A 57671-nucleotide genomic window follows, 5' to 3' on the forward strand; every position below is an offset into this window, starting at 1 on the left:
ACGAAGGGCGGGAAGTCGGTGAACAGCTCCACGTACTCGTGGTTGTAGGAGATCACGTCCCGGCCCACACCGGAACCGGGCTTGTTGTACACGTCCCACGACTGCCAGGCGACCTGGTTGTCCCAGTAGACCCAGGGGAAGGTCACACCGCCCCCGCTGGCCCCGCACACCGAGAACGGCTCGCGGCACTGGCCGATGATCGTCAGCGGCACGTTGGGGGCCAACCAGATGTTGTCCCACCAGCCCCAGTCGTAGTCGACCGAGTCCCGCTGGATCCTGGCCCACTGCCTGGCGCGGCGCTGCTTGTCGTCGGTCTGGGTGAACAGCTCCAGCGTGGCGGTGGTGGTGCCCTGCTTCTCGACCGGGACGCCGTTGCGGATGATCCAGTACTCCGCCTCGACGTCGATGCGTTGGCAGTGCGTGAACCTGTTGTGAATGCGGCCCATGCCCGGCGCCGATTCCGGTGCGCTGAAGCACTCGTCGAGCAGCCTGCGGTTCGGCTCGGACTGCACCGGCGGCGGTGGCGCGGCGGTGACCGCGCCCGGGGCGCGGGTCGTCTGCCGTTCCGCCGCGGCGGCTGTCGCCCGGGCCTGCTTCTCCGCGGTGGCGGGCTTCTGCGCGGGTTGCCGATCGCGCTTGTCGTCATCCGGCGTCCGCGGGGCCCGTCCCTGTCGCGGGCCGAGTTGTTGTGGAACGGATTTCTCCCCCGCGCGGGCTCGCGCCCGCATCGTGTCGAGTTCCTTTTCGTCGATTCCGACCGTCATCCTGATGGCGGTCGGAGCGGCGGTGGCCACCTCGGCCGGTGCCGCCGCCGCGATCCCCGGCGCGACCCCGGTGACCAGCACCGCGACCAGGACCACCCCGACTCCGCGTCTATGCCATGACATTGTTCTCCCCAGGTGTCGTTCCCCGTCGAACCGAGGGTGTTCGAGGTCGGTGTGAATTCCCGGTCCCTCGGCGTGGTGTGCGAACCGAGCGTGGCACGGCCCTGGTCGCGAGCTCGCCGAATTCCGCGGAAACAGCCGGTTCTGCCGCCCACCTCGGCAACTCGCGAGATGTCCTGTTCGCCCTGATCTAAACTCGGGGAATTTTCGCGGGCGCGGCGCCGTGGGCCCGGCCCGCGAAAGATCTTGGGAGAACTTCGGGGACGATGTCGAAACCGGGCCCGCTCGTTCGACGCCCTGGTGGATCGGGGTTGGAACCGGGCTGCCCGCCCGGGGCCCGGATGACGTGGAGGTGCTCGTGCGGTTCATGGTGTTGGGGAAGGCGACGGCGGAGTCGGAGGCTGGGCAGCTGCCGACCACCGAGGCGATGGTGGCGATGGGGCGCTACCAGGAGGAGTTGGTCAAGGCCGGGGTGCTGCTCTCGGCCGACGGGCTGCACCCGAGTTCCAGGGGCGCCAAGGTCCGGTTCGACGGCGATGACCGGACGGTGGTGGACGGGCCGTTCACCGAGACCAAGGAGGTGATCGCGGGGTACTCGATCCTGGAGGTGGCGTCGCTGGCGGAGGCCATCGAGTGGGTGAAGCGGTCCCCCAACGTCTCGCCGGGGCAGGTCGGCGAGGTGGAGATCCGGCAGATCTTCACCGCGGAGGACTTCGCCGACGTCGCCACCGACGAGGTGCGCGCGTTCGCCGACGGGGTGGGCGAGCAGGGGCAGGAGAGCTGACTGCAACCAGGGCGGTGCGGCCGCGCACCGCCCTGGTTGCGTTCGTCCACCCGGTGCGGTTGGGTCCGGACGTGCCAGCCGAGTCGATGCCCGCCACCCACGCGACGGTCGAGGCGGTCTGGCGGATCGAGGCGGCGCGGCTCATCGCGGGTCTGGCCAGGGTGGTCCACGACGTCGGCCTAGCCGAGGACCTGGCCCAAGACGCCCTGGTCGCGGCGCTCGAACAGTGGCCGACTTCAGGCGTTCCGAACAACCCGGGGGCCTGGCTCATGGCGGTGGCCAAGCGCCGGGCGATCGACGGCGTCCGGCGGGAGGTTCGGCTGGAGCGCAAGGTCGCCGAGCTCGGCCGTGCCCTGGAGACGGCGGAGGAGATCGATGTCGACGTCGAGGAGCACGTCGAGGACGACGTCCTGCGGCTGATGTTCACCGCCTGCCACCCGGTGCTGACCCCGCCCGCCCGCGCGGCGCTGACGTTGAAGATGCTGGCCGGGCTGCGCACCGAGGAGATCGCCCGCGCGTTCCTCGTCCCCACCTCGACGATGGCCCAGCGCATCGTCCGGGCCAAGAAGGTGCTGGCCGACGCCCGGGTCCCGTTCGAGGTGCCGACCGGCCCCGACCTCGCCCCCCGGCTGGCGTCCGTGCTCGGTGTGGTCTACCTGCTGTTCAACGAGGGCTACTCGGCCACCGCGGGCCCCGACCTCACACGCCCCGACCTGTGCGAGGAGGCGATGCGGCTGGGTCGGGTGCTGGCCGCGTTCGCACCGGACGAGCCCGAGGCGCACGGGTTGATCGCGCTGATGGAACTGCAGGCCTCCCGCCTGCGCACCCGCACCGGAGCGTCCGGCGAGATCGTCACCCTGCTCGAGCAGGACCGCACCCGCTGGGACCGCCTCCTCATCCACCGCGGCCTGGCCGCCCTCGACCGGGCCGTCACCCTGGGCGGCCTCAGCGGTCGGTACACCGCGCAGGCCGCGATCGCCGCGTGCCACGCCCGCGCCAGAACCCCCGACGAGACCAACTGGACCGAGATCTCCACCCTCTACTCGATCCTGGCCCGAGTGGCCCCCTCCCCCATCATCGACCTCAACCGCGCCGTCGCCATCTCCATGTCCGAGGGCCCCACGGCCGCCCTGATCCTTGTGGACGCCTTGGTAGCCGAGAAATCCCTGTCCCGCTACCACCTCCTCCCCGCCGTCCGCGCCGACCTCCTCCTCAAGCTGAACCGCACAGCCGAAGCCAGAACCGAATACGAACGAGCCGCCACCCTCACCGACAACCCCCGCGAACGCGACCTCCTCCTGAGCCGAGCCGCGAACTGCGCGGACAACTGAGGCCCCGCCCGGGAACGGACGGGGCCCCAGCGCGCAACGGTCAGCTGAGCTGGATCACGATCGGGACCGCATCCGGGTGCAGGAAGTAGTGGTCCGGGTAGTACTCGACGTGGACGGTGTAGCCGACGGGCACATCGGCGGGGAAGTCCACGAACGCGGAGGCGACATCGTCGAGGGCGGCGCGGCCACCGGTGAAGTGGACGACCCTGTGGTCCGGGGACACCGACACCAGCGCCGGACCCGAGGTGACCGTGAGCTCGACCCGGGCGACCACGTGGTCGTACGGAGCCGGGTCGTAGTCCACGTCCAGGTCCAGGCCGTCACCGTCAGCGCTCAGGTGGCGGCCGAAGTCCTCCAGTTCAGCCCGGGTGCCCGCGATGTCGAGGAACGGTTCACGAACGGCTCCCCGGATCCGGACGCCGCCGCCTTGTTTTAGTCCCACCAGTCCCCCTCTCGGATCGACGACTTGGAGATCGGGTAGTGCGGGTCTTTGTACCCGTTCTTCGGAGCCTTGCCGTTGATCTGGATCTGCAGGTTGAGGTGCGGTCCCGTCTCCTGCACGTGGTCGCTGTTCGGGTTGACGTCGAAGCGGGCGATACGGGTGATCGTCCGGCCCTTGTCGTCGCTGAAGGTTTTCATGAACTGGACAGCCCCGCTGCCGCTGCGCACGATACGCGGGTTGTCGCCGACGTGTTCGGCGGCCAGGTCGAGGGCTTCCTCCATGGTGATGGTCCTGCAGTTGTGCACCAGGACAGCGGCGGGGCCAGCGAGCACGTAGTACGTGTGCACCGTCTCGACCGTGAGGTCGTAGGTGCGCGTGGTCATGGTGTGCACGCGTGCGTCGGCGACGACGGCGGTGCCGTCCGGGGTGCGCAACCGGGTGCCGAGTGCCAGTTCGTCGGCCCTGGTCCACACCCGGCGTTCGGTGTCGAAGAACAGGTGGTGGTCGGTGACCACCACCCGGCCCACCCCGCCGCCGTGAGCGACGGTCAGCGTGACGTAGGTGGTGTCCTTGTCGGTGATGTGCAGGTCAGTGACCGGGTGCGCCTCTACCCCACCGCCGGGCGCGGAGTTGGCGACGACGTCGCCGACGCGCACCTCCTCGATCGGCTTGGTGCTGCCGTCGGCCAACAGGACCAGCGTGCCCGCGATGAAGCTGTTGCAGGAGGCGGGGGCTTGGGTGAGCTGGTCGGAGGTGTAGTCGTCGAGGTCGAACTTGGTCTTGTGCTTGCCACCGGAGCCCGGCTTGACGCTCCAGCCCCGGTCGTTGCCGCCCGCGGGTAGTTCGGCGCGCCGCGGTGCCAGCGCATCGATGAGGAAGCCGCTGGTGCACCACTCCTCTTGCATGCCGCAGATCTCGACGAGCAGTTCGTTGACGTCGCGTTCAGTCCAGGTGCCATCCCAGTAGAGGTAGGCGCTTGCTTCGTACTTCTTCCCGAACGCCACGCTCCGGTCGTCGAACTGCTGGCCGAGCTCGAACAGGTCCGGACCACCGCTGGGGATCTTGCGGTCGTTGATGTAGTTGCCGTGGTTGGACTTGATGACGACGGTCCCGTTGGGGTACTTGCGCTTCGAGCCGTTGGCCCGGTCGCGCCGTTCGTCGTTGATCTTCTGGTACTTGACCGGGTCGGTGTCCCAGCCGGGCCCCTCGTAGAAGCACTCCGGACCGCACTCCTGGTACAGGCCGCTGGGGTCGAAGAACGTGGTGGGGTTGGCCGCGGCGTAGACGTACCCGGTCCACGTGCGCGGGTCGTCCAGGCCGAGCAGCGGGTCGACGCTGATGAAGCGGCCGGTCGCGGCGTCGTACTGGCGGGCCCCGACATCGGTCAGCGAGGTCGCCGGGTTGGTCGGTTTGTCGAGGAAGCCGTGGTTGTCGGCCCACGTGCCGACGCCGGTGCCCAGCGGGTTGCCGTACGGGTCGAACTCGCGCCTGGTCACGGCGAACCCGACGGCCGAGACCGACACCTGGGCGGTGCCGTGGTCGTCGGACTGCAGGTACTCGGGGTTGCCCGAGCCGACCCGGCGCGCGACGACGGTGCCGTTGTGGCTGTAGTAGCGGGTTCCGGTGATCGTGCCGGTCGTGGTGTCGCGGGCCCATTCCTGGCCGGGCAGGTAGAGGATCACCTTGCCCGGTTCGCGGCGGATGAGCTGGTTGCCGTCCGCGTCGTGGACGTAGGTCGTGTCACCGGTGGGCGACTGGACCTTGGCGAGGCGGTTGTTCTGGTTCCAGGTCAGGGTGTGGACGGCGCCGTTGATGTCGCGGGTGGTGGTGTTGCCGCTGTTGTCGTAGGCGTAGGTGTTGCCGGTCGAGCCGCCGGGCCCGGTCGTGGCCGTGGAGGTCAGCGAGTGCGGGCGGACCGCGGTGGGGCCGGAGGCCGGGTAGGTGTAGGACGTGGTGGTGTCGGCCTGACCGATGCCGTGCTTGGTCTCGCCGGTGCGCAACCCGATGGTGTTGTGCGTCCACGACGTCCAGTACGGGGTGGGGCCACCGACGTTCGTCGACCCGGGGGTGGTGCTCGGCGCTCCCGTACAGCCATCTGTGGCGGTCCAGGCGTTGTTGAGCCGATTGAGCGTGTCGTAACCGAAGCACTGGGTGCGGTTGCCGCCCGGCCGGGCGTTGACGATCTTGGTGAGGTTGCCTGCCGGGTCGAAGGTGTACTGGAGCTCGTCGACCAGCGGGGTGGCCGCCTGGACCGACAACACGGTCTTGGTCACCGCGTGCGTGCGGGCGTCGCGCTCGAAGTCGAGCGTGCCCGCGTTGCCCAGTGAGCTGAGCTGGTACTGCACCGCCTCGCCCGCGGCGTTGCGGCTCGTGCCGGACACGTAGTCCCACACGTTGCTGCGGGTTTCCGACGGCAACCCGTACCGGTTGATGGCGTAGGTCATCGCCTCACCGGGCAACCCGCCCTTGGACGGCAACGCGGCACCGGAGAGTTGGCCGGTCGTGGTGTAGGAGAACGTCGTGGTGTGGAAGCCGTTGAGCCCGGTCTCGGACGCGGGCACCGAGACCACGTTGTTGGTCGGCAGGCCCTGCGAGTTGTACTGGCTGACGCCCACCTGGTAGTCGCCGTTGGCGGTGATCCGCTTGGTGGAGGCGAGTTTGCCCGCGCCGTTGACCGCCGTGTCGAAGGTCCAGGTGGCCAGCGCGGTCCGCCCGACGCCGACGCCGCTGTACTCGGCGGTGCGGCGGCCGATCACGTCGTAGTCGTAGCTGAGCACCTGACCGCGGCCGTCGGTGACCGAGGTCAGCTGGCCGAGCAGGTCGTAGGCCCTGGTGGTCTGGCCCGCGTCCGGGTCGGTCAGACCGGTTTGCCTGCCGAGGAAGTCGTACTGGTACTCCCAGTCGTTGCCCGCGGCGTCGGCGTTGCGGGTCAACTGGTCCACCGAGTTGTACTCGTAGGTACTGGCGCGGTAAGTGCCACCGGTGACGACGTTGCCCGCGACGGAGGGGGCCGCGCTGTACTCGCGGACCTCCGTTGTGCGCCCCTTGGCGTCAACGACCGTGGTCTTGGCGACCCCTCCTGTGGGCGGCAAGGTGGTCACGCGGTCGCCGCCGTAGACCGTGGACAAGGTCGCCTTGGCGGTGAGGCCTTGGTAGGACACGCTTTGCACCGCGCGCCCCGTGCCGTCGAACGTGGTGGTGGACCGGTCGTCCACCGAGGCGTCGGGGACGGTGACCAGGGTCGTACCGGGAACACCGGTGGTGACGTAGTGGTTGTGCGAAGCGACGACCCAGCCGTGGGTGTCGTAGAACAGTTCGGCGACAACGCGGTTGCTGACGCCCGCCGGGTTGCTGAGGTCGTCGACCTGGGTCTGCCTCGGCTTGCCCATGGCGTCGTAGAGGGTGACGGAGGTGACGTAGTTGGTGCCGCTGCCGTAGTCGACGAGCGTTCGCGTGGTCACGGCCAAGGGACCGTTGTTGCGCACCAAATAGCTGTGCTGCGCGTTGGCCAGGTCGCCAGCGGCCTTGGACCGACCCGGCTTCCAGAGCGCGGTCAACCTGCCGAAGCTGTCATAGGTCGCTTCGGTGATCCTGCCGCCGATCTCGACACCCTTGACGACGGCGCCGCGGGTCGGTTCGAGGGTCACCGAGGACACCTGCGCCTTGGCGTTGGTGGTGGTGACGGTGGAGACGATGCCACCCAGGGTCGGGGTGTAGGCGGTGGTGGTCTCCTGGTTGAGCGCGTCCTTCTTGGACAGAACGCGGCCTGCGGCGTCGTAGGTCGCCGACTCCGTGGTCTGGAAGGTCAACGTGCCACTGGTGTTCGCCGTGGCCGAGTCCGACCTGGTCGGGTCGCCCGCGCCCGGGACGGCGCCGAGCGTGGCGGACGCGTCGTAGTAGGTGCGCTTCGCCCCGACGATCGGACTCGGCGGGGTGGCCGGGCCGGAGGTCGGGCACGTGGCGGTGGACTGCCACACCTCGGCGGGCCGGTCGCGGATCCACGACGTCGTGTTGTCGGCGTAGCTGGTGGTCGCGCAGGTGTCGGCGATGCCGTCGGCCGACTCGGTGGTGGAAACCTTGCGGCCGAGGGTGTCGTACCGGTGCGTGGCCGAACTGGTGCGCGTGCCCCCGGCGGCCAAGGTGGTGATCGCGGGTGCGGGAGGGCGCGACGATGCGCGCTGTCGCTGCGGGCAGGCCTGTGCGGGCCCGGGTCGCGGTGGTGGCGAGGTCGGTGAGCTCGGTGATCGACGTGCTCAGCTGTGCGCCGCCGTCACCGAGGTAGGTCTGGGTCTCGTGGGCGCTGCCCGCGAACACGTTGTCGTCGTTGCGGGTCTCGCCCAGGGAGTTGGTCACGGTGGCCGTGCGCTGCTGGTTGCCGGGCAAGGTGTCCCCGTGCATGCCCCGGAAGTAGGTGGTCTTGGTCAGCGTCCGCTGGTCTGTGCCCGCTCCGGTGCGGGTCTCGACCTGGCCGTAGCCGCGGAACTGGCCGTAGGTGCGGTGCGCGGGCTTGACGAGTTCGTTGTCGTCGAAGTGCCAGGCCGGGGCGCCGAGGTAGGTGTAGGCGGTCCGCTGGGTCGGGGAGGTGGCGTTGCCGTCTTGGACCTGGACCTGGGTGACCGGGTAGACGTGGAAGAAGTCCAGCGTCGGGTTCTGGTTGAGCGGCAACCTCCAGTAGACCGGGTAGCAGCGCTTGGTGTTGTTGGGCAGGTCCGTGGGCACCGTGGTCGAGGTGCACTCCGTCGGCGAGTAGTCCACCGACACCTGGCCACCGGTCTCGGTGGCGACGTTGCGCAGTCGCCAGTGGCCCATGGCGGGCTGGTTGTTGTAGCCGCTGACCCGGTTGTCGTACACCTCACTGGTGAAGGTGACCGGCGGTAGGGCGGTCCCGGTGGTGCCCGCTTCCCAGGCGGTGCGCACGATCTGGTCCAGGCGCAGGCTCGGGTCGGTCTGGGTCGGGAAGGTCTGGGTCAGCGCGTACGAGTCGACCTTCACCGGGCCGGATCCGGTGTTGTACTGGGTGGTGATGGAGGTCAGGCGCTTGGTGGACCAGAAGCTGGGCGAGTGGTTGTTGCAGGTCGCGCCGGAGAGGCACTGCTGGTCCTGCGGGGTGTCCGGCCAGTGCGTCGCGTTGGCGGCGGTGAACTGGGCGGGGTCGCAGGTGATGGCGCCGTTGGGGGTACAGCGCTCGGAGACGTCGAACACCACCTGGCCGGGGGCGGTGCCGTAGACCGAACCGGAGGTCAGGCGCAGCCCGTAGTCGATGCGCTTGAGCGTGCCGCCACGGGTGTAGACCACACCGGTCGTTGCCTTGTTCGCGCCGTAGTAGTTGGACTCCGGGGCGTAGTGGTACAGCGAGGCGTTGCCGTGCGGGTCTTCGACGTAGTCCAGGTTCCAGCGCCACACCTGGTCGCATTTGGACTGCGCGAACCCGGCGGCGTTGTAACAGGGATCACCGTTGCGCGGACCGTAGACCGGGACGGTCCAACGGGAGTTCGTCGTGTCCTGGGTGGTGCGCCCCGGGCCCTCGTTGCGACCGAAGTGGTACTTCACGCCATCGGTGGTGGTGACCCGCCAATACTCGCTCGACGGGGTACCCGTGGAGACAAGCTCCACACGCGCACCATCGTCACTGGCCGGGCGCCACGTGCCGTCAGCGTCGTTGCGCACCAACGCCGTCGATCTCCCGCCCAGGCTCATCGTCACGATGTGCCCGGCCCAGCACAGGTCACCGGTCTGCTGCGCCTGCGGCAACGCCGTGTCATCGGCGCACGAACGGTACGTGCGCTCGACGAACCCCGGCGAGTAATCCCAACCCTGCCCAACCCACGACGCCTGGTTGTTCGTCGCCGCCGTACGACCGTCCACACCAGCCGAGTTGTACGACAGGGTGACGTCGGGCATGGCGCTGGTGCCGCTCGCCGTCGGCGGCAGGGTGATCGGGTACGACCAGGTGAACGCACCAGCCGACCCGGTCACGCCCCAACTGCCGGACGGGCCGAGCGAACTGGCGACGAACGACCCCCCAGGACCCGAGGACCCCGCTGTGGCGGCGAGCACGGTCGCACCCTTGACCGGGACGGTCGCCGACACCGACTGGGCGGAGCCGTCGTTGCGCGAGTCCACCTCGGACTGGACCTGGCAGCTGGGCAGGTGCGGGGTGGCCAGGGCGCACTCCGGCAACCGCACCAACCGCAAGCGGGTACCGAGGTCGGCGCCACCGGCGTGGCGGAACGACGAGTAGTCGACGGTCACGGTCGCCGAGTCGATCGGCCCGGAGGTCGGCCGTACGGCCAGCAGCACACCGGACACACCCGCGCGCTCGGCCACCGACCGCTGGGCCAACTCGACCCTCGCCGTGGGCGTGCGCCCGGCAGCGGGCGCGGCGATCCGAACCGGCAGCGAACCCGCCTGGCGCGCCACCGGAACCCGCGCGCCGCGCTCCGCCGAGTTGGACGGTTCCCCCGTCACAGCGGGCTTGTCGCCCCCCAGCACGACCTCGGCCGACCCGCCTTCCGGCCACGTCGTCGCCGTTCGCGCCGGTTGGTCTACGTATGTCGACGGTGCGCGGGACGGCACCACCTCGCGGTGCGGGACCACCTTCTCGGCTACCGGTTTGGGCAGCCGCGACGGCGCGGCCGCCGACGGCGGGGGTGCCAGCGCCGCCACCCCGGACATCAGGGTGGTGAGCACCACAGCGAACACGAGCAGCCGTACCCGCCGGAAAAAGGCATGGCTGCGCGAAGACCCATCGGCCATGAAACCCACCCCAGTGTGCCAAAAGCCCCAGAAAGTCCAAACGAACCGGAACTCAACCAGACCGGTCGCCCCTCGGGGAACCCCGAACACCGCGACACACAGCCAATCCCCCGCGACACGCCGACCACCTGCCCCGAAAGGCCCAGACCGCGGTCGCCCACCAGGCCCAACCCACGACCGGCGTTCCTGCCGGTCGTGCCACGTACGACCGCCCCGACCGATCACTCGACCGCCAAGATGACGCCCGCCGATGGCGACGCAGAGTGGCGTAGACGTGACCGCGCAACCCGTTCTGGTGTATTCCGACTACCGCTGTAGCTGGTGCCCACAGTGGAGCGATGTCGGTGGTGAGGGCTGTCATCGGGTGGTGAAGGCTAGGAGGGCATGTCATGGCTGACCTGCGCATCGAGCTCGTTCAACAGGACCTCCCTGCCCCCGGGGAGATCGTGCGGATAGATTGCGGTGGCTACGTCCTGTTCGTGCAGAACACCGATCCGGCCACGGCGGGACCGTCCGCGCCGGACGAAGTGGTCAGGTACGTGGCGGTCACGATCACCGCGCCGACTTCCGAGCTGCGGCACGCCACCGCGGTGCACCAGCGCGGGGTCAAGAGCCGTCGGGAGAACTGGACGCTGTGTGACAAGTCGAAGAAGCGGCGGGTGAAGGACCGGCTGGACGCGCAGCCGCTGGAGACGGTGAGCTGTGTGCAGTGTCGGCGGGCGCTGGTGGACAAGGGGGCGTTGGCCGCGGGGTGACGCTCCCGGGGCGTCCACGATCTGGGAGGGGAAATAGGGCTCGTCGGCTGGCGTTTGACCTGGTGACGGGGTTGGCGGCACTGGCGAACGGACGGCGGCATGGGTGACGTGGGGTTCAGGGCGTTGTGGCAGGACTGGAAGGACGAGCGGGAGCGGACCCTGGCTGATCCGCACGGGTGGTTGGCGTTGGTCTCGCTCGACTGGTTGACCGAGGAGCCGACCGCCTACCACGGGTTGCCGGGGTTGTGGTGGCAGGACTCGGAGGCGGCCTATGTCGATGCGGCCGCTGGTGGGGTGAGCCGGGACGGGGAGCCGGTCGTGGGGGTGGAGCGGTTCGAGTTGGTCAACAGCGGTGCCGGGGCTCGGGTTCGGGTCGGGGACGTCGAGGTGGAGGTCGCTCGGCGGGGTGGGTACCTCGTGCGGGTGCACGACCCGGCGGCTGAGGCGGTGCGCGGGTTCCGCGGCGTGCCCAGCTACGAGCCGGATCCGGCGTGGGTGTTGCGCGGGGTGTTCGAGCCGTTCGACGAGCCTCGGCCGACGACGGTGGGGGCTGTTGTGGCGGGGTTGAGCCACGTCTACACCGCGCCCGGCGTGGTGCGGTTCGCCCACGGCGGCGCGGAGCACACGTTGACGGCGTTCAACGGGAAGGCGGGCGGCTTCAGCATCCTGTTCACCGACGCGACCAGCGGTGTGACCACGTACGCGGCGAACCGGTCGCTGGCGGTGGCCGACCCGGACGGGGACGGCGGGGTCGTGCTCGACTTCAACCGGGCGGTGAACCTGCCGTGCGCGTTCACGGCGTACGCGACGTGCCCGCTGCCGCCGGAGGGCAACCGGCTGCCCTTCGCGGTGGCGGCGGGCGAGAAGATCCCCCACTGATCGCGCGCGGCACGGGCCCAGCGCCGGGCCCGTGCCGGGTCACGCGCCGAGGAGGTCCGCCACCGGGATCTCGCGGACGTCGCCGTCCGCGGTGCACGCGAGGAACCGGTCCGGCGCGTAGTGCAGCGCGGCGATGCCGGTGATGGGGGCGGTGAACCACTGGCGGGTCGGTAAGTCGTAGGCCACGAGCGGGCCGGTGGGTGATCCGGCGGCGATGAGCATCCCGTCGTCGGTGACGGCCGCCGTGGTGAGGTGGTGCGGGGCGCGGATCGCCACGACCTCGGTTTCCGACCACAAGCGTAGATCTTCGCCGACGGTGGCGAAGCGGTTGTCCGGCAAGGCGATGCACGCGAGGGCACCTGTGCGGCGCGCCCGGCCCAACCGCTCGCGGGTGGCAAGGTCCCACCAGGTGGCGCTGCCGTCGGCGGCCAGGGCGAACAGGACGCCGCCCGCCACAGCGATGTCGGCGACGGGGGAATCGTGTAGGTCGAACGTGGTGATGTGCTGGAAGTCCGCGGACAGGACAACGGCTTCACCGGTGCCGGTGCCCAGCACGACGCGGTCGGCGAACGCGGCGGCGCTGGTCAGCGCGGACGGGTGCCGGTAGACCGCGCTGCCGGTGGTGGCGTCGACCAGTCCGCCGCAGGCCGCCAATCGGAAACGGCCGAATTCCGCAGGCACCACCCGCGGGTCACCGCGGTCGAACAATCGGGGTTTGTCCATCAACTAGCCGCCTCACCTGGGGTTATGAACGTCCGATAGGGCCTTTCGTCATATTCTCGGGCGCGCCGGAATGCATTTCTTCGACCGTACCGAGCATGTCAACCAGGTGTGCGAAATATGGGAAGCACCCCATTTCGACCAGCGGGGGCCGCGGTCGGCTGCCCGACCGCGGCCCCCTGGTCATGACCTACTTGAGGCCGTAGGCGCGGATGACGGTCTGCTCGACCGTCGCGCCGTCCGCGGCCTTGGCGGATGCCTTGAGGGACACGAACTTCGCCCCGGCCGGGTGGTGGAGCAGGGCGAACCACTTGCCACCGTTGGCGATGACGGGTGTCGTGCGCCAAGTGGCCCCGTCGTCGTAGGAGACCCGCAGCACGGGGGTCGAGATGCCCGCGCTGTCACCGCCCGAGCGCTGGCCGTAGAGCGGCAGGACGAACAGGCTCCCGGCCTTGGCCTTGTTCTCCCCGTCCAGCGGCGGCGCGAACCGGACCACCGGTAGCCGGACGTGGGTGTACTTGTCGTCCGGCGTGCGCTCGGAGGCGAAGGTCCACTCAGCGGTGACCGCGGTGCTCAGCGTGAACGGCGCTTGCCGGGTGTCGCTCGCGCGCAGCCGGTAGGTCTGCTTCCCCGGCGGGACAACGGCGAACAGGCTGCCGCTGCGGTCGAACTTCGCCACCAACTCCGCGTCCCGGTACAGCTCGGTGCTCGCCGTCGCGGTGTCGGACAGGCCCGTGTGGTTGGGGTCCTGGTCGCCGTAGAGCGGGACGCTGACCTCGAGCTCGTCACCGAGGCGAACGGCGCCGAGGAAGTCGGAGGTGGGCAGGGCCGGGCCGAAGACCGCGTTGTTCCACCGCTGGACGGCGGGCTTGCCCTTCTCGTACACGACCGGCTTCTCGGTGAACATGAAGCTGTCGTACTCGAACTGCGTGGCACCTTCGCTGAAGACGTCGAACCACTCCAGCCCGGGGCTGTAGTGCCGGTCGAACTTCGCGGGCAGCGGCCGTGAGACCAGGTCGTCGAACCACCCGACGGCACCGGGACTCCCCGCGGCGGCTTCGGTGCGCACCACGACCAGGTCCTTGTCTGCGAAGTGGCGGTTGAGCTTGGCGGGTACCGCCCCGTCGTGTTCGAAGCCAACCGCGTAGAAGTACGGGCTGGTGGTGAACGCGCCGGTCTCATCCGGCTTCGCGAGCCTGGCGCGCAGGCTGAACGTCGCGACGCCCCGCGGCGCGCTCGTCTTCGACGGCACGAGGAGAATCGGCTCGAAGTCCGGGGCACTGATGCCCGCACCCGCGTGACCGTCCTTTATGGCCACTCGGAGGTCGAGCTCGACCCCGGCGACCTTCGCGTCCTTGTGGGCGATCGACACCGCGGGCCGGACGGCCTTGGTCCCGTCCACCACCAGCGTCGCGTCCTTGGTGACGGCGACCCTGGGTTCCCAGGAGAAGACGTCGGCGTCACCGAAGGTGGACCCCTCGAAGAAGTAGTTGCCCTTGCGCAGCCGGAAGACCTTCTTGGCCGGGCTGTCGAGGTCTACAGTGGACTCCGAGCGGTCGAGGTCGACGAGGAAGACGAAGCGCCTGCTGGCGTTGCCCGGCAGGTCCTTGAACTCGACGGTGAGGTCGTAGCTCTCCTCTTCCTTGTCCACACCGAAGGGCGTGCGGACCACAGTGGACCCACCCGTCGCGGTGATCGCCCCGGAGTACCTGCCGTCGGGTCCGGAGAACGTGGTGTCGGCCGTGACGGTGACACTCGCCTGCCCACCGGCGGGCACCTGCACCCGCGAGGGCGAGAAGGTGAGGAACCCGGCGGGCGGCGTGGCCGGACCGCGGACGTCCGCGGTCAGGTCGAGGGTCACCGGTGAGGTGCCCGAGTTGCGGTAGGTGAGCGTGCGGGTGATGACGGCGTCGTCGTGGTGCGGCCACCTGGCGACGCCCAGGCTCAGCGACGCCGAGTCCGCGGTCACCTCCTGCGCGATCACCCTGGCGACGTCGACCCGGCCGCCGCCCTGTTCGAACGGGGTGAGCGCCGGGTTGGGCTTGGCGCTGCCGACCAGGGCCGCCTTGAGGCGCTCCGGCCGCCAATCCGGGTGCTGCCCGACCAGCAGCGCCGCGGCGCCCGCCACGTGCGGGGTGGCCATCGAGGTACCCGACAGCGACACGTGCCGGTCCCCCACCGGGTCACCGATCTCGCCGTGCGCGGCTTTCGCGGCGACGATGGCGACGCCGGGCGCGGTGATGTCGGGCTTGATCGCGCCGTCCCCGGCGCGCGGTCCCCGGGAGGAGAACGGCGCGAGGGCGTCGGCGCGGTCGACGGCACCGACGGTCAACGCGGCGTCGGCCGCGGCGGGCGAGCCGACCTGGCGTCCGGTGTTGCCCGCGGCGACCACGAACAGCGTGCCCGTCTCGGCGGTGAGCCGGTTGACCGCGAGCGAAGCCGGGTCGTCGCCCGTTGACGGCGAAGAGGTGCCCAGGCTCAGGTTCACCACGTCGGCGCCGGAGGTGGCCGCCCACTCCATGCCCGCGATGACATCGGACTCGGAGCCGCCGCCGTGGTCGCCGAGGACCTTTCCTACCAGCAGCGCGCTGTCGGGGGCGACGCCCTGGTAGCGACCGGACCCGGTGATGGTGGCCGCGACGTGGGTGCCGTGCCCGACGCGGTCGTCGGTGTCGGGCGAGTCGCTGAAGTTGCGCGCCTGCGTGACGGCGCCAGCCAGGTCCGGGTGGGTCGCGTCGATGCCGGTGTCGAGCACGGCGACGGTGACGCCCTTGCCGGTCAGCCCGGCTTTCCACGCCTCCGGCGCGCCGATCTGCGGCACGCTGCGGTCCAGCGACGCGGTGACCCGGCCGTCGAGCCAGACCCGGGCGAGTCCGGCCGCGCGGGTGCCACCGCCGAGGAACGGGGTGCCCTTGGCGACGGTGAAGGAGGCGCCGTTGACGCTGGTCAGCGCGCGCACGTCGGCGGCCGCCGCGAGCCGCGGGGCCGCGCCGTCGTAGGTGACGATCAGCGGCGTGGCCTTGGACGCCTGGTCGCCGAATCCGTCGCGGACGAGCGCGGAAACGTTGAACAGGCGCCGGTCCAGCCTGCCCGCGGCGAGGTCGGGCAGCACGTCGTCGGGGTAGACGCTGAGGTCGCCGCGCTGGTCGACGCGGCGCAGGAAGGTGACCCGTTCCCGGCCGCGGGCCGGGCGGATCGACGCCTGCCCGCCCGCGAACACCACGTGGTCACCGGTGATCAGGGTGATCTCGCCGCGGCTGCTCTGCGCGGGCTGGTCCTGGGCTGGTGCGGCCTGGGCCCTGGCTTCGGTGACCGGCCCGGTCGCGATGGCCGCGGCGGCGAGCACCGCGGCGGCGACGACCCCGGTCCGGGGTCGACTTGCTGGCATGAGGGTTCTCCCCCTGGTACGCGGCGCGGATCGCCGCTCACGCAAGTACAACGTCGAAATGATCATCCGCGTTGCCTCCGCGCGTTCACCTGCCGGAGAGGAGGCGGCGCGGCGGCCCCGCGGCGAGGCTGGGTGTCGAGGAGGCCACGGCGGTCGGCGCCGGGCGTCGGCACCGGAGCGGGGACCTGTTGACCGGTCCCCGCTCCCTGGTGGGAGGAACCGCGATGACCGAGATGGTGCCCCTGGCGACCGGCTTCGACGTGTCCTGGCGCGGCTACCGCAAGCGCCAGGTGCACCACTACGTCGCCTGCGTCGAGACCGATCTGCGAACCCTGGCCGAAGACCGCGACGCGGCCGCGGCGAAGGCGCAAGCGCTCACCGACGAGCTGGAGCGGGTCCGCAGGGAAGCCGCGGTGCTGCGCACCCGCGTCGACCGGTTGTGCCGCACCCCGGTCGACCTGACCGGCGCCGAAGTGCGGGCGCGCCGGGTGATCGAACTGGCGCACGCGGAGGCCGAAGAGGTGCTCGCCCGCGCGCGGTCGATGGCCGAACGCACCTGGTCGACGGTGCGCGCCATGGAAACCGCCGCCCGCGAACGCCACGACCGCCTGACCCGCAAAGCCGAGGTGGATCACCAGGCGTTGACCAAACGCACCCACGACCTGATCACCACCCAGGCCCACTTGGCCGAGCAGAGCCGCCGCGAACTCGACGAACGAGCCCGAGCCCTGCGCGACCAGGTCCACACCGACTTCACCACAGCGATGTCAGCGCGGCGGGCGGAGCAGAACGCAGAACTGGCTTCACTGCGCGCATCCGCCGAAGCCGAGGCGGAAGCCATGGTATCGGCGGCGGTGGAGCAGGTACGCACCCTGCACCGCCACCGAGACGCTGTGGCCGCCCGACTGGCGGCTGTGCGAGCACTGGTGCTGCGGGCGGACGTGGACCTGAACCCACCCGCCCCAGTGCGCGCCCTGCCCACCGCCGGGTCTTAGTCCACTTGGGTTCTCACCAATAAGACCACAGTGGACACAACCACCAGCGTTCCCGGCAAACCGATAGCCGCACCACCAAAGGAAGAACAACACCCCGGGCCAGCACGCCGCCGGGAACGCGGTCCTGCGGCCCCGTTTGCCACAACGCCCAACGGGCCGACTGCCACACACGAACGCGGCCAGCAGCACCAGCGGCAGCGATGTGTCGAGGGCCATCATGAGCGACGGTGGCAACAGGCCCAACACCGCCCACACCACCAGGCGACACAACCACGAGCCAAGCCCCACCCGATCCCTGGGGGACGTCCCTAGGCCAGTCTATCGGTGCCCCCACCACGAAAGGGGGACGCGGGCTGGTCGGTGGACAACTCCGAGGGTTGTGGACAACTCGACCCCGAGGGCGCGTCGGTGGGGTCGCGACTCCGATCAGCAGTCGGGCAGGACGCACCACCACGACCGCGTCGCGGCGACCAGGGCGGGCCTGGAGGAGCAGGGCGGCACAGCGCCCAAGCCGACGGCGGGCGCCACCGGTGGCGTGCCCACATCGGCGGAGTTCGCGCTGACGAGGCCGCGTAACTTTCTTTCGGTGCCGAACGGAAGAGACCTCGGCGCCCAGCCGACTGTGGGCGCCACCGGTGGCGGGCCCCACAGCGGCGGCGCCAGACCGTGCCGAGCGGCAGCGCGGTCGGGCGGGACGCGGCCGTCGACAAGGCGAGTCCGGCGCAGGTCACCACTGAGGGTGACGACGGCGAGTGATTTCCGGTTGCGGGATGAGCCAGACGGGGATGAGCACGTGGAAGTCGGGGCCGAGCGGGCCACGTGTCGTTATTTTCAGCGGTGAGAGAAAAGGCGGGAATCGGGGCGGTCGTGTACGGGGATTCGCATTCGCGGAGAGTGACCGGCGCCACTGCCCGCGAATGCGAATCCGCTACCGGAAGTCCCGTCGGCGGGGTGGCTCAGTGCACCTCGGCTGGCTCCGGGTAAACCGTCGGGAAGTGCGGCAACACGTTCTCCGCGATCTCCTGCAGCACCTCCGGCGCTGGCCGGTGGCCGTACTTCAGGTTCAGTGCCACGTGGTTGACGCCGATGTCGCGCAATTGCCCCAAGTGGTCGAGCAGGTGCCGCCAGCCGGACCTGAAGCCGAGGTGGATCGGCTTGGGCCCGGCGGCCGCGTCGGACTCCAGGTCGATGTAGAGCGATTGGGCGAACGGCTTCCACCTCGGGGTGGCCTGCTGCCAGGACGTGGTGATCATGCGCTGCTGGACCAGCGGTCGCGGGTACATCAGCCAGCCGTCGCCGTGTTCGGCGATCCAGCTGATCTCCTGGCGGCTGTTGCCGGTGATCAGCATCGGCACCCGCCGCCCGACCGGCTTGGGCAGCAGGTCGGTGCCGCGCAGGGTGCCGTAGACCGAGTCGACGTCGGGGAAGTCCTCGGCCCACAGCCTGCGGATGACCTCGACCGACGAGCGGAACAGGGCGCCGCTGTGGTCGCGGTTGAGCCCGTAGGCGGGGAACTCCACGCCGCGGTCGCCGGTGGCCGCGCCGATGACCAGCCTGCCGCCGCTGAGCTGGTCGAGCGAGGCCGCCGCCTTGGCGACGTCGATCGGGTTGCGCAGCGGCAGCACCGTGGAGCCGGTGGCCAGCGCGATGCGGGAGGTGCGGGCGGCGATGGTGGCCAGCCACACCCAGGTGTCGAACAGCTGGCCGCCGTCGCCGAAGGACAGGTCGAGCAGGGGGACGTCGCGCGCCCAGAGCGCGGCGAACCCGCGCTGGTCGGCGAGCACCGACTGCTCGAGCTGCTCGGCGACCTCCAGCCTGGGCACGGCGCCCGCGTAGGACTCCAGCGGGTACATCAGCCCCAGCGTCAGCTCCCCCTGGCGGAACATGGTGTTCCAGCCGGGTCGGTCGCCGAACGTGTACGTCATGAGCGCTCTCCTCGCCGAATACTTGACCTCCAGGTCTAAAACAGTCTACCGTTCCCGGCCATGGGGAGACCTCGCAAGTTCGATCCGGAGCAGGCGGTGGCCCAGGCCGCCGAGGCGTTCCGGGCGGGCGGCTACGGCGAGACCTCCCCGCAGGACCTGGCCGACAGCATCGGCATCGGCAAGGGCAGCCTGTACAACACCTTCGGCAGCAAGCACGAGCTGTTCCTGCGCAGCCTGGAGCACTACGCCGACGTGTCGCTGCACGACCTGCGGGCCGTGCTCGACACCGACGAGCCGATCCGCGACCGGATCAGGGCGCTGCTCACCGGGTTCGTCGACGCCGACCTGGCCGACCCGGACCGGTGCGGCTGCCTGGTGGTCAACAGCGCGGTGGAGATCGGCCCGCACGACGAGGACGCCGCCAGGGTGCTGGGCCGCTCGTTCGACTCCAGCCAGGCGGTGCTGCACGCCGCGTTCATCGCCGCCCAGCAGGCGGGCGAGATCGCGGCGGAGAAGGACCCGAAGGCGTTGGCGTGCTTGATGCAGAGCACGATGATCGGGCTGCGGGTGCTGGCCAAGGCCAGGGTGGACCGCTCCCGGTTCGACGCGGCGATCGACGCGGCCGTCATGGCCATCTGAGCACTCCGGCACGACCATCGGGGCGGCTGGCCGTGCCGGAGTTTTGTACCTCAAGTTCAAAAAAGTTGTCCGTCCGATCCCTGTTGTTCAACCTGGAGTGGGGAAGAAGCATGACTGCGTCACAGGAAGCGACGCCGCAGGAGACGCCGCCGCCGGTGGTGGACCCGAAGGCCGAGGTCACGACCAGCACCACCGGCACCAGCGGCGAGAAGTGGACCGGCAAGCTCTGGGCCACGCTGATCGTGCTGTGCAGCGCGATGTTCCTCGACGCGCTCGACAACGCCATGGTCGGCATCGCGGTGCCGCCCATCCAGCAGGAACTGGGCATGTCCACCTCCTCGGTGCAGTGGGTGGTCAGCGCCTACGTGCTCGGCTTCGGCGGGTTCCTGCTGCTCGGCGGCCGGATGGCCGACCTGGTCGGGCGGCGCAAGGTGTTCCTGGTCGCGGTCACCATCTTCGGCCTCGCCTCGCTGATCGGCGGCCTGGCCACCGACGGCTTCCTGGTCATCGCGGCCCGGTTCGTCATGGGCGTCGCCGCGGCGTTCACCGCGCCCGCCGGTCTGGCGATCATCCTGACCCAGTTCCCCGAGGGCGCCCCGCGCAACAAGGCCGTCGCCATCTACACCGCTTGCGGCGCGTTCGGCTTCTCCCTCGGCCTGGTCGCCGGTGGTCTGCTCACCGAGATCGGCTGGCGCTGGACCTTCCTGCTGCCGGTGCCGATCGCGCTGGCCATCCTGGTCGGCGGCGCCCTCCTGGTCCGCAAGGACGAGCCCGCCACCGGCAAGCGCCACTACGACATCCCCGGCGCCATCAGCGTGACCGGCGCGATGCTGCTGCTGGTGTTCACCATCGTGCGCGCCCCCGAGGTCGGCTGGGCCTCTGCCCAGACCCTGCTGCAGTTCGCGGGCGTCATCGTGCTGGTCGTGGCGTTCGTGCTGATCGAGCGCAGCACCGCCAACCCGCTGATCCGGCTGGGCTTCCTGCGCAACGGCGGCCTGATCGGCGCGGCGCTGACCGCGGCGGCCATCCTGGGCACCTACATGAGCTTCCAGTTCATCGGCTCGCTGTACCTGCAGGACAGCCGGGGCTGGTCGCCGCTGGAGATGGCGCTGGCCTTCCTGCCCTGCGGCATCCTGATCGCCATCATCGCCCCGCGCGCCGGTGGCCTGCTCGGCAAGTTCGGCCCGAAGTGGATGATGTTCGCCGGCTTCGTCGCCTACACCCTGGCCTACGTCTCCTTCCTGCGCATCGACGTCGACTCCAGCTACGCGGCGGTGCTGCTGCCGACCATGCTGCTGATCGGCGTGGCCTTCCCGCTGTCGTTCACCGGCTCCTACGTGCAGGCCACCAGCGGTGTCGCCGACTCGGAGCAGGGCCTGGCCGCAGGTGTGCTGCAGACCGGTTACCAGGTCGGCGCGGCGTTGCTGCTGGCCGTGGTCACCGCGACCATGGCGGTGGGCACCGGTGGCGCGGGTGCCACCAACACCATCGAGAGCTACCACAACGGCATGTACGTGATCACCGCCGTCTCGGCGCTGACGCTGCTGGCCACCCTGGTGTCGGCGCTGCGCAAGAAGCGCGTCGCCGCCTAGCCAGACACCCCACGACCGCGGGGCGCGCCAGCAGGCGCGCCCCGCGCTTGTGAGCACCGATGACCGTTTCGTCCCGCTTGCCCAGCAAGGAGGTTCCCATGTCCGAGCGGTCGGTCCTCGACGGCGGGCCAGCTCCCCAGCTGGACGCGCAGTGCCTCGGCGAACTGCTGCCCAGGGCGGCGGCCCGCTCGATCGAGCCGTCGATCCACCTGATCGCCGCCGACGGCGCGCAGACCCGGCTCTCCTACGCCGACCTGCTCGACGCCGCCGCGCGGGTGCTGGGCGGGTTGCGCCAGGCGGGTGTGCGGGTGGGTGAGCGGGTGGTGGTCCACCAGGCCGACAACCAGGACCTGCTGGTCGCGTTCTGGGCCTGCGTGCTCGGCGGTTTCGTCGCCGTGCCCGCGGTGGCGGTCCCGAGCGGGCCCGGGTACCGGTGGCTGGTGGCCGACGAGCCGCTGCCGCGCGGGCCGCGCTGGGTCGGTCCGGTGGCGCGGTTGCTGGCGCACGCGCCCGACAAGGACTGGGTGCAGACCGAACTCGACGACGTCGTCCTGCTCACCACCACGGCGGGCAGTTCCGGACCGGTCAAGACCGTGGCGCTGACCAACCGCGCGGTGCTGAGCCGCTCGGCGGCCACCATCGAGGACAACGACCTCGACGAGCACGAGGTCACCTTCAACTCCATGCCGCTCGACCACGTCGGCGGGCTGGTCATGTTCCACCTGCGGGACGTGCAGTTGGCCTGCGCCCAGGTGCACGCGCACCGGCTGTGGATCACCGGTGACCCGGCGCGCTGGCTCGACATCGCCGACCGCTTCGGCGTGACCGTCGCCTGGGGCACGACCTCGGCGCTGGAGGCGATCGCGGCGCGGGCGGACTCGGGCACCTGGGACCTGTCCGGGCTGCGGTACGTGATGAACGGCGGCGAACCCGTGCTGGCGGCGACGATCCGCCGGTTCACCGCCGCGTTGGCGCCCTTCGGCCTGCCCGCCACAGCGGTGCGGCCCGGCTGGGGCATGTCCGAGACCGCCGCAGGCGTCATCGATCACCGCGTGGACCCGGCTCGGGTCACCGACCCGGTGCCGGTGGGCACACCGCACGCGGGCATCGCCGTGCGGGTCGTCGACGAGGACGGCGCCGTCGTCCCCGTTGGTGCGCAAGGGCGGATGCAGATCCGTGGCGACTCGGTCACCCCCGGTTACACCGACGGCACCGCGTCGCCGTTCACCGAGGACGGTTGGCTCGACACCGGCGACCTCGCCGTGGTGCGCGACGGGGCGCTCACCATCACCGGCACCACCGCGGGCGCGCTGACCGTCGACGGCGCGGTCCACCACGCGAGCGCGATCGAGGCGACCGTGTCCGAACTCCCCGGCGCCCGCAAGGGATCCGTCGGCGCCACCGTCGGCGACGACGGACTTGTCCTGTTCCTGGAAGGGAATCCGGACGAAGCGGCGGTGCGCGCCGCGGTGCTGGCCGCGCACGGCCTCACCCCGGCCAGACTGGTCCTGTTGGCCGACGGGGAGTTCCCCAAGACCCGTACCGGAAAGCCGCGCCGCGCGGCACTGCGGGAACTGACCTCCACAAGCGACAGTCTGTCATCAACACACCCCCACTGAATGAGGAGAATCGTGTACGTCACCACGGAGCAGGCCCTCGGCGCCGACACCGCGTCCGCACTGCGGGAACTGGTCGACCGCCAGGAGATCGTCGACACCCTGCACCGCTTCGCCTTCGGCCGCGACCTGCACGACCGCGCGCTGTTCGAGTCCGCGTTCACCGCCGACGCCGAGTTCGACTTCCGGCCCGCCGCCACCAAGTGCGGGCTCGAGGTGCCGCTGTTCGAGGGCATCGAGATGATCGCGGCCATCGTCCTCGACCCGCGCCTGCACACCACCCACAGCGTCACCAACACCCGGGTGAGCGTCGACGGCGACACCGCCAGCCTCTCGGCGATCGTCGAGGCCCAGCACCTGCCCGCCGACGACCACAGCAGGCACGCCCTGCTCAAGAACCTCTACGCCGCCACCCTCGTGCGCGACGGCCAGCGCTGGCGCATCAAGCACGTCCGCATCGACAACGTCTGGTACACCGGCGACCCCCAGGTCATCGTCGGCGGCTAGTAACACTCCCTCCCGCCACCCGCCCCCACATCCCCACCCGGCATCGCCCCCGGCCTGGCAGGGAACCTCACCAGCCCGCCCCACCGAGCCAGCCCACCCCACTGCTCGATGGGGCGGACTTGGTTTGCGTGGGGTGGCGTCGTCCGTAGCGTTGTGCGCTGCAGGGCCATGCTCTTCGGCCCCAGCTTTGCGGTCCTGCCACGGGCGGCGCAGGGGGCCCCGCGCAAACCAAGTTCGCCCCATCGAGCACACCCCACCCACCACGAACCGACCCCGCCAACCCGGCCCACCGAGTCAACCCCGCCAGCCCAGCACCGCTCCCAGGAACCCTCGGTGCCAGATGCTCGATGGGGCGGACCTGTTTTGCGTGGGGTGGTGCTGTCCGTAGCGTTGTGCGCGGACAGGGCCACGCTTTTCGGCCCCAGCTTTGCGGTCCTGCCACGGGCGGCGCAGGGGCCCCGCGCAAAACAGGTTCGCCCCATCGAGCCCACCGCACCACCACGGACCGGCCCCGATGGCGCAGCCGAGGCGGCCATCAAACGACCAACGGCCCCGGGATGTTCATCCCGGGGCCGTTGCGCTGTCAGGAACCTACTGCACGATCCCCAGGCTGAACGGGTTCTGCGGGGTGCCGCCGAGCAGGTGGGCGCCGACCGACTGCAGGACCTGGTCCTGGGCGATCACGTGCTGGCGCATGGTCTGGGTGTCGCGCAGCCAGCGGTCCATCGGGGACGGCTTGTAGATGGCGGTGGTGGCGACCAGGTCGCAGAGCTTGGCGACGATGTCGCGGGCGACGCGGAAGGAGTTGGTGCGGGCCAGGACCGTGGCCACGCGCTGGTCGGGGGTGAGCTCGATGCCCGCGTTGAGCAGCTCCCACTGGGTGCGCAGGGAACCGTAGACCTGCTCGCGGACCGCGCCGAGCTCCATCTCCGCCTCGGCGATGGTGTACTGGATGCGGTAGATCTCCGCCCACGGCACGCCGCTCATCCGGTCGGTGCGGTTGACCGCGAGGTCGCGGACGAAGTCGAGGGCGGCGCGGGCGACGCCGAGCGGGACGCCGGGCATGTTGCGCAGGATGGCGTCGGGGGTGGCGTTGGGGCCCGACACCGTGGCGGTGGCGAAGCTGAACGAGTGCGCCTCGGGGACGAACAGGTCGACCGCTTCGTAGTCGCGGCTGCCGCTGCCCGCCAGGCCGGTGGTGAACCAGGTGTCGTGCACGACGAACTGGTCGCGCCTGGCGATGAAGATGCGCCAGTGCATGGGCTGGCCGGTGGGGCTGGCCTCCGGCTCGCCGTCGGTGTGCACGAACGCGCCCGCCACCACGTAGTCGGCGTGGGTGATGCCGCTGCCGAAGCCCCAGCGGCCGTTGAGCCGGAACCCGCCTGCCACCCGGTCGGCGCGGCCGATCGGCAGGATCAGGCCCGCGGTGACCGTGTCGTGGTCGGTGAACAGCTCCGCGGAGACCTCCTCGCCGAGGAACTGCGCGTACAGCGGGGTGTCCATGCCGATCATGGCGCACCAGGCGGCGGAGGTGTCGCCGGTGGCCAGGGTCTCGATGAACTGGGTCTGCTCCATCGGGTTGAGCTCGGGGCCGCCCTTGTCCTTGGGCAGTGCGACGCGGAAGGCGCCGGTCGAGCGCAGCAGCTCGACCACGTCGGCGGGCAACGAGCGCTCGCGCTCGATGTCCACGGACCGCTCGCGCAGCAGCGGCACGGCGGCCTTGGCCCTGGCGAGCACGTCCTGCGCGGTGAGCGGCGCGGTGGTCTCTACGGTGTCGACAACGGTCATTGCGTGCCCTTCCTGGCCTAGAGGTAGCGACCGGGCGCGATGACCCCGGTCGGGTCGAGGGAGTCCTTGAGCCGCCTGGCGAACGCCCTGGCGCTCGGTCGGCCCCCGACCCGGTCGATCCACCCGTGGTGGTCGACGTCGAGCCGGTAGGGCAGGAAGCCCTGCTCGGAGAACAGTTCGTACAACCGGTCCAGCGCGCGGTGCGCCGCTTGGGCGTCCGCCCGGTCGAACTTCATGGCGACGACGAGGTCCACCAGGTCGGCGCCGAGCACGTTGCCGGTGCCGCCCGCGAGGATCCCGGTGTCGGCGTGCACCTGGCCGAGCAGCTCCTCGGCCTTGACGACAGCCTCGGCGGTGAACGGCAGCAGGGGCAGGAAGAACAGGAAGCCCATGGCCGAGTCGAGCTTGTCGGCTGGCATCCCCATCTTCTGCTCGAAGACCCGGTCGGTGACGTCGGGGTCGCCGAGGTAGGAGCGCTCGACGAGGCTGGTGACCTCGTGGTGCTGGGCGGCCGGGTCGGTGGCGTCGGTGGTCGACACCTCGGTGAACACCCCGGAGCGGGTGGCCTCGTCGGCGAGGATCGCGCTCAGCGCGGCGACCGAGGCCTCGGTGCCGTCGACCGGGATGTGCAGCAGGAACTGGCCGGGGGCGCTGCCGTAGCCGCGCGCGGCGGTCGGGTTGTAGAACTTCGGCACCCCGGAGGCCAGCCCCTGGGCGACCCAGCGGCGCAGCAGCGCCGTCGCCGCGCCGAGGTTGTCCGGGGTGAAGTTGAGCCGCACCACGCGCAGCGCCTCCGGCCTGGGCAGCAGCCGGATGGTGGCGCCGGTGACCACGCCCAGGTTGGACTGGACGAACAGCTGCACCAGCGACGGGCCGAGGGTGTGCGGGTAGACCGGGGTCGTGCGGTCGTCCTCCGGCCACCAACCGACGTGCACGACCTCGCCGTCGGGCAGCACGACCTCCAGGCCGACCAGGTCCTCGACCCGCTGGTGGCGCAGGCCGACACCGCGGTCGAGCGCGTTGCCGAGCACGCTGGAGTGCGCGGTGGAGACGGTGACGTTGACCATCCGCTCGGTGTCGGCGAGCAGTCCGGCGAGGTGCCCCTGGGTGACGCCCGGTTCGACGACCGCCCAGCCCGCGGCCACGTCGATGTCGCGAATGGCCTTCAGGTCCGACAGGTCGAGCGCGATCACGTTGTCGGTGGCGGGTTCCCGCGAGCCCAGGCCCCAATTGCGCCCGGTGCTGAAGGCGTGCACCGAGACCGCGCCGCCGCTGGCCGCGACCGCCGCGACGACCTCGCGGGCCTGCTCGGCGGTGGCGGGCTTGACCGAGGCGAGCACCTCGCGCTGGCGGAACAGGCCGGTGTTGTCGCCCAGTCCGCCCCGGGTGACCCGGTCTGCGCCGACGACCCCCTCGACGGCGGCCAGCACCGCGCCGGTGCCGGTGGTCTGCGATGTGGTCATCGGGTCCGAACCTCCCTGTCGAGCCGCGCGGCGCCGCCTGCGCCGACGGCGTGGTACTCCCCGTGCAGGAAAACCAGTGGTGGCCGCCGGTCCTGCGAGCCGGTGGCGAGCACGTCGCCGATGAGCAGCGTGTGGTCGCCGACCTCCACCGCCTGCCGCAGCCCGCACTCCAGCCAGCCGGGCCCGTCGAGGACCAGCGCGCCGGTGTGCTCACCGGCGACCGCGGACACCGTGGCCAGCGCGGCGCGCCGCTGCTCGCGGCCCGCGGCGAACGCCCTGGCCACGTCGGACGCCCCGATGTCCAAGATGGACAGTGCCCAGTGGCCGCTGACCAGCAGGTCGGTCAGGAAGACCGAGTCGCGGCGCAGGCACACCGACACCAGCGGCGGGTCGAGCGAGAGCGAGGTGAGCGAGTTGACCGTCACCGCGTCGTGCTCTGGTCCGTTCGGACCATCCACCCTGGTGGTCATCACGCACACCCCGGTGGCGAAGTTCCGCATGGCCACGCGCAAGTCAACGCCCACCGCAGGCTCCTTCTCGGACGAGTCTTGTTCGGTCGATGCCGTACCGGGGCCGCGCTCAGCGACCGTGCGGGCGGCCGGCGATCCCCATCACCGGCTCCTGCCCGTGCCCCGCTCAACCGATAGTATTCGGGTGGTTGCGCCTGCCGTCGTGCTTGCGCGCACGCTCTCTGCTCATTTCACGCACAGGACCAAGGGGTGCTCAGCCATGGCTGGCAAGGGGTTCGACACCGAGACCGGACTGGCCAAGGTGGCCGCGTTGGCGTCCACACAGGACTGGCTCGCGGTGCTGGTCACACAGCGCGCGAGCGGTGAACCGGCCACCTCGGTGGTCAACGTGGGACTGGTGGACCACCCGGTGACCGGTGAGCGCGTCCTCGCGCTCGTCTCGCGCGGCGGCACCACCAAACTGCGCAACCTGCGCAGCACGCCGAAAGCGACGCTCGTCTTCCGCGCGGGCTGGGACTGGATCTCGGTGACCGGCGAGGTGGAGATCGCCGGACCCGATGACGCGCACGAGGGCGTGTCCGCCGAACGGCTGCCGTCGTTGCTGCGGGAGATCTACACCGCCGCGGGCGGGCAGCACGACGACTTCGAGGTCTACGACCGGGAGATGGCCGCCGACCGGCGCGCCGCGGTGTTCGTCCGCCCGGGCCGGTTCACCAGCAACCCGACCCCGCACGACCGCGAGGACTAAAACCGAACCGCGGTCCCGCCGCGCCAGCGGCGCGGCGGGACCGCGGCCATCAGCACTGAAATCCTTTTGCCACAACAAACCTCCCGCAGTGGCAATGGAGCATTGGCCCTGACGGCTCAGCGCCACCCGGGGACAGCGCGGCCGATCGGGGTGAGCGTCGCGCAGTCCCCGCCGGTGCGGCGGTACTCCCTTGGCGAGACCCCGTACTTCATCCGGAACAGCCTGCTCACCTGCGAGGCGTCCACCAGGCCCCAGCGCTCGGCGATGGCCGAGACGGTGAGGTGGTCGTAGCGGGGGTTGACCAGGTCGGTGCGCAGCCGCTCGAGGCGCTGGTCGCGGATCCAGCGGGCCGGGCTCGAGCCCTGCTCGGCGAACAGGACCTGCAGGTAGCGCAGGGAGATGTTGTGCCTGCGGGCCAGCATGGCCGGGCTCAGCGAGCTGTCGCCCATGTGCTCCTGGGCGTAGCCGCAGATCCGCAGCACGAGCAGCTGGCGGGCGGCGGCGGGGTCGACCACCTCCGAGCACAGCCGCTCGGCGAACAGCGTGGTGATCATGCCGCCGACGGTGGTGCCCAGCGGTTCGCGGGCCGCCTCGTCGAGTTCGGCCAGGTGGTAGCCCAGTGCGGCGAAGGTGTGGCTGGCCAGCGCGCCGACCCCGGTCTTGCCGTTCCACGGCGCGGCGGTGATGGAGCTGGTCTTCTGCGGGGTGACCCCCAGCGCCCGGTGCGGGGCGCGCACCCCGACCATGGTGAACGGCTGCGGCATGGCCAGCGTGTAGGGCCTGCTGCTGTCGAAGGCGACCAGGTCGCCGGTGCGCACGGTGATGTCGGTGCCGTCCTGGCACAGCCGCGCGGTGCCGTTGAGCAGGGTGACCACGTAGACGTGGCCGCCCTCGTTGCTGGCCACGCGGTCGTGGCGGACCACCGCGTGCGGGTCGGCGGTGATCCGCGAGACGCGCAGGGTGCCGAACACCCTGGTGGCGATGGTGCCGCTGCCGAAGCGGTCCCGGTCGCCGACGACCTGCAGCGTGCCGCACACCCGGCGGACCTCGTCACCCCACAGGTCGAACGCGCGCGCCGGTTCGACGACCGGCGTCGTGGCAACCACCGCGACGGACGCACTGGTCACTGCGGGACCCCCCGGGATCTTCTGTCGGACCATGGCCGGGCAAACTCCGCACGCGAGCGTACCGGAGCTGACTAACCAGGTGAGCTGGTTTTGGGAATCACCCAAAACCGTACAGCCAGATGCATCACAATCTGATCACTGTCGGTATACAGGGGGTCACTTATCGTCCATCAGGGGTTCGGCTGCGCTAATTCGCAACTGACCGCGCGCGCGATCGCTAACTAGACCCGAACACCGACGGTAATGTAAGGCCGAACAGTGCGACAACGATGCTCTTTTTGCGCGCACTGATTACGCCGGCTTGGCGTTTGACACCTCCGGGGGTTCGGATATCAAAGGGGGAGCATGTCGTCCTTATCCAGAATTGGCGTGGTCGGCGGCGGGGCGTCCGCGGTGTGCCTGCTCGACGCGATCGCGGCGGACACCGACCTGGCACCTGGCACGATCACCGTGTTCGAGCCGTCCAAGCACCTGTGGCGGGGTAGGCCGTACCAGCCGGACCTGGACGTGGTCCGGGTCAACGCGACACCAGAGGACATGTCGGTGCGCGCGGGTGACGATCACCACATGTTCGAGTGGCTGGCCGGTCGAGACCTGTTCACCGGTTCACGTTCGGTCTATACCGACCCCCTCTCGGGGGCGCAGTTCGTCCCCCGCGCGGTCTACGGGGATTACCTCGAACAGTCGGCTCGCGCTGCGCTCTTGGCACTAGTGCGCAAGGGCTGGCACGTGGAATTGGTTCGCAACCGGGTCGAACGGGCCCAGCCCGGCGCCGACGGGCTCACCATGTGGACCGACCGGGGGGTGCGCCACGAAGTCGACTACGCTGTGTTGAGCGTGGGCGCGGGCCGCCCGGCGGACCTGTACGCGCTTTCCGGACACGCCGGATTCATCGGCGAACCATATCCGGTGCGCGACTCGTTGAGCGGTATCGCACCCGACGCCGACGTCGCGGTGATCGGTGCCGGGTTGACCGCGGTCGACGTGGTGCTGGCACTGGCCGCGCGCGGGCACCAGGGCAAGATCCGGGTGTACTCCCGGCGCAACGTGCTCCCCGCGGTGCGCCAGCGCCCGGTGCACCACGTGCTGCGGCACTTCACCCCGGCCCGGTTCCGAGCGCTGGCCGCGGGCGGCGAGCGGCTGACCGTGGCCGACCTGATCGCGGTGATGGCCGCGGAACTGGCCGAGGTTGGCGAGGACATCGCCACCGTGCGCCGGGAACTGGAGTCGGTGCGCGCGGAGGACCCGGTGCAGCGACTGCGCAGGCAACTGGCCGAGGTGGACTCGCCGAGCGTGGCGATGCGGATCGTGCAGCAGGCGGTTCCCGAGGCGGGGCCCGACATCTGGCCGCTGCTGACCGAACAGGACAAGAGCCTCGTGCTCGCCGAGCACGACCGCGCGCTGATGAGCCTGTGCTGCCCGATGCCGCCGAGCAACGCCGCGGCGCTGCTGCGGCTGATCGACTCCGGCCAGGTGGAACTGGTCAGCGGGCTGGTGGGAATCGAGCCGACCGGACACGGCTTCCGACTCTCCACCGCCCGCGGCGACCACGCCGAGGAGCACCGCGCCGACGTCGTGGTCAACGGGGTGAACGCGCGGCTGCGCAAGCTCTCCGAGAAGGCCACCCCGCTGTTCAGCTCGCTGGTCTCCTCCGGGGTGGCGCAGCCGCACCCGCGTGGCGGGCTGCACGTGGAGCGGGCCACCAGCAGGCTGACCGTGGACGGCAAGCCCAACCCCAGGCTCTACGGCCTCGGCGACCCGACGCTGGGCAGCCTGTTCTTCACCTTCGGCGTTCAGTCCCTCGTGGACCGAGCGGTGGACATCGTCGCGGCGATCCGCGAGCACAGCACCGCGACCGCGGTGCGCACCGATGACGAGCTACTGCCAGCCTGACCCAGGAAGCGAGGACCACCCGATGTCCACTGTGGAGCAAGCGAAGCCGGGCTACCTGGCCGACACGCACACCGGTCTGCCCATGCCGGCCGCGGAGGTCTTCACCGACCCAGCCGCTGAACGCAAGCAGCGCAAGCAGCGCTTAGCCGCGGCACTGCGCCTGTTCGGCAAGTACGGGTTCGGCGAGGGGATCTCCGGGCACATCTCGGTGCGCGACCCCGAGCACCCGAACCTATTCTGGGTCAACCCGTTCGGCGTGTCGTTCAAGCTGGTGAAGGTCAGCGACCTGATCCTGGTCGACAGCGAGGGCACCGTGGTGCAGGGCAAGCACCCGGTCAACCCGAGCGCGTTCGTCATCCACTCGGCGATCCACGACCTCGGCCCGCACGCCGAGGCGGCCGCGCACGCGCACACCGCGCACTCGCGGGCGCTGGGCGCGCTGGGGCGGCTGCTGGAGCCCTACGACCAGGAGTCGGCCGCGTTCTACCAGGACCAGGTGCTCTACGACGACTACCGCGGTCCCTCGATCGCGGTCGAGCAGGGCCGCGACATCGCCGAGAAGCTGGGCGACAACCGGGCGATCCTGCTGCGCCACCACGGTTTGATCACCGTTGGCGGGTCGCTGGAGGAGGCGGTGCACTGGTTCTTCACCTTCGACAGCTGCGCCGAGGTGCAACTGCTGGCCCTGTCCGCCGGTGACCCCAAGCCGATGGCCCACGAGCAGGCCGTCGCGGCCAAGGACGGCTTCGGCGACCCGCAGTTGGGCTGGTTCAGCTTCCAGCTGCTCTACGACGAGATCGTGGCCGAGCAGCCCGATTTCCTCGACGAGTAGCACCACCCCACGGCCCACCGCGAAGGGACGCCGCCCGCCTGCGGCGTCCCCCGGTGGGGGTGTCGGACCTACCCCGGCTCCGGCACCCCCACCGGCGGTGGGCTCTTGCGCAACATCCCCAGGGTCAACCCGGTCGCCCGCTTGAACAGGTACTCCGCTCGTTCGTAGGACAACCGCCCCCGCCCCGTCACCGGGCACAGATCCCCCTCCCCCGGTACGCGCCCCGGCCCGGGGCGGCGGTCGGCCAGGAACAGCGGACCGCGGTCACGTCCGCGCAGCAGCAGCGGCAGCAGGCGTGCTGTCCCTTCCCGCCAGGTCACCCCGTCGACGGCGCGGCGGCCCGAGAAGTCCAGGTGCTCCACGTCGAGGTCGAGTACCGCGCGCACCGGAGCCCGCGACTCGCGGAGCAACGTCCACAACAGACGCTCGCGCAGCGGGGCATCGTCTCCCCAGGGTTGACCGACAACCGGGGCCACGACACTCCGCGACTCGACCTTTCTGTCCACAGTGGCCGCTAAGTCCGCGATCCCGGCCCACGCGCAGAAAGAGCGGATGGCCGACCGGTGGCGATTCCACGTCCTGGCCGAGGCACTGCCCCACACCGAGGCGAACACCGCACCAACGTCCTCTGTGGTCACCGAAGTCAGCGGTGTCCGGTCGCCGACGGCCCTGCGGAGGCGGCCGAGTGTCTGGGCGTAGGAACGGGCCGTGGACGGGTCGAACCCGGCGAGGAATTCCGTTGCCAGCTCGGCGATCGCGCGACCGACGGGGGTGGCGGCCTCGTCGGCGCGTCGGCGCAGGAATGCGCGTTCAGCGGCGTTGTCGGTGAGCGTGGCGGCGCGTTCGAACTCGCGACGAGCCTCCTCGCCCCGCCCCAGGCGCAGCAGCAGGTCACCTCGGGTGCTGGGCAGCAGGTGGTAGTCACGCAGGTCGGTGATGGCGTCGACCAGTTCCAGGCCTGCCTCGGGGCCACGGGCCATGCCGATGGCGACCGCGCGGTTGAGCTGGACCACCGGGGTGGGCAGCAGGTGGGCGAGGGCGTCGTAGAGCGAAGCGATCTGCGCCCAGTCCGTGTCCTCGGCCGTGCGGGCCCCCGCGTGGCAGGCCGCGATCGCCGCTTGCAGCACGTACGGCCCGGCGGGCCCGGCGCTGCGCGCCTTCAGCAGGGCCGTGAACCCGCGGCGGATCAGCAGCGGGTCCCACCGACCGCGGTTCTGCTCGTGCAGCCGGACCGGCTCGCCGTCGGGACCGGTACGCGCGGCGGCGCGGGACGCCTGGAGTTCCATCAGCGCGACCAGGCCGTGCACCTCGGGGTCGCCGGGGACCAACTCGGCGAGCAACCGACCCAGCCGCAACGCCTCGAGGCACAGGCCGGGCCGCAGCAGGTCGTCACCCGAGGTCGCGGAGTAGCCCTCGTTGAACACCAGGTAGATCACCTCTTGCACCGAGCTGAGCTGCCCCGGGGAGCTCAGCGGGTGCCCGGCCAGGGTCCGCTTGGCCCTGGCGACGCGCTCGGCGATGGTCGGGGTGTCGACCAGGAACGCCCTGGCGATCTCCTCGGTGGTCAGCCCGCACACCAGCTTGAGGGTCAGCGCGACCCGCTCGGCGGTGGACAGGGCCGGGTGGCAGGCCAGGAAGACCAACCGGAGCACGTCATCCGGTTGATCGTCCTCTATGGACTCGACGGCCTCCGGCGCCGCGTCCCGCTCGCGGCGCACCCGGCGGAGGTGGTCGACCGCGCGCCGCTTGGCCACCGCGGTCAACCACGCCGCCGGGTTGTCCGGGACCCCGTCGCGCGGCCACTGCCGCAGCGCGCTGACCAGCGCTTCCTGCGCCAGCTCCTCGGCCAGCCCGACGTCGCCGACCATCCTGGTCAGCGCGCCGACCACCCGCGCCGCCTCGGCCTTCCAGACGGCGTCGAGGGTCCGGTTGACGTCGGGTGCCCTGGCCACGGGACTAGAAGACCCGCTGCATGACGCTCTCGCCGTCGCCGACGATCCGGCGGAACCGCTTGGCCAGCTCCACCGCCTCCTCCTCGGAGCGGACCTCGACCAGCGCGAACCCGGCCACCGCCTCCTTGGCCTCGGCGAACGGGCCGTCGGTCACGGTGATCTCGTCGCCGACCGAGGACACCCGGATGCCCGTCGGCGCCAGCCCCCCGGTCGCCAGCAGCACACCGGCCGCGGTCAGCTCCTCGACGAACGCGCCCATCTCCCGGTAGAGGCGCTCGTCCGGGGCGTCGCCGCCCGCCTTGCTCATCATCAGGTACCGCATGCCGTTCTCCAGTCCTCGGTCGGCCTTCTGCCTACACCCACCCGTCGTCCAGGTCCATGTGACAGGGAACGCACCGCTGAGCTGCGAGAACCCGGTCGCGGGGGTGATGAGGGGTCGTCACCTCCTCGGGTGGAGTCCCGGGGATGACCACCACCGGGCAGGCGAGTGTGGTCCCCTGTGTGGGCGGACCCGCTCGGTCGAGCCCCGGGGTGTCACCCGCACCGCGCGTCACGGTGTGAATGTCTCACTCTCTCGGGTGATGTCGCCTGCCGCGCGCGCGGGCGTGGCGCACGCTCGGGTGGTGAAAGCATCACCGGTCAAGCGGGTGCGCGGGCTGCAGTGGACCTGGATCCTGCTGCACGGGCTCGCCGTGGTGGTCGCCGCCTTGCTCCCCACCACCGGGGCCCGGGTCGCGCTGGTGGTCGCGCTGATCGGCGTGGACGTGCTGGCGATCATGGCCAAAGACCGGGATTGGCGCGGACCGTGGGGCCCGCTGCTGCTCACCCAGGTGCTGGCCACCGCGGCGTGGGCGCTCGACGACGCCCTGCTGACCCCGGCCGCAGTACCCGCACTGGGCGCGGTGGCACTGCTCGCCGCGATGCGCGGGCGGCCGGGCGCGCTGCCGGTCCTCGACGCCTGCGTGGTGGCGGTGGCGGCGGGCGCTCTCGTGTGGACGGTGCCCGGTGGTGGGCCCGCGTTGCCGTTGTGGCTGTGGGTCCCGGTGTTCGCGGGGATGGCGGCGGGGTTCGCGCACTCGGGGTGGCGGGCGTCGACCTGGCTGCTGGCCTGGGCCGGTTCCTGGTTGCTGTACGCGGTGTTGCTGCGCGCGGGGCTGGGCGGTCAACTCGGGTGCGTGCTGCTCTCCGGCGCTGTGCTGGTGTCGGCGCGGTTGGAGTCGCGGCTGCGCAACCTGCGCCGGGCGTTCCGGTGGGCGAAAGAGATCACGCTGACCGTGTGCGTCGTGCTGCTGCCGGTGGTGCTGCTGCTGCGCGCCTCGCACGCGACCACCCGCGACATCGTGGTGATCGCGGGCGGCTCGCTGGTGGTGACCGCGCTGCTGTTGCTGCGGCTGTCGGTGTCGCACCGGGAGGTGCGCACGGATCCGGTGCTGCGCGCGGAACTGCGCAAGCGGCTGACCCAGCTGTGCGCGGGGTTCGTGCTGCTGGCCCTGCTGCCGGTGGTGTTGCTGGCGTACGTGTCGATCAGCGTCGCGACCGGCATGGCCACCGGCGAGATCGACCGCAGGCTCGCGCACAGCGCCGACGCGGTCGCCGCGGAACTGGACGACCGGTTGAGCGGGATCGGGGCGCTGGTCAACGCCTACGCGCAGCGGCCGAGCCTGCGCGCGGCCGAGTTCTCCTCGACGACAGCCGAGGCCGCGGTGGTGGAGGCGGTGCGGTCGCTGCAGGAGCAGCGGCCGCCGTTCCTGGCCGCGTGGGCGCTCGACGCCAAGGGCCGGTTGATCACCATGGCACCGACCACGTTGACCGTGCGGGGCACCGACTTCGCCGACCGCGACTACTTCCAGGGCGCGGTGCGCCAGGGCAGGCCGTACGTGTCCAACACCTTCGAGTCCGCGGTGCTTGGCCATCCCGAGGTCATCGCCATCTCGGCGCCGGTCACCGACGCGCGCGGCACCCTGCTGGGGGTGCTCGCGGTGAGCTACCCGGTCGGGCCGCTGACGGACCTGGTCGACCGGGTGGCCAACGCGCAGGACGTGGAGGTGGTGGTCGCCGACGCGCGCGGCAACGTCGTCGGCGAGGACGTCAGCGGGCCGGGGCTGACCTCGGCGCTCGGGTACGCGGGGGTCGAGGCGGGGCTGCGCGGGTTGAGCGGGTCGACCACCGACACCGTGGACGAGACCGACTACCAGAGCACCTACCGGCCAGCGCCCGCCCTCGGCTGGGCGGTGGTGGCGCGGATCGACGCGACGCAGGCGTACGCGGGCACAGCGGTGCTCACCAGCCGGATCATCGCGATCACCACGCTCATCGTGCAGGTGCTGCTCGGCGCGCTGGTGCTGGCCGCGCGCAACGAGCGGCGCAAGCGGTTGGCCGAGGTGCGGCTGGCGGCGCGCGGCGAGCAGGTGCGGGCGATCCTGCACGCGGCGGGCGACGCGTTCATCTCCATGCGCCCGGACGGCCGGGTGTCCTACTGGAACGGTCAGGCCGAGGTGATCTTCGGGTGGACCGCGGCCGAGGCGCTGGGGGTGCCGCTGGTGGACCTGGTGGTGCCCGACGACCACAAGGACGCCCACATGGCCGGGGTGCGCCGGGTCGTCGAAGGCGGCGCGCCGCACCTGCTCGGCGGCACCAGCCAGGTCGTTGCCCAGCGCCGGGACGGGTCGGAGTTCCCCGCTGAGCTGACCATGTGGCGCTCCGGCGACGGCGACGAACTGGTGTTCAGCGCGTTCGTCCGCGACATCACCGAGCGCAAGCAGTACGAGCGCGACCTCGCCGACGCCCGCGACCAGGCGCTGACCGCCTCGCGGATGAAGTCGGCGTTCGTGGCCAACATGAGCCACGAGATCCGCACCCCGATGAACGGGGTGCTCGGCCTGGCCACATTGCTGCTCGACACCGACCTCGACCAGCGCCAGCGCGACTACGTCTCCACCCTGCAGCGCTCGGCGGACGCGCTGCTGGAGGTGATCAGCGACATCCTGGACTTCTCCAAGATGGAGGCGGGCAAGCTGGAGATCGACCCGATCGACTTCGACCCGCGCGCGCTGGTCGAGGACGTGGTCAGCCTGCTGGCGCCGACCGCGCGCAAACCCGGCCTGGAGATCGCCGCCGTCGTGCACCCGGCCATCCCGCCCGCCCTGCACGGCGACGCGCACCGGATCCGGCAGGTGCTGATCAACCTGGTGTCCAACGCGATCAAGTTCACCCCGGCTGGCGAGGTCGTGGTGTGGGTGTCGATCCCGCCGCCGGACGCCGACGGGCGCCACCCGGTCACCTTCACCGTCACCGACACCGGGATCGGCGTGCCCGAGGACCGCCAGGAGCACCTGTTCGACGCGTTCACCCAGGTCGACGTGTCCACCACGCGGCGATACGGCGGCACCGGCCTCGGCCTGGCGATCTGCAGGCAGCTGGTGGACCTGATGGAGGGCAGCATCGGCATGCGCAGCGCCCCGGACAAGGGCAGCGCGTTCCACTTCACCCTCCCGCTGGCGCCCGCGACCGCCCCGCTGCCCTCGACCCGCCCCAGCGGCGCGGTCACCGGCGCGGCGATCCTGGTGGTCGACGACAACGCCACCAACCTGCAGATCGTGTCCCAGCTGCTGCGCACCTGGGGCGCCGAGGTGGCCACCGCGTCGACCGGTGCCGAGGCGATGGCGGTGCTGCGGGCGGCGACCGAGGCGGGCCAGCCGTTCGACGCGGCGCTGCTGGACATGCGGATGCCCGACCTGGACGGGATCCAGCTGGTCGCCAGGATCCAGGCCGACCACACCACCGGCTCGCCCCGGCTGGGGATCCTCACCTCCACCAACGACGCCGAGGAGGCGCGCCGCGTCCGGCGGATGGGGGTCGAGGCCTACCTGGCCAAACCGATCCGGGCCGCGGCGCTGCGGGACGCGCTTGGCCGGTTGCTCGCCGACGGACCCGTTGTGCCGCAGCAGGAGCCGCCCGCGGTGCGCGCGACCCCCGCCGAGGACCGGCCGACCGCCGGGCGGGTGCTGGTGGCCGAGGACAACGACATCAACCAGCAGGTGGTGGTGCAGATGTTGAGTACCCTGGGCTACAGCGCCGACATCGCGGAGAACGGCGAAGAGGCACTGAACATGGTCAGCACCGGCGACTACGACGTGGTGCTGATGGACTGCCAAATGCCCATCCTCGACGGCTACCAGGCCACCACCCAGATCCGGCAGCTGCCCGCGCCGCGCAACCAGGTCCCGGTGATCGCCCTGACCGCCTCGGCCCTGGCCTCCGACGAAAAGCGCTGCCGCGAGGTCGGCATGGACGACTTCCTGACCAAGCCCCTGCGACGAGAGCAGCTGGAAGCCGTGCTGCGCCGCAACGCCACCCCCTCGGCCCCGCAGCCGCGCCGCGAGACCGACCAGCTGTAGCGCTCACCAGGTGGGTCGCGATCATCCTCGTGAACACGGGGAGGTCGCGGTGGTGGTTGACCCTGAGGGCGCGGCATCGGTGGCCGAGTTCGCGGCGCTGCTGAGCCAGGCCCGCGACGAGGCGGGCAACCCGCCGCTGCGCGCCATAGCCGCCCGGATGGCCGCGACCACCGGCACGGAGATCGGCCCGTCGACGCTGGTCGCCCTGTTCCCCGGCGACCAGCCGCCCCGGCTGCCGACCGCCGACCAGCTCGACGGCCTGCTCTACGCCTTCGAGATCCCCGCCGCCGACCACTGGATCTGGTTCGACGTCCGCGCCCGCCTCACCACCCCCCGCCCGGTCGCCGCCGACCGCGCCACCGTCAGCCTGGCTGACTCCATCACCGCCGCGGGCGACCGCGCCGACAAGGTCCTGCGGGAGCTCACGCCGGAGCAGATCGCCGAGGTCGTCCCCTACATCCGGGTCAAGGCGTTCGCCAAGCGGCTGCCCGGCAAGAGGAAGCACGCCAAGCGCATCGCCAAGGTGCTCGGGCACTTCCCGCCCGCATTCGTGGCGAAGGTCCTGGCCCACTCGCAGCGCGACGCGGGTTGGTACCTCCTGCAGGTGGCCCTCCACTGGCGACCGGACTTCGCCATCGAGGTGCTCGCCCACTACCCGCGCCCGGACGACTTCGCCGACGAGGAGGACTACGCGGACCGGATCCTGCGCGGCTACATCGCATTGCGGGCCCGGCAGTTGCGCGCCGGGGCGGGGTGAGGTGGGGCAGGATCGGGCGGGTGCGACCTGACTTGGTGATCTTCGACTGCGACGGGGTGCTGGTGGACAGCGAGCCGATCGCGGTTCGGGCGAATGTGGCGGTGGGTGCCGACCTGGGGTGGGCGATCACCGAGGCGGAGGTGGTCGACCTGTTCGTCGGTCGGTCGGCGGTGTCGATCGCGGGGGTGATCGCGGGGCGGGTGGGGGCCTCGGCGGCCGTGGAGTGGGAGCGCCGGTTCGCGGAGTTGCACGGGGCGGCGCTCGCTTCCGAGCTGACGGCGGTGGCGGGGGTCGTGGAGGTTCTGGACGCGTTGGACGCGGCTGGGGTGCCGTATTGCGTGGCTTCCAGCGGGACCCACGAGAAGATGCGGGGGACGTTGGGGGTCACGGGGCTGTATCCGCGGTTCGCTGGGCGGATCTTCAGCGCTACCGAGGTGGCCGAGGGCAAGCCCGCGCCGGACCTGTTCCTGCACGCCGCGCGGCGGTTGGGCGGTGCGCGGGCCGTGGTGGTGGAGGACAGCCGGTACGGGGCGCGGGCGGCCCGGGCGGCGGGGATGCGCTGCTACGGGTACGCGGGAGGAGTGACGCCCGGCGAGTGGTTGGCGCAGGAGGGTGCGGTGGTGTTCGGGGACATGCGGGAGTTGACGGGCCTCTTGTTGTGACAGCGACCGGGGCGCCGCTCCCCCTCGGCGCGGCGCCCCGGTCGGGTCAGGCGGTCTCGCGGATCAGCTCGACCTCGAGTTCCAGGTCGATCTCCTTGGACACCAGGATCCCGCCTGCTTCGAGCACCATGTTCCAGGTCAGGCCCCAGTCCTCGCGGTTGATCCGGCCCTTGGCGGAGAACACCGCGCGGTCGTTGCCCCACGGGTCGCGCACGACGCCGAGGTGGTCGACCGCGAGCGACACCGGGTGGGTGACGCCCTTGATGGTGAGGTCGCCGTCGAGGACGCCGCCGGAGCCGGTCCAGGACACCGACGTCGAGGTGAAGGTGGCGCCGGGGTGCGCGGCGACGTCGAAGAAGTCGGCGGAGCGCAGGTGGTCGTCGCGGGTCTGGTCGCCGCTGGCCACGGAGGTCATGTCGATGGTGACGGTGACCGCGCTGTCCTCGGGCCGCTCGCCGACGGTGACCGCGCCCTCGACGCCGGTGAACCGGCCGCGGACCTTGGTGAGCATGAAGTGCCTGCCGACGAACCCGACCTCGGCGTGACCGGGGTCGATCCGCCACACGCCCGCCGCGGGCAGTTCGACGCCGCCGACGACGCGGGTGGCGCCCTGGTCGGCGCTCTCGGTGGGCAGACCGGCGTCGACCCAGTCGCGCTTGCCCGCGGCGTACTTGAGGACGTTGGTGTAGCCCAGTTCCGCGAGCCGGTCGGCGGCGATGCCGGAGTTGCCGCAGGTGTCGTCGGAGCAGTAGACGATGACCTCGGTGTCCTTGGTCGGGATCACCTCGGCGGCGCGGCCGTCCAGGTCGTCGAGCGGCAGGTTGAGCGCGCCGGGCAGGTGCGCCTGCGCGTAGTAGGAGGGCGGCAGCGCCTCCAGGACGACCGCTGAACCGGCGTCGATGCGCTGCTTGACCTCGTCGGTACCGATGACGCGAGCCATGGTCGGCCCCCTTCTCCAGAAATGTGCGTCTGCACGCACCTTAGCAAATATGTGCGGACGCACGCAATCGCCTACACTCGGCCCATGCGACTCCCCCTGCGCACCGACGACCTGGGCATCGAGGCGTGGCGGTCGGTGCTGCTGGCCTACAACGCGGCCCTGCGCGCGATCGAGGCCGAGCTCGACCGGGCGGGCAGCATCCCGCTCACCTGGTACGACGTCCTGCTCGAACTCCAGGCCGCCGAGGCCCCCGGGCTGCGCATGCGCGACCTGGCCGACCGGGTGGTGCTCAGCCGCACCCGGGTCAGCAGGCTGGTCGACGAGATGGCGGCGGCCGGGCTGGTGCGCAAGGAGACCGACGCCCAGGACCGGCGGGTGGTCTGGGCGGTGCTGACCGAGGACGGCAGGACCGCGTTCCGCACGACCGTGCCGATCTACCTCGGCGGCATCGAGAAGCACTTCGCCGCGCACCTGACCGACGAGGAGAAGCAGGTGACCGCGGCCGCGCTGCTCAAGGTCGCCCACGCGCACCGCTCGTCCACTGTGGATCCGCCACCTGGCCCTTGATCACCGGTCGCCGGTGGTATTGGATCGGCCGCACGGCTCGCTCGGCCGACGAGGGAGGGGTCACCCATGACCCAGGCGCGGTGGACCAACCCGTTCACCCCGTTCGCCACCGCGGCGTTACCCCTGGTCCAGCGGCCGGAACTGGCCGGGCTGGTCGCCGAGGTGGACCACTTCCTGGACGGGTTCACCCGGTTCACCACGGCGTTCCCCCGCGACCCGGCCCGGCTGGTGCTGGTCACGGGTCCGTCCGGGTGCGGGAAGTCGACGCTGGTGCAGCGGTGCGCCCGGTGGCTGCTCGACTCCTTCGACAACGTGCGGTGCGTGGACGTGTCGGAGGAACCGGCCGCGCTCACGGTGCGGGAGCGCATAGATGTCGTGTGCGGCCGTTTGGCTGACGAGGTCGGCCTTGCCCGCGACGCCCCTAGGCGCGTTTTCGACGAGCTCGTGTCGAAGCTGCCGGAAGACGCGCTGCTTGTGGTCCTCTTACCTCCCTTGGAACTATTGGCCGAATTGCGCTGGTACGCCGGGGCAGCGCCGCGGCAAGTGGTCCTGTTCACGGAGTCGTCCCACTTGCGCTCACCCGACGTCGACGCGGTGGTGTTGGCTCTCGGACCGCTGGCACCCGGTGATGTCAGCCGATTCGTCGAGGCACGGCTCGCGGGCGCACCTGCTGATGTACCCGCCCTGAGCCCGGCCGCGATCGACTGGATCGAGCAGCGCTGGTCGCCTATAGGCCTGTCAGCTGAAGCACTGCGGCAGTTGTTGTTCGAGGCCTACGAGGATGTCCGGCACAGGGGTGCGGGCGAGGTGGACTTGGACGGCATCATGGCAGGCAGGCTGCGGCGGTTGCTGGATCAGCCCTGACTCAGGTCTGGTCGCGATACCATCGGTGGTCTGGTACCACGAAGCGGCCGATGAAGGTCGCCTAGGGGGACGTTATGTCTCAGCAATCGGTGGCAGCGCCGCCCACGGGCGGTAGTCGCCTGCCGTTGGCCCTCTTGGGGATCACCGTCGTCTGCTGGGCTCTCGCGGACCTCATAGGCGTGGCGGGCGTGCACACCGCGGCCGGGTACCACCTGTTCGTCATGGCGTTGCTCGCCGTGGGGCTCTACGGGAGCACGCGCGGCATTGTGCTGTCGGAGCTGCGCGGCAACATCGGTGTCGTCGTGCTCGCGGTGACGGTGGGGGTGTTGGCCAAGACCGCGCTCATCGCCGGGGTGATGTACCTGGTCGATTCGCGGCCGGTGAGCCTCATCCTGGGGGTCGCCGTCGCGCAGATCGACCCGTTGTCGGTCGCCGCGACCATGAACAGGCGGATGTCCGAACGGGCGAAGGCGATCCTGTCCGCGTGGGCGGCGTTCGACGACCCGGTCACGGTGTTGCTCGTGGTCTACCTGTCCGCGTTCGCCCTGGGTACGCCCGGTGTGCTGTCGAGCGGGCTCGCGGACTTCGGCACCAGCCTGCTCTACAACGCCATCTTCGCCGTAGCCGCAGCAGCGCTGTGGACCCTCTATGTGCGGTACGGCAGGCCACGGATGTCTGGCCTATTGGCCTTCCTGGCGACACTAGTGGTCCTCGGGTTCGCCGTAGTGGCGGTGACGCAAGGGCTGATGTTGGGTGTTGCGTTGGCGGGCTTGGTAGTTAGGCCGTTCGAAGGACATGCTCGGGCCGAGGGCGTAGTAGAGAAGACGCTGACCGGAGCGTTGCTGTTGGCGGGAGTCGCGCTCGGCGTGGTGCTCGCGGGCGCTGTGGGGCAGGGGTCGTTGGGCTTGCTGCTCAAGGGGATGCTGCTGGGGCTAACGGCGTTCGTGGCGCAGATCGCGGTGGGGTCTCTTATCGCGTCTCGGTTGAGTCGGTACGACAGGTGGTGTCTGGCCCTAAGTCAGCAGAACGGCCTAACAGCCATCGTGCTGTCGTTGCTGCTGGAGACCAGCTTCCCCGGCACCGTCGCCGTAGTGGCTCCGGCGATCGTGGTGACTTACCTGTTGTTCACCGTCAGTCGGCACATCTTGGACCGGATCGACGATGCGCCCAAGACCCAGGAAAAGGTCCCGGTCAAGCGCTTGCGTCTCGCGGCCCTTCTTATGCCGCCTATCCCCTAGACCAGCGGTTGCGGTGCTCGGTCAAGAGTTCGGTAGCCGCTCTTAGGTCCTCGGCGGGCACTGGATCGGCGAGCCAACCTTGCACCTGTGCGCTGATTTGCTCGACGAAGCGGCGGCCTATAGGGGTCAGTGCGCCGCTGGCGAGCAGCACTTGGCTCGTCGACCACGTCGCTGCGCGCCACCTCGCGAACTCTTGGTTAGCGCGGGAACTCTCGGACACCTCTCGGCGTCGCCGCCAGAACGCGGCGATGGTGAGGTGCGCGTAGATGCCGTGCAGCAGTCCGGCGACGGGACGGGGATCGGTGCGCCACGGTGCGTAGAAGCGGCGGTCGTCGGCTGTATCGAACAACGGGAAGAGGTCCATCAGCACGGCGAGCTTGGCGTGGTGCAACTCGTGCGCCAGCGTCACCGCCACCAACTCGGCGTCGGCGCCCAACGAGAGGAACACGCACCCAAGCGCGTCGCCCACAGTCGCGCTCATCTCCCCCACGTCCGTGGGGTCCAATGGCGCCACAGCGGTGACCATCACCGCCAGTTCCTCGGCCAGCACCGGGTGATCGGCGGCGAGCAGGTCCCAGGCAGCGGTCACCCGCTCGGCCCAGAGGGCCAGGTCAGGTGCCTGCGACAGCCCGAGGCCGTCCGGCAGCAGCCCGGATGGCCAGCCACCGAAGGTCCAACGCAACCCCGGCGCCGGGACGAGTGCCGGGAACGGCCGCCAGCGGAGTTGGTCGGTGCCCACGCGGCCGCTGACAGGGTCGACTGGTCCCAGCGACGGTAGGACGCGGGCCTCTTCCGCGAAGGTCAGGCGTACCCGGACATCCGCGCGTATAGCGGCCGCCGCTGCCACCTGTGCCAGGCAGCCTGGTGTGGTCAACCCGCGCTCTCGTCGTAAGAGGCTTGCGGTGGCCCATAGGCCCACCATCGGGTCGTCCAGCACGCGGTTGACGGCATGCGGAGCGTGCTGCCGCAGTTCGCCCAAGACAGCGAACGCCTCGCTGTCGTTGGCCAAGAGGCGAATGAACGACAAGGTGCGGCTGCGGCGTGCTGACACTAAGAGGCGGGCGGCAGCGGCCCCGCCTCTGCCAGCAGCAAGGTCGTCGAAGACGTCCTCCGGCACCACGTGCTGCGTTGGTTCGGTAGTCACTTCAGCGCAGCGAGGTCGTGGGCGAGCCGGGCCCGCACGTGGCTGGTCAACCGGAACAGGTCCGGGCAGTACACCGAGGGGTTCACGAACCCCTCGCCCGCGCGGTAGCGGTGCGCGGGGTGCCCGCCGCCACAAGCCGCCAGGACCGGGCAGGTCCGGCACTCGGGGGCCAACTCCTGCGGCGGGAAGACGACCGCGTCGAACGGGTCCGTGGCGACGTTGAGCCCGGTGTCGACGGCACCCGGCTCGACCGCGGCGATGATGTCCGAGAGCTCGATGGATCCGTCGGTGGCGACCACCAGCGGCGGCGCGGTCTGCTCGCCGAGCCCCTCGACCCCGGAGGTGCCGCCCAGCCAGAGGGTCACCATCTCCGCGAACTGCCGCACGATCGTGGTCCGCGGTGACGCGGCGTACCACTCGTCGAACACCGGTATCAGCCAATCGGCGTACGGGGTGCGCGGATCCGTGGCCGAGCGGCCGGGCGGCGGTGCGGTCCAACTGCCGTGCGGGAGCAGGAAGTCGAGCACCGGCGGGCCGAAGTCGAGCAATTCCCGATAGCAGGCCAACGGGTCTTCGGCGAGGTCGACCACGCACAGCAGGCCCGCGAACAGGTGCCGGAAATCCGGCCCGGCCAGTTTCCGCACGGCGGCGGCCACGATGTGGTGAGTTCCGGTGCCGTCGCGCCGTTTCCGATGTCGGTCGTGTCCGGCTTTTGTCCCGTCGAGGCTGACCCCGACGCGCACATTCAACTCGGCGAACAACCGCAGGAATGCCTCGTCCAACCGCACCGCATTGGTCTGCACGGTGAATCCGACCGGCACCGGAACCCGGCGGCGGGCCGAGCGCACCAAGGCCGCGATCCGCGCCGGACCGGCCAGCAGCGGCTCGCCGCCGTGCAGCACCACCTCGACGCGCTCCAAGCCGTGCCGCACGACGTGCTCGGCGAGCCGTCCGACCAGGTCATCGGCGGTGCGCTCGGACATCACCGCGGGCGCAGAGCGCCACCTCGGGTCGGCCATCTCGTAGACGTAGCAGTAGTCGCAGGCCAGGTCGCAGCGGCTGTGCAGCTTGACGACGAACTGGCGCGTCGGCGGCCGCACTCGCATCCCCGCTCTCCCCCGTTCCCGCGCGCGCCGCGGCGCCGCGCCCATCCCACCACCGGGTTTCGCGTTCCATGTAACACGGCGGCGGCGGACCGGGGTGTCGGCTGATCGGTGTATCTTCGGCCAGCACGGGCACCACGCACCGCACCGGCCGATAGGGTCGGGGAAGTAGGCCACCCGATCGGGGGCTCGACCGGGTCGGACGCCGGGTGGCGTTCACCGAAGGGGGTGCGGATGGACGGCTCTGGGATCGCGTCGCCCACCGCGGCCGCGGATTCGGGTTCGCCGGAATCGGGCGTGTTGCGCTCACACCTGCTCGACGTTTCCGATATTGATTTCGCGAAGCTCGCGGCGCTGCCCGACTGCGTGCTGCGGGAGTCGCTGGCCGGGGTGCTCGGCAGGCTCGCCGCGGTGCCCGACCGGTACCAGGCGCACCAGAGCTCGCTGTCGGGCGGCGCGTCGGGGTGAGCGGCGGCCGGTGGCGCGAGGGCCTATAGGAGCACGGGCGAATGGGAGCGCGATGAGTCGGCCCACGACCAGCGGACAGGCCGTCCTGACCGTGTTCGTGTCCGTTGTGGACAACGCGGGTCGGGTCGACGCCGTCGCCAACCTGTGCGGTGTGCTGGTGGGCGCCGGTCGGCGGGTGCTGGTGCTGGACTGGTCGGACGAGCTGACCCCGGTGCGCGACTTCCTGCGGGTCTTCCACGTGGGTCGGCGCGCCTGCCCGGACGGTGTGTGGACCGCGGCGCAGGCCGTGACCGGATCGGTGGTCACCCGAACGCGGGAACAGCGGGAACTGGCGACCCACGTCATCCCCGGGCTGAGCGGGTTGGTCGAGGTGCTCTCGGTCGCCGACGGGCTGCCGCCGCTGCGCCACTCCGGCGTGGACGAGCGCGCGCTCACGGACCTGCGGGCCGCGATGACCGCCGCCGAGTACGACGACGTGCTGGTGGCCCTGCCCTCCGGTGGGCACACCGCGACCTTGCGCGCCGCGGGCGTGCTCGGTGACACCGTGGTGGTGTGCTTCGAGCCGCTGATCCCGACTCTGGGCGCCGCGGTCGACATCGTCGACGGCGTGCGCCGGGGTGCCCCGCTGCGGGTGGACATCGTGGTCGCGGCTACGCGGTTCCGCCTTGACGACGCTGAGCACCGCGTCAACGGGCTGCGCACTGCGATCCGCCAAGCGTTCGGCCCGGTGTTGCCGCCGCGCTCCCGGTTGACCGATCCGTACGTGGAGCTACCCGAGCTCTCTTACGTCACACCAGCGCCCTTGTTGGCCGTGGTCGCCGAGGACTCCGACGACTTGTGGTCCCGGTACGCGAAGCTCGCGACAATGGTCGACGCGGATAGAGGCATCGCACCGGAGCGGGTCAGCGCGTTGGTGCGCGACCGCTACCGCCGCGTCGCCGGCGTGGACGTAGGGGACGAACAACGGGTCGTAGTGACTGCGGACCCCGCGCTGCGCCCCTGGGTCGACTGGGTGGCCTCAGAGCTGGCCGAGGTCAACGTGCTGGTGTGCGCGGCAGACGCCGCTGACGCGGCAGATCTACCGCTGGTGCGCGTAGTGGCGGCGAACTCGCCCGCCGAGCACGCCGATGTGGTGCTACACCCGGTGTTCGTGCCGGGTGGGCGCGTCAGCGATTCCATGCTGAAGGCGGTGCGGGACCGCGTAGATGTCGTGCGCGAGCGCCTGTTCTCCGGCCTGGGCTACCCGACGCCCCCGCTGGCGGCTGACGCGTCGCCCAGGATCCCCGGGCTGCCGTCGCCGGTGTTCGGGCTACCGGAGTCGAGCACCAGGTTCGGACACCGCGACACCGAGCTGGGTCAGGTGCGGGCGGCGTTCGCGGGAGGTCCGGACGGGATCACCACGGTGGCGTTGACCGGCGAGCACGGGGTGGGCAAGTCCGAGCTGGCACTTGCCTACGCCCACCGCTACGCCTTCGCCTACGACGTGGTGTGGTGGCTCCCCGCGCAAGAGCGGCAGGCGACGCTGGTGCAGCTGGCGGAGCTGGCCTCGCTGCTGCGCGCGGAGCCGGAGCACTACGGCAGCCTCGCCGCGCTCGACCGGTTGGCGGGCAACCCGGACCTGCGGTTCCTGCTGGTCTACGACGGCGTCGGCGATGTCGCGGACCTGGTCGACGTGCTGCCCAAGGGCGGCCGGGGCCACGTGCTGATCACCGTTCCCGAGGTCGCCGAGGACCTGGTCGACGCCGCACTGCCGGTGTCCGGGCTCTCGACCGAGCACGCCGCGGTTCTGGTCAGGCAGGGCGCCGAGGGCCTCCCGGCGGGGATGGCCGAGGAGATCGCCGAAGAGCTGCGGAACTGGCCGCTGGCGCTGAACCTGGCCGCGAGCTGGCTCGCTGAGCGGGTCCGGGTGCTGACCGACGGCACCCGCGCGACGTACCTGGACGTGTACGAGGCCGCCGATGTCGCGGGCACCGACCTGCTGGACCGGCTACGCGCCGACACCACCGGGCCGACCGCGATCCACCGGATGGTCCGGCTGGCCTTGGCCACCGCCCGCGCGCACGGCGCCAAGGGCCAGACCACGGCTGCCCCCGTCGACGCGCGACTGGGTGCGGTCGCGGCGCTGGTGGCCGAGTACGGCGCGTTCCTCTCACCGCTGGGCGCGGCGTTGGACCTGGTGCGGTCGCTGCCGTGGCGGGCCGAGCTCGGCGCCGAGGTCGAGGCGCCGGAGCTGCTGGTGTTCCCACCGCTGATCGACCGGGCGCTGTGGCTCGGTGAGCGGTACGGGCTCTTCGAGGTCGACTGGGGCCGGGAGCGGGTGCGGGTGGGCGACGTGTTGCGCTCCACCATCGCCGAGCTGATCGACCCGGCCAGCCACGCCGCGCGCCAAGTGGCGGTGCTGCGCGCGCTGTCCGGGTACGCCCCGTTCGAGGTGAGCGCGGCGCACCGCAAGCGGTTCGTGGAGCTGGGCACGCACATCGAGCCCTCCGGCGCGATGCTCAGCGACGACCCGGCGGTGCGGCGGTGGCTGGTCAACCAGGCCAGGTTCTACTTCGCTTTCGGCGGGGTCGGTGTGCGTCGGGCGGCGTTGGCATCGGGGCTGCAGCTGTTCGAGGCGTGGACCGAGCGCTATGGCGAAGAGGACGAGCTTAGGCTGCGGCTGGGTACGCAGCTGGCGAACCTGCGGCGTGAGCTAGGCGACCGCGAGGGAGCGTTGGCCATGGACGAAGCCGTAGTGCTGGTGCAGAAGCGGGTGCACGGCGTCGCTGACCCACGCACCCTCGCCACCGCCCGCGACCGGGGCGGCAACCTGCGCGGACTAGGGCGCTTCGCTGACGCTCTCGTGCAGGACTCGCTCACCTGGCAGCGACACGTCGACGTGCTAGGGCCAGACCACCCGGAGACGCAGTGGGCGACCAACAACCTCGCTGTGTCGCAGTTCCTCGCCGGTGACCCGCGCACCGCACTGCACACGCAACGCACGCACCTAGAGCGGTTGATGCGCCTCTATGGCGACTACCACAAGGACACCGTGTGGGCGCTGGGCAAGGCGGGCATCTACGCGTCGCAGCTGGGCCTACCGGAAGCTGAGGCGTACCTGGAGGAGGCGGACCGGCAGGCCCGCCACTCGCACTGGACGGACCTGCAGCTGCGCGGCGGCATGGAATGGCACCTGGGTATCGCTAAGAGGGGCCGGGATCCCCGGTCAGCGCGCGCGGACATCAACAACGCGCTGCGACACCTGACCACCGTGCGCCGGGACACACACCCGGACCGGTTCGCGTGCATGCTGTCGCTGGCGGCGACGCAGCGGGTCTACGAGTGGGAGCCCGCGGAGACGGTCCGGTTGGCCAGGGCCGCGCTCACCGGACTGGTCGACACGATCGGGTTGAGCGGGGACCACCCGTTCGTCGGACTGGGCAGGCTGGGGTTGGGGCTGGCACTGCGCGCACGGGGCGTGGCCGAGGACGGGTTGACCGAGGTCCGCGCCGCGTACGAGGTGCTGCTGGACCGGCTGGGCGGGGCGCACCCGTGGACGTTGGCCGCGGCGGTGGACCTGGCGGCGGCGACCGCGTCGACCGGTGACCGGGCGGGCGCGGCCGGGATCGCGGCCACCGCGCTGGTCGACTGCGAGGAGTACCTCGACCTGGACCACCCGTACACCGCGGTGGCCGGGAACAACGCGCGGGTGGCCGAGGCGGGCACCGGGACCTGGAAGGTGATCGATGTCGACATCCCCCAGATCTGAGCTCGCGTGGCGGATCGAGACCGCGGACGACCGCGCGGATGTGCCGGTGGTCGTCTCCGAGCGCCTGCGCGCCGCCACGGCCGCCGCCCCCGGCCTCGACAGCGTCGGCTTCTTCGACCACGACGACTTCGTCTACGGGCTGAGCCGGGTGCCGGGCAGCGGCCGGTGGGACGCGCTGCTGCGCCTGGGGATCCGGCTGGCGGTGGCGTGGCGGTCGCTCGACCGCGACCTGCAGCCGATGCGCACCGGCAGGCTCATCCGCACGGTGCTCGACGCCGAAGGCGGCGCGGTCTTCTGCGAGACCGTTCGCCCCGGTCGGCACGTGATCGGGTCGGTCACCGCGAGCGCCACCCCGCTCGAACGCGAACGCGCCGACGCCGTGCTGGCCGGGGTCGTCAACGACCTGCGCCTGGACGAGAACCTCCCGCCGCAGAACCCCGGCTCCTACGACGACGAGGGCACCCCGGTCGCCGAAGACCCCACCCCCCTGCACACCACCGGCGACGAAGCGGCCCTGGCGACCCTCGCCCCCGCCATCCGCCTCGACGGCCTGCACGCCCTGTCGTACTTCACCCGCACCGAAAAACTGGCCGAGGTCGACTGCTTCGACGCCGCGGAGTTGGCCGCCTTCCACGAGCTGGCCACCCCCACCCACCGCCGAGCCCTCTACGACACCCTCGGCCGAGGCCTGTCCACCCTGGCCAACCAACTCAACCAAGCCATCTCCCCAGCCCTGGGCGGCCGCCTCCAACGAATAATCCTCGACGTCCAATCCGGGGCCATCTACTACCGCCGCCTCCCCCGCCAGCACTACCTGGTCGGCATCACCCTCGACCAAACCCGCGTGCGGCGCGCAGACCACGAGATGGACGCGCTGGTGGCCCAACTCAGCTAGGACAAGGCACATCCTCCGGCCCGACCCCGATCGAGGCCCAGTCCGCCCGAGGCCCAACAGCCCGGCACAACCTGGCCACCACCCGCTCGACGTCGACATCCCACACCCCGACCCTGCCGTCGTCGGCCGCGGTGACCAACTTGCCGTCCGCGGTCCAGGCCAGGTCGGTGATTTGCTCGCTATGGCCGGGAAGAACGGCGAATAACTCGCCGGTTCGCACATCCCAAAGCCGGACGACATCCGCTCCAGTGGCAACGACGCGTTCGTCCGCTGTGATGGCGACAGCGGTGGGGATCAGGGGGTGGTCACCTACCTTGGCCTTCGTCCGTCGGGCGTCCAGATCCCAGATCGTGACCGCCCGGTCGGTGCCGATCGCGGCGGCGATCCGCCCGCTGCCCCCGATGGACAGCCTCCTGATCGGACCGGGCCCAAGGTCGAGGGTGAACTCGTCGTCGAGGCCCGGGATCCGCACAACCCGCAGAACGGAGTTCGTCGCGGGGTACTCCGGCAAGTACGCCTTGGTGACGACCGCCAACCGCTTCCCTGGCAGGGTCTCGACGGCGAGGACAGAACCGAGGAGGTCGAACTCCCGATTGGCCAAGCGCCGCCCGGTGGAGTCGATCAGGGTCAAGGCAGAGAAGCGGGACTGCGTGTCGTACGCGCTGGTCCCTATGCCGAGATCGTCGCCGTCCTCGGTGAACGCCATGGCGGAGATGATGGTGTTGTCCACCGTGATGTCGGTGCTCGTGCCGTCGCCAGCCATGCGGACCACGTTCGGTGCAATGCGCCTCGCGGAGAGTCCAGCCGCGCTGAGTGCGACTCGACCGGGCCCTTGGTACCGCTGGCTACGAAGGTGGGTGTGCGCTCGGACGTCCCAGAAGGCGACGGCGTTGGCCGCGTCACCAACGCTCAAGGCGTCGTCCACCACGTCAACGTGGACCTGCCCCGTAACGCTGAGCGGCAGCCAACCCCCATCTCGACCGACGATGTCGACCGAACCGTCCTCGTTGGCGAACGCGACGACATGCCCGTCAGCGGCGATCACCCCGCCCACCGCGGCCTCGCCGATCACCTCGGGTGTCCATTCGTGGGTGCGGGTGCTCCAGAACCGGATCGAACTGGGATGGCCGTTCGCCATCAGTTGGCCATCCGCGGTGAAGGCGATCCTGCCCCTCAGCGCCGACGACTGAGGGAGGGGGACGTCCTCGACAAGTCCGCCGGTTGAGGAGTTCCAGAAGCGGATCCCATGTGGCGTTCCGGTCACCACAGCCGCCCCGTCGGGACTCCAGGTGGCGTCCAGGAACACCTCCGGCACATCGGTTCGCCGCCAAGCCGGTGTTCCGTCAGTGGACATGACCGTCAACGAACTCTCGAACTGGTCGACCAACGCGACTCGGCGCCCATCAGGGCTGAACGAGATGTGCTCCGCCTGCCGCGCGGCCACCTCCCCGTCGGCTTCCCAGGTAGCGGTCCGCCAATACCGCAGGGAGAAGCCATGGGTCGGTTGAGGGGACACGGTCGCGAGGCGCCTACCGTCCGGCTGCCACGCCAGCGCGTAGGACGCCGGGAGGGATGCGGCTTGCCTGCCGCTGGGCAGCTCCCAGACCGCTGTCCCGCCGGGGTGTGCGGCCGCGAACCACCGCCCATCTGGCGAGAACTCGAAGTGCAGGTACAGGCCTTGGTAGAAGGAGAAGTTGATGGGAAGTGCGGTCCTGTCCGTGACGTCCCACACGAGGAGCTCGCGGTTGTCTCGGATGATGGCCAGGTACCGACCGTCGCCGCTCATCACCGTTGGTGTGAGTCCGGGTCCATCGATCGTACCGAGGTACCCGGACATCGCTGCCCCAAGAAGTGCTCCCCTGGCTTCGGGCGTTCGGGCGACGTCATAGGCACGCAGGGCGTACATGGCTGCTCGATCAGCTGGAACGCCAGAAGCCATCGCCTGAGCGCTGTACTGACGGGACAGGGCTTCACCACGACTAGTTCCTGCTCTGCGCCACTGAAGAACAGCAAGCGCGCCTGCGGCCAGACTAAGGACCAGAACGGCAGCGATTGCGGCATTGAGTCGGCGGAGCCTGCGGAGACGAAGGGCTTCGCGGTAGGTGTGGGCTTGATCAGCGGCCAATGACGCGGTGACGAAGCGTCGTTCAACAGGTCCAAGGGTGGCGAACCGGGTGGGGCTAGCGGCCAACCAGGCCTGGGTGAGGGTCAACTGGGCGCCGCGGTCGAGGCTGCCGGGGTCTTGGGAGAGGTCGAGCCAGGTTTGGGCTCGTTTGGCGAGCCGGTCGAGGAAGGGGGCGGATTCGGCGGCCTCTGCGAGCCAGGTGCGCAGGTGGGGCCAGGTGCGCAGCAGGGCGTCGTGGCTGATCTCGGCTTGGTCGTCGGTGATGGTGATCAGGCGGGCGGCGTGCAGTTCGGTGAGGACGGGGCCTGCGATGAGGTCGACGGGGACCCTGCGGCGGCGGTGGGCGCCTTCTTCGCCGAGGGTCACCAGGGACACCAGGACCGAGCGGACGTCGGGTTCCGGCAGGGACGCCAGGACGTGGTCGGCGGCTTCGACCAGGGCGCCGCGGACCCGGCCCGCCGCGTGGTAGTCGGCGAGGGTCATGGTGGTGCCGCGGTGGCGGTGCCAGGTGGCGTGCAGCGCGTAGCCGAGCAGCGGCAGCGAACCGGGGTGGTAGTGGGGGTCCGGGCCGAGGTCGCGCAGGTCCTCGATCATCAGGTCGGCCAGACCGTCGGCCAGGGTGACGCCCGCGGCGGCCGCGGGGGCCGTGATCGCGCGCCCGAGTTCCTGGTCGGTCATCCGGCCGACGGTGAAGGTGTTGTGGTGCAGGGAGAACACCGCGGCGCAGGCGGCGTAGGCGTCCGCGCGCAGGCCGACGACGACGAGGTGGTCCTCGGCCGCGTCCGCGACCGCGGCCAGGAATGCCGACCGTTCGGGGTCGTCCTCGAGCAACGCGTTCTCGAACTGGTCGACCACCAGCACGGACCTGTTGTCGGGCAACGCTTCCCGCAGTCCGGTCAACGGCGCGCCGCGCGGGGTGAACACCACCCGCGGCCACGACGCCGACCCGGGTACCAGCAGTTCGCCCCGCCCGATCGCGGGCACCAGCCCCGCCCGCAGCAGCGACGACTTCCCCACGCCCGACACCCCGACCACGAACAGCGGCTGCGTGCGCGGTTTCCCCAGTTCCGCCAGCAACCGCGCCAACGTCCGCTCCCGCCCGAAGAACACCGGCGCGTGGCGGTCGGTGAACGCGGCGAGCCCGGGGTAGGGCCCCTCGGCGCCCCAGTCGACGGCGGGCCGCGCGGCGCCCAGCCGCTGCCCCACACCCACCAGTTCGGCCAGGCCCCGGTCCCACTGCTCGGTCACCGCGGCGCTCATCCCCGCCGCGGCCGCGCCGACCTGCCCCAGCAGCCCCAGGAACTCGCGGCGCACCGGTTCGGTCAGGTCGCCCTCCGCGGCGATGGCCGCCTGGTTGAACCGGCTCCACAGCTCGGGATCGCGCCGGAACAGGCCGACCACCCACTCGGCGAGCCGCGTCCGGTCCTGCGGTGCCTGCGCCAGGTCCGAGGACAGCACGACGAGTTCGACCACCAACTGCTGGGCCTGCACGACGGGCCCGTGGACGGTGCTCCCGGTGATGTGGTTGCCGGGCTGCTCAGCGGTGGGCAACCGACTCGAGCACCGCTTCTCTGACCCGGAAGCTGAAGTCCGCCAACGCCCGTTCCGCGCGCTGGCGGACCGGCCCGGCCAGCAGTCCGGCTCGCACCAACTCGATGAGGGCGCCGCGGGCAGGCAGGGCGTCGGTGATGTTGTCGTAGGTGTCGCACATGCGGTCGAGCTGGTCGCGCGCCTCGGCGTCCACACGGGACGGATTGGCGGCGTACCAGTCGGCCAGCACGACGCGGAAGGTGTCGACGACTTGGCGCAGCAGCACAGCGGACCCGGTCGCGGCCACAATGGACGGTTCTCGCAGCCGGACGACGAGCGGGTCGGCGGTGGCGATCACGTCGCGCCCGAAGACCTCGGGGGCCACGTGGACGCGGGCCAGGTCGTCGAGCGCGGCAACGGCTTCGTCGAACAGGTCGGCCAACGCGGGCGGGAGCACGCCGTCGGCGACCCGAGCCGTCTCTCCTGTGTGGACTGTCGCGGCGATGTCGTCGACCCGGCGGGTGAGGGCGTCGGCCAGTTCTCGCTGGCTGGAAGCGATGCGGGCCAGCCAGGTGTCGAGCTGCCTGCGCACGCCGCCGAGGGAGTCGTCGTCGGCGCCGCGCGGCAGCCTGGTGCGGGCGGACTCCAGCACGGCGGTGAGGTCCTCGGTGAAGCTGTGCGGTCGCACCACCAGCGGATCCCGGTCGAGCACGTCGCGCACCCGGACCACGGCCAAGTCCGTGGGCACCCCGACGACGACCACGACGACCTCAGCCGCGGGGGCGAGCGCGCGCAGCGCGGTGATCCGCTCCAACAGCCTGGCCACCTCGGCGTCTTCGACCAGCGAGGGGGCGATCAGCAGGGCAACGCCGCTGTCGAACTCGGGGAAGGTGATCCAGAAGTCCGCGCGCGCCAACGGGTCCGCGTCGAGCATGTGGTCGCGGCGCGGGTTCCACCCCCGCCGCTCGGCCAGCCGCCAGACCTGGCCGAGGACGTCGTCGAGGTTGGGGGCGCCGAACTCGTCCGCCGCGGCGGCCTGCAGCATCGCCTCGTCGACGAGCACCTCGTGCCCAGCGGCGGCCGAGGCGTTGTCGGCGAGGCGGAACGCCTTGCGGCACAAGCGGATCACGTCACGGGCGTGACCACGGGTCAACCTGCCGATCGTGCGGATGGCAACCGGGGTGAACGGCCTGATGTCGTCGTAGCCCAGGACCTGGCGGTGCGACTGGAGCACGAACTCGGTGATCTCGGCGTCGGTGAGCCCGGCCAGGTCGACCCGCACCGGGATCCGCGCCCGCACCGCGGGGGTGAGCACCTCCCAGCTGTCGGGCAGTCCACACAGGACCAGGCAGGCGCCGGTGCGGGCGCTGACCGCGAGCAGGTCCTGGAACCGGGCCATCAGCGTGTCGTTGGGCCGGTGCCCGGTGGAGAAGATCTTGTCGAGCTCGTCGATCACCAGCACGAACCGGTTGCGCAGCCCGGAGAACAGCAGGGCGATGACCCGCAGCGCCTCCAGCGCGGCGAGTTCGTTGTCGATGCGGCGGGTGATGCCCCGGTCGACCAGGATCTCGTCCGGGTCGCCGCCGGTGAGCCAGCGCCAGACCGCCTCGTCGAAGCCCGAGCGCAGCAGCAGGGTCAGCACGGCGCTGAAGTCGTGCTCGCCGGTGACCCCGACCAGGGTCTCCTGCACCCGGCGCAGCAGCGCGCTCTCCAGCATGCCCAGTTCGCGGATGACCCGCTGCGGGGTGACCTGGCCCGCGGTCAGCGCGCGCAGGGCGTCGCCGGACAGGCCGGTCTCCTGCAGCGCGGCGGCGACCACGTCGGCGTAGTAGTCGCGGACCTGGGTGACCAGGGCGTCCGGTCCGACCTCGCGCATGAACCGCAGGTAGAGCGACAGGAAGTCCTCGGCGTTGGCGTCGAGGTAGATGGCCTTGGTCGGGCCGCCGAGCACGGTGCGGGCGTGGCGGACCAGGCGGACCGCGAGGTGGGTCTTGCCCATGCCGTAGTCGCCGAGCAGCGCCACGACCACCCCGGCGGAGGCCGGGTCGACGTCGGCGTCGAGGTACTCGTCGAGCATCCGGTAGGCGCGGCGCATGGCGTCGGTGACCACGGTGACGTCGGCGGTGGCGGCGTCACCGCCCACGACCGAGGTGGTGGCGACCGCCATCGCGTTGTACGGGTTGCGCCTGCGCTCCCGCCTCGGGGTCGGATCGACGCCGCTCATGACTGGATTCCTCTGGTGTATCGATTCAGATCCTCGACGGTCACCGCGTACGACTCACTGTAGTTCACGGCCTCACCGCGCAACATCTCGAACGTGCGCAGCAGGGTGCGCTGCAGCGTCTTCACCGACCCGGTGGTCACCAGCTCGGTCACCGTGGCGTCGGTGAGCCCCGGGTAGCGCCCGGCGCCGCGGTGGCGGTCGAGCCGGTCGGCGACGAACCGCAGCACGTCGGGGCGGGTGAGGGTGCGCAGCCGCAGCACGGTCGGCGGCCTGGTGTCCTCCAGGTCCAGCTCGATCTTGCGCACCTGGGCGTCGGTGAGCAGGGCGGACTCGGCCAGGTAGAGCACCCGGGGGCTGAGCATGCCGCTGGCGTAGAGCAGCACCTCGCGGACCAGGTCCAGGTGGTCGGGCAGCAGCACGATCAGCGCGAGGCTCGGGTCGAGCAGGGAGTCGAGCTCGGGCAGGATCTGGTCCGGGTCCTCGGAGTCCAACTCGGGGGCGGCCGGGTCGACCAGCGCCTTCTCGTCGCGCAGCGCCCTGACCAGCCGCTGGCAGGCCCACCCGATGCGGGTGGCCACACTGGAGGACTCCAGGGCCAGGGCGTGTTTGCGCAGGTCGACGATGACCACGCGGGCGTCGAGCGCCTCCCGCAGCGCCTCGCGCGCCCAGTGCGCGCAGCGGTTGACCAGGGCGGTCTTGCCGCAGCCGGACTCACCGAAGGCCAGCACGTACCCGCCGGTGGTCACGATGTCCTCGACCACGTCCGGTGAGCCCACCAGCCGCTGGTAGGCCCTGGCACTGCCGCAGACGTCCACGTAGTGGTCGTCGTGATCGGGGTGGTCGATGGGACGCAGCGTGAGCATGGCCTTGCTCACCCGCCGCTGAGGCGGCACGAACGGGTTGAACGCGGGCCGGTCGGTCATGGCCGCACCCGCTCCTCTCGCCTTGCGCCGGTGGTCACGCCGGGGGTGGCCGATGCTACCGAGCGCAGCCACCCCACGTCCGCCGAACGGCGCGGACCCACCCTTTCCGGCACCGCGCCACGGGCCGGGTCGGCATGCCGGACGCCTCCTTTGTGGACGGTCTGGCGGTGCGCGCAACCCCTGTTCACCTGGTGGGCCTCCTGGACGGGCCGTGTGGCCGCGTGGTTGAACAGCGGGACCGACGGAACGGAGTGGTGATGCGATATCGACTGGCGGGGCTGGCGGCGGCCGTGGCGGCGGGCGCCCTGGTGTCCCCGGTGCAGGCCCAGGCGAGCCGGGTGGACCTCGCGCTGGAGTGGTACGACGTGACGGCGCGGGTGGTCGCGGCGGCGCCCGCGCCGACGCAGGTGACCAACAACCGGACGTGGGCGATCGGGTGGCTGGCCGCGGCCAGGGCGCTGCGGCACGGGCACGACCGCCCGTTCGCCGAGGCGGCGGTGGCGACGGCGCTGCACGACGCGCTGGTCGACCTGGTGCCGGGCCAGTCGGCGGAGATCGATCGGGCGCTGGCCACCACCCTGGCCAGGATCCCGGACGGGG

41 protein-coding genes (2 of these 41 cut by a window edge) are annotated in these 57671 nt (G+C 70.9%); 22 read left to right on the forward strand and 19 right to left on the reverse strand.

From position 1 onward, the window contains the following. Window positions 1-860, reverse strand: partial view of a hypothetical protein gene (locus tag JOD54_RS31265; RefSeq protein WP_204455527.1) — the 5' portion only. The gene continues 649 nt to the left of window position 1, outside the view; 860 of the gene's 1509 nt are visible here — the first part of the coding sequence; the start codon lies at window positions 858-860; its stop codon lies off the left edge, out of view. Between the two features lie 391 nt (window positions 861-1251). Here JOD54_RS31265 and JOD54_RS31270 point away from each other — a divergent pair, with 391 nt between their 5' ends. Together JOD54_RS31270 and JOD54_RS31275 are read left to right on the forward strand one after the other, a co-directional pair. Then, on the forward strand, window positions 1252-1668 hold the full coding sequence (locus JOD54_RS31270; protein WP_239575862.1) for a YciI family protein: 417 nt from the start codon (window positions 1252-1254) through the stop codon (window positions 1666-1668). An 86-nt stretch (window positions 1669-1754) separates the two neighbouring features. Beyond that, window positions 1755-2999 (forward strand): RNA polymerase sigma factor, encoded by a 1245-nt coding sequence (locus tag JOD54_RS31275; protein ID WP_204456889.1) that lies wholly within the window; start codon window positions 1755-1757, stop codon window positions 2997-2999. A gap of 40 nt (window positions 3000-3039) precedes the next feature. On the opposite strand, the gene JOD54_RS31280 is transcribed toward JOD54_RS31275, so the two are convergent. From JOD54_RS31280 to JOD54_RS35410, 3 genes are all read right to left on the reverse strand, one after another. Next, window positions 3040-3441, reverse strand: coding sequence for an Imm32 family immunity protein (locus tag JOD54_RS31280; RefSeq protein ID WP_204455529.1), 402 nt, complete (start codon window positions 3439-3441; stop codon window positions 3040-3042). Continuing rightward, window positions 3432-6830 carry an RHS repeat-associated core domain-containing protein gene (locus JOD54_RS31285; protein ID WP_275592942.1) on the reverse strand — a complete coding sequence of 1133 codons (3399 nt, stop codon included), beginning with the start codon at window positions 6828-6830 and terminating at the stop codon, window positions 3432-3434. The genes JOD54_RS31280 and JOD54_RS31285 overlap by 10 nt, the downstream gene beginning before the upstream one ends. Window positions 6831-7011: 181 nt before the next feature. Then, complete coding sequence (locus JOD54_RS35410) at window positions 7012-10197, reverse strand: hypothetical protein (protein WP_275592694.1); 3186 nt, start codon at window positions 10195-10197, stop codon at window positions 7012-7014. Between the two features lie 389 nt (window positions 10198-10586). Here JOD54_RS35410 and JOD54_RS31290 point away from each other — a divergent pair, with 389 nt between their 5' ends. Then, window positions 10587-10952 carry a hypothetical protein gene (locus JOD54_RS31290; protein ID WP_204455531.1) on the forward strand — a complete coding sequence of 122 codons (366 nt, stop codon included), beginning with the start codon at window positions 10587-10589 and terminating at the stop codon, window positions 10950-10952. A 99-nt stretch (window positions 10953-11051) separates the two neighbouring features. Then, window positions 11052-11831 carry a DUF1684 domain-containing protein gene (locus tag JOD54_RS31295; RefSeq protein WP_204455532.1) on the forward strand — a complete coding sequence of 260 codons (780 nt, stop codon included), beginning with the start codon at window positions 11052-11054 and terminating at the stop codon, window positions 11829-11831. A gap of 39 nt (window positions 11832-11870) precedes the next feature. Here the strand turns inward: JOD54_RS31295 and JOD54_RS31300 are convergent, their stop codons facing one another. Both JOD54_RS31300 and JOD54_RS31305 read right to left on the reverse strand, forming a co-directional pair. Continuing rightward, complete coding sequence (locus tag JOD54_RS31300; RefSeq protein ID WP_204455533.1) at window positions 11871-12554, reverse strand: WD40 repeat domain-containing protein; 684 nt, start codon at window positions 12552-12554, stop codon at window positions 11871-11873. Between the two features lie 187 nt (window positions 12555-12741). Continuing rightward, window positions 12742-15939: a S8 family serine peptidase gene (locus JOD54_RS31305; RefSeq protein ID WP_204455534.1), complete on the reverse strand. Its 3198-nt coding sequence runs from the start codon at window positions 15937-15939 to the stop codon at window positions 12742-12744. Window positions 15940-16163: 224 nt separating this feature from the next. Here JOD54_RS31305 and JOD54_RS31310 point away from each other — a divergent pair, with 224 nt between their 5' ends. After that, window positions 16164-16934 (forward strand): hypothetical protein, encoded by a 771-nt coding sequence (locus JOD54_RS31310; RefSeq protein WP_204455535.1) that lies wholly within the window; start codon window positions 16164-16166, stop codon window positions 16932-16934. Between the two features lie 956 nt (window positions 16935-17890). Here JOD54_RS31310 and JOD54_RS31315 read toward each other — a convergent pair. After that, window positions 17891-18859 (reverse strand): LLM class oxidoreductase, encoded by a 969-nt coding sequence (locus JOD54_RS31315; RefSeq protein ID WP_204455536.1) that lies wholly within the window; start codon window positions 18857-18859, stop codon window positions 17891-17893. Window positions 18860-18919: 60 nt separating this feature from the next. On the opposite strand from JOD54_RS31315, the gene JOD54_RS31320 reads away from it, so the two are divergent. The 4 genes from JOD54_RS31320 (at window position 18920) to JOD54_RS31335 (ending at window position 23213) form a co-directional block, all read left to right on the forward strand. Further along, window positions 18920-19498 carry a TetR/AcrR family transcriptional regulator gene (locus JOD54_RS31320; RefSeq protein WP_204455537.1) on the forward strand — a complete coding sequence of 193 codons (579 nt, stop codon included), beginning with the start codon at window positions 18920-18922 and terminating at the stop codon, window positions 19496-19498. A 110-nt stretch (window positions 19499-19608) separates the two neighbouring features. After that, entirely contained in the window at window positions 19609-21090 is a 1482-nt protein-coding gene (locus JOD54_RS31325; protein WP_239573568.1) for an MFS transporter, read from the forward strand. A 98-nt stretch (window positions 21091-21188) separates the two neighbouring features. After that, window positions 21189-22709: an AMP-binding protein gene (locus tag JOD54_RS31330; RefSeq protein WP_204455538.1), complete on the forward strand. Its 1521-nt coding sequence runs from the start codon at window positions 21189-21191 to the stop codon at window positions 22707-22709. After that, complete coding sequence (locus tag JOD54_RS31335; RefSeq protein ID WP_204455539.1) at window positions 22710-23213, forward strand: nuclear transport factor 2 family protein; 504 nt, start codon at window positions 22710-22712, stop codon at window positions 23211-23213. Between the two features lie 591 nt (window positions 23214-23804). Here the strand turns inward: JOD54_RS31335 and JOD54_RS31340 are convergent. The 3 genes from JOD54_RS31340 to JOD54_RS31350 are packed head-to-tail and all read right to left on the reverse strand — an operon-like array spanning window position 23805 to window position 26988. Next, entirely contained in the window at window positions 23805-25001 is a 1197-nt protein-coding gene (locus JOD54_RS31340) for an acyl-CoA dehydrogenase family protein (protein WP_204455540.1), read from the reverse strand. Between the two features lie 17 nt (window positions 25002-25018). Further along, window positions 25019-26464, reverse strand: coding sequence for an FAD-binding oxidoreductase (locus JOD54_RS31345; RefSeq protein WP_204455541.1), 1446 nt, complete (start codon window positions 26462-26464; stop codon window positions 25019-25021). Then, on the reverse strand, window positions 26461-26988 hold the full coding sequence (locus JOD54_RS31350) for a flavin reductase family protein (RefSeq protein WP_204455542.1): 528 nt from the start codon (window positions 26986-26988) through the stop codon (window positions 26461-26463). The genes JOD54_RS31345 and JOD54_RS31350 overlap by 4 nt, the downstream gene beginning before the upstream one ends. A gap of 205 nt (window positions 26989-27193) precedes the next feature. Here JOD54_RS31350 and JOD54_RS31355 point away from each other — a divergent pair, with 205 nt between their 5' ends. Then, window positions 27194-27682 (forward strand): pyridoxamine 5'-phosphate oxidase family protein, encoded by a 489-nt coding sequence (locus JOD54_RS31355; protein WP_204455543.1) that lies wholly within the window; start codon window positions 27194-27196, stop codon window positions 27680-27682. Window positions 27683-27798: 116 nt separating this feature from the next. Here the strand turns inward: JOD54_RS31355 and JOD54_RS31360 are convergent, their stop codons facing one another. After that, window positions 27799-28809, reverse strand: coding sequence for an AraC-like ligand-binding domain-containing protein (locus JOD54_RS31360; RefSeq protein ID WP_204455544.1), 1011 nt, complete (start codon window positions 28807-28809; stop codon window positions 27799-27801). Window positions 28810-29154: 345 nt separating this feature from the next. Here JOD54_RS31360 and JOD54_RS31365 point away from each other — a divergent pair, with 345 nt between their 5' ends. Beyond that, complete coding sequence (locus JOD54_RS31365) at window positions 29155-30702, forward strand: FAD/NAD(P)-binding protein (protein WP_204455545.1); 1548 nt, start codon at window positions 29155-29157, stop codon at window positions 30700-30702. 22 nt (window positions 30703-30724) lie between these two features. After that, on the forward strand, window positions 30725-31534 hold the full coding sequence (locus JOD54_RS31370) for a class II aldolase/adducin family protein (RefSeq protein ID WP_204455546.1): 810 nt from the start codon (window positions 30725-30727) through the stop codon (window positions 31532-31534). 68 nt (window positions 31535-31602) lie between these two features. On the opposite strand, the gene JOD54_RS35870 is transcribed toward JOD54_RS31370, so the two are convergent. Further along, complete coding sequence (locus tag JOD54_RS35870) at window positions 31603-33486, reverse strand: sigma-70 family RNA polymerase sigma factor (RefSeq protein ID WP_307860429.1); 1884 nt, start codon at window positions 33484-33486, stop codon at window positions 31603-31605. A gap of 4 nt (window positions 33487-33490) precedes the next feature. After that, window positions 33491-33808: a YciI family protein gene (locus tag JOD54_RS31380; RefSeq protein WP_204455547.1), complete on the reverse strand. Its 318-nt coding sequence runs from the start codon at window positions 33806-33808 to the stop codon at window positions 33491-33493. Window positions 33809-34109: 301 nt separating this feature from the next. On the opposite strand from JOD54_RS31380, the gene JOD54_RS31385 reads away from it, so the two are divergent. From JOD54_RS31385 to JOD54_RS31395, 3 genes are read left to right on the forward strand one after another with little or no spacing between them, the layout of a single operon-like run. After that, window positions 34110-37883 carry a response regulator gene (locus JOD54_RS31385; protein ID WP_307860431.1) on the forward strand — a complete coding sequence of 1258 codons (3774 nt, stop codon included), beginning with the start codon at window positions 34110-34112 and terminating at the stop codon, window positions 37881-37883. 49 nt (window positions 37884-37932) lie between these two features. After that, window positions 37933-38640: a hypothetical protein gene (locus tag JOD54_RS31390; protein WP_204455549.1), complete on the forward strand. Its 708-nt coding sequence runs from the start codon at window positions 37933-37935 to the stop codon at window positions 38638-38640. 20 nt (window positions 38641-38660) lie between these two features. Then, a complete protein-coding gene (locus JOD54_RS31395; RefSeq protein ID WP_204455550.1) occupies window positions 38661-39302 on the forward strand; it encodes an HAD family hydrolase in 642 nt (213 codons plus the stop codon). 46 nt (window positions 39303-39348) lie between these two features. On the opposite strand, the gene JOD54_RS31400 is transcribed toward JOD54_RS31395, so the two are convergent. Next, window positions 39349-40242, reverse strand: a complete 894-nt coding sequence (locus JOD54_RS31400) for a YceI family protein (RefSeq protein ID WP_239573570.1) — start codon at window positions 40240-40242, stop codon at window positions 39349-39351. Between the two features lie 84 nt (window positions 40243-40326). Between JOD54_RS31400 and JOD54_RS31410 the strand changes: the two genes are divergently transcribed. The 3 genes from JOD54_RS31410 to JOD54_RS31420 all read left to right on the forward strand — a co-directional run bounded on the left by JOD54_RS31410 (window position 40327) and on the right by JOD54_RS31420 (window position 42911). Continuing rightward, a complete protein-coding gene (locus tag JOD54_RS31410; RefSeq protein ID WP_204455551.1) occupies window positions 40327-40809 on the forward strand; it encodes a MarR family winged helix-turn-helix transcriptional regulator in 483 nt (160 codons plus the stop codon). A gap of 66 nt (window positions 40810-40875) precedes the next feature. Next, entirely contained in the window at window positions 40876-41673 is a 798-nt protein-coding gene (locus JOD54_RS31415; protein WP_204455552.1) for an AAA family ATPase, read from the forward strand. A gap of 74 nt (window positions 41674-41747) precedes the next feature. Beyond that, entirely contained in the window at window positions 41748-42911 is a 1164-nt protein-coding gene (locus JOD54_RS31420) for a hypothetical protein (RefSeq protein ID WP_204455553.1), read from the forward strand. Here the strand turns inward: JOD54_RS31420 and JOD54_RS31425 are convergent. Together JOD54_RS31425 and JOD54_RS31430 are read right to left on the reverse strand one after the other, a co-directional pair. Next, window positions 42901-44055, reverse strand: a complete 1155-nt coding sequence (locus JOD54_RS31425; RefSeq protein ID WP_204455554.1) for an aKG-HExxH-type peptide beta-hydroxylase — start codon at window positions 44053-44055, stop codon at window positions 42901-42903. The two genes, JOD54_RS31420 and JOD54_RS31425, sit on opposite strands and share 11 nt — an antisense overlap. Continuing rightward, entirely contained in the window at window positions 44052-45161 is a 1110-nt protein-coding gene (locus tag JOD54_RS31430; RefSeq protein WP_204455555.1) for an FxsB family cyclophane-forming radical SAM/SPASM peptide maturase, read from the reverse strand. The genes JOD54_RS31425 and JOD54_RS31430 overlap by 4 nt, the downstream gene beginning before the upstream one ends. 231 nt (window positions 45162-45392) lie before the next feature. Here JOD54_RS31430 and fxsA point away from each other — a divergent pair, with 231 nt between their 5' ends. Genes fxsA through JOD54_RS31445 form a run of 3 tightly spaced genes read left to right on the forward strand, consistent with a single transcriptional unit; the run spans window position 45393 to window position 50269 of the window. Further along, window positions 45393-45626, forward strand: a complete 234-nt coding sequence (gene fxsA, locus JOD54_RS31435; RefSeq protein ID WP_204455556.1) for an FxSxx-COOH cyclophane-containing RiPP peptide — start codon at window positions 45393-45395, stop codon at window positions 45624-45626. Window positions 45627-45678: 52 nt separating this feature from the next. After that, on the forward strand, window positions 45679-49374 hold the full coding sequence (gene fxsT / locus JOD54_RS31440) for an FxSxx-COOH system tetratricopeptide repeat protein (protein WP_204455557.1): 3696 nt from the start codon (window positions 45679-45681) through the stop codon (window positions 49372-49374). Then, window positions 49352-50269 carry a hypothetical protein gene (locus tag JOD54_RS31445; RefSeq protein ID WP_204455558.1) on the forward strand — a complete coding sequence of 306 codons (918 nt, stop codon included), beginning with the start codon at window positions 49352-49354 and terminating at the stop codon, window positions 50267-50269. The genes fxsT and JOD54_RS31445 overlap by 23 nt, the downstream gene beginning before the upstream one ends. On the opposite strand, the gene JOD54_RS31450 is transcribed toward JOD54_RS31445, so the two are convergent. Genes JOD54_RS31450 through JOD54_RS31460 form a run of 3 tightly spaced genes read right to left on the reverse strand, consistent with a single transcriptional unit; the run spans window position 50262 to window position 57071 of the window. Then, window positions 50262-53945 (reverse strand): NACHT and WD repeat domain-containing protein, encoded by a 3684-nt coding sequence (locus JOD54_RS31450; RefSeq protein ID WP_204455559.1) that lies wholly within the window; start codon window positions 53943-53945, stop codon window positions 50262-50264. The genes JOD54_RS31445 and JOD54_RS31450 overlap by 8 nt on opposite strands. Beyond that, window positions 53932-56148, reverse strand: a complete 2217-nt coding sequence (locus JOD54_RS31455) for a hypothetical protein (protein ID WP_204455560.1) — start codon at window positions 56146-56148, stop codon at window positions 53932-53934. Before JOD54_RS31455 ends, JOD54_RS31450 begins: the two co-directional genes overlap by 14 nt. Continuing rightward, window positions 56145-57071, reverse strand: coding sequence for a hypothetical protein (locus JOD54_RS31460; RefSeq protein ID WP_204455561.1), 927 nt, complete (start codon window positions 57069-57071; stop codon window positions 56145-56147). The genes JOD54_RS31455 and JOD54_RS31460 overlap by 4 nt, the downstream gene beginning before the upstream one ends. A gap of 257 nt (window positions 57072-57328) precedes the next feature. Between JOD54_RS31460 and JOD54_RS31465 the strand changes: the two genes are divergently transcribed. Continuing rightward, window positions 57329-57671: the start of a vanadium-dependent haloperoxidase gene (locus tag JOD54_RS31465; RefSeq protein WP_239573571.1), read on the forward strand. It continues 857 nt past the right edge of the window; only the first 343 of its 1200 coding nucleotides appear in the window; the start codon lies at window positions 57329-57331; the stop codon falls past the right edge of the window.

This window comes from Actinokineospora baliensis, from assembly GCF_016907695.1.
GTDB classification, from domain to species: Bacteria; Actinomycetota; Actinomycetes; order Mycobacteriales; family Pseudonocardiaceae; genus Actinokineospora; species Actinokineospora baliensis.

Bases quoted from the DNA above. Each gene is read 5' to 3' on its own strand.
- JOD54_RS31420 (WP_204455553.1), top strand. From the start codon at position 41,748: ATGTCTCAGCAATCGGTGGCAGCGCCGCCCACGGGCGGTAGTCGCCTG.
- JOD54_RS31365 (WP_204455545.1), top strand. From the start codon at position 29,155: ATGTCGTCCTTATCCAGAATTGGCGTGGTCGGCGGCGGGGCGTCCGCG.
- JOD54_RS31415 (WP_204455552.1), top strand. From the start codon at position 40,876: ATGACCCAGGCGCGGTGGACCAACCCGTTCACCCCGTTCGCCACCGCG.
- JOD54_RS31310 (WP_204455535.1), top strand. From the start codon at position 16,164: ATGACCGAGATGGTGCCCCTGGCGACCGGCTTCGACGTGTCCTGGCGC.
- JOD54_RS31290 (WP_204455531.1), top strand. From the start codon at position 10,587: ATGGCTGACCTGCGCATCGAGCTCGTTCAACAGGACCTCCCTGCCCCC.
- JOD54_RS31295 (WP_204455532.1), top strand. From the start codon at position 11,052: ATGGGTGACGTGGGGTTCAGGGCGTTGTGGCAGGACTGGAAGGACGAG.
- JOD54_RS31305 (WP_204455534.1), bottom strand. From the start codon at position 15,939: ATGCCAGCAAGTCGACCCCGGACCGGGGTCGTCGCCGCCGCGGTGCTC.
- JOD54_RS31455 (WP_204455560.1), bottom strand. From the start codon at position 56,148: ATGAGCGGCGTCGATCCGACCCCGAGGCGGGAGCGCAGGCGCAACCCG.
- JOD54_RS31325 (WP_239573568.1), top strand. From the start codon at position 19,609: ATGACTGCGTCACAGGAAGCGACGCCGCAGGAGACGCCGCCGCCGGTG.
- JOD54_RS31270 (WP_239575862.1), top strand. From the start codon at position 1,252: ATGGTGTTGGGGAAGGCGACGGCGGAGTCGGAGGCTGGGCAGCTGCCG.
- JOD54_RS31320 (WP_204455537.1), top strand. From the start codon at position 18,920: ATGGGGAGACCTCGCAAGTTCGATCCGGAGCAGGCGGTGGCCCAGGCC.
- JOD54_RS31400 (WP_239573570.1), bottom strand. From the start codon at position 40,242: ATGGCTCGCGTCATCGGTACCGACGAGGTCAAGCAGCGCATCGACGCC.
- JOD54_RS31315 (WP_204455536.1), bottom strand. From the start codon at position 18,859: ATGACGTACACGTTCGGCGACCGACCCGGCTGGAACACCATGTTCCGC.
- JOD54_RS31285 (WP_275592942.1), bottom strand. From the start codon at position 6,830: ATGGGCAAGCCGAGGCAGACCCAGGTCGACGACCTCAGCAACCCGGCG.
- JOD54_RS31370 (WP_204455546.1), top strand. From the start codon at position 30,725: ATGTCCACTGTGGAGCAAGCGAAGCCGGGCTACCTGGCCGACACGCAC.
- JOD54_RS31275 (WP_204456889.1), top strand. From the start codon at position 1,755: ATGCCCGCCACCCACGCGACGGTCGAGGCGGTCTGGCGGATCGAGGCG.
- JOD54_RS31430 (WP_204455555.1), bottom strand. From the start codon at position 45,161: ATGCGAGTGCGGCCGCCGACGCGCCAGTTCGTCGTCAAGCTGCACAGC.
- JOD54_RS31340 (WP_204455540.1), bottom strand. From the start codon at position 25,001: ATGACCGTTGTCGACACCGTAGAGACCACCGCGCCGCTCACCGCGCAG.
- JOD54_RS31355 (WP_204455543.1), top strand. From the start codon at position 27,194: ATGGCTGGCAAGGGGTTCGACACCGAGACCGGACTGGCCAAGGTGGCC.
- JOD54_RS31380 (WP_204455547.1), bottom strand. From the start codon at position 33,808: ATGCGGTACCTGATGATGAGCAAGGCGGGCGGCGACGCCCCGGACGAG.
- JOD54_RS31345 (WP_204455541.1), bottom strand. From the start codon at position 26,464: ATGACCACATCGCAGACCACCGGCACCGGCGCGGTGCTGGCCGCCGTC.
- JOD54_RS31410 (WP_204455551.1), top strand. From the start codon at position 40,327: ATGCGACTCCCCCTGCGCACCGACGACCTGGGCATCGAGGCGTGGCGG.
- JOD54_RS31460 (WP_204455561.1), bottom strand. From the start codon at position 57,071: ATGACCGACCGGCCCGCGTTCAACCCGTTCGTGCCGCCTCAGCGGCGG.
- JOD54_RS31445 (WP_204455558.1), top strand. From the start codon at position 49,352: ATGTCGACATCCCCCAGATCTGAGCTCGCGTGGCGGATCGAGACCGCG.
- fxsT (WP_204455557.1), top strand. From the start codon at position 45,679: ATGAGTCGGCCCACGACCAGCGGACAGGCCGTCCTGACCGTGTTCGTG.
- JOD54_RS35410 (WP_275592694.1), bottom strand. From the start codon at position 10,197: ATGGCCGATGGGTCTTCGCGCAGCCATGCCTTTTTCCGGCGGGTACGG.
- JOD54_RS31335 (WP_204455539.1), top strand. From the start codon at position 22,710: ATGAGGAGAATCGTGTACGTCACCACGGAGCAGGCCCTCGGCGCCGAC.
- fxsA (WP_204455556.1), top strand. From the start codon at position 45,393: ATGGACGGCTCTGGGATCGCGTCGCCCACCGCGGCCGCGGATTCGGGT.
- JOD54_RS31330 (WP_204455538.1), top strand. From the start codon at position 21,189: ATGTCCGAGCGGTCGGTCCTCGACGGCGGGCCAGCTCCCCAGCTGGAC.
- JOD54_RS31300 (WP_204455533.1), bottom strand. From the start codon at position 12,554: ATGGACAAACCCCGATTGTTCGACCGCGGTGACCCGCGGGTGGTGCCT.